Consider the following 55,767-nt stretch of genomic DNA (forward strand, 5'->3'; position numbering starts at 1 on the left):
GGCGCCGGAGCTGCGGCCGGGGCCGGGGCCGGGGCCGCGGGAGCCGCGGCCGGAGCCGGGGCGGAACCCGGAGCACCGATCACCGCGAGCGTGGTGCCCACGTCCACGGTCTCGTCCTCGCCCACCTTGATCGCGAGGACCACGCCGGCGGCCGGGGAGGGGATCTCGGTGTCGACCTTGTCGGTGGAGACCTCGAGCAGCGGCTCGTCGACCTCGACCGTCTCCCCTTCCTTCTTCAGCCACCGGGTGACGGTGCCCTCGGTGACCGATTCACCGAGCGCGGGCATCGTGACGGATACCGGCATGAGTTTCTCCTGGTTCGTTCTCGTCGTCTCGAAGTCGGTGAGTGGGGAGATCAGTCGTGCACGTGCAGCGGCTTGCCGGCCAGCGCCATGTGCGCCTCGCCGAGCGCCTCACCCTGGGTCGGGTGGGCGTGGACGAACTGCGCGACGTCTCCGGCGGTGGCGTCCCAGTTGTAGATCAGCTGCGCCTCGGCCACCAGCTCGCCGACCCGGTCGCCCACCATGTGGATGCCGACCACGCGGTCGTCCTCCCCGGCCACGCCCTGGATCTGGACCAGCTTGATCTCGCCCTGGGTCTTGAGGATCTTGCTCTTGCCGTTGCCGGCCAGGTTGTACGTGAAGGTCTTGATGTGGTCGGCGCCGTACTTCTCGGCCGCCTTGACCTCGGTCAGGCCGCAGGAGGCGACCTCGGGGTTCGAGTACGTGACGCGGGGCACGCCGTCGTAGTCGATCGGGCGCGGGTCGAGGCCCGCGATGTGCTCGGCCACCAGGATGCCCTCGGCGAAGCCCACGTGGGCCAGCTGCAGGGTCGGGATCAGGTCGCCGACCGCGTACACGTTCGGCACCGAGGTCTGGCAGTACTCGTTGACCTTGACGTAGCCGCGGTCCACCGCGACCCCGGCCTGTTCGAAGCCGAGGCCGGCCGAGACCGGGCCGCGGCCGACGGCCACGAGCAGCAGCTCGGCGTCGAAGGTCTTGCCCTTGGCGGTCGAGACGCGCACGCCGGAGTCCCCGGAGGCAAGTGTCACGGCCTCGACCCCGGTGAAGCCGTTGTCGATCTCGAACTTGATGCCGCGGCGGCGGAAGGCGCGCTCGAGCAGCTTCGAGGAAGCCACGTCCTCGTTCGGCACCAGGTGCGGCAGGAACTCCACGATGGTGACGTCCGCGCCGAAGCTCTTGTATACGGAGGCGAACTCGCAGCCGATCACGCCGCCGCCCAGGATGACCACGGAGGCCGGCACCCGGTCCAGCTTCAGCGCGTGGTCGCTGCTGATGATCCGCTGGCCGTCGATCTCCAGGCCCGGCAGCGACTTCGGCACGGAGCCGGTGGCCAGCACGACGTTGCGGCCGGTGTAGACCTCGCCGTTCACGGTGACCTGGTTCGGCGCGCTGAGCGTGCCCTCGCCGGCCACGAAGGTGATCTTGCGGGCCTTCACGATGCCCTGCAGGCCCTTGTAGAGGCCGGAGACGACGCCGTCCTTGTACTTGTTCACGCCCGGCATGTCGATGCCCTCGAGCACGGTCTTGACGCCGAAGGACTCGCCCTCGCGTGCCAGGTCGGCCACCTCGGCGGCGTGCAGCAGCGCCTTCGTCGGGATGCAGCCGCGGTGCAGACAGGTGCCGCCCACCTCGGCCTTCTCGATCAGGGCGACGTTCATCCCGAGGTCGGCCGCACGGAACGCGCAGGCGTACCCGCCGGAACCGCCACCGAGGATCACCACATCGAATACGTTCCCGGCCTCAGCCACTTGTCCGTCTCCTCGCGTTGTTCACGCTGTCTCCACACCGGCGCGCCGACGGTGTCGCCATGACGCGCCCCGACCTGTCCGCAACTCGCCGCCTCCGGGGGTCGAATCCTGGCACACTGGCTTCAACGGTCGGCCGGGCGAGTCGTCACTGGGAAGCTTAAACCGGTTCCCGCCCCGGTCGCCTCGCCGGGCGGGCCGTCGGGCCGAGTCGGCCCTGACCGGTCAGCGGGCCTGTTCGCTGCGCCGACAGGCCTGTCCGCAATCCGGTCGGCCGGGTGACCTGCCCCGCCGTGCAGTCGAGGGAGTGATGAGCGTGGCCGTCTTCCGGCGCCGTGACGAGCGCGCAGGTGGGGGCCGCGTGGACGCCCGTGCGTACCGTGACGGCGAGGCGCACCTTACCCGATTCGCCCGCTCCCGGATCGGGGTGGAGGCCTACGTGGAGCCGCGTACGGCTGTGACGGACACCACAATCGTGCTGGTGGCGGCGACGGGGGAGTGGACCCGCCGTAGGATGCCCGGCCCGCAGGCCGCCCATCAGCTCGCCCACCGGCTCGGCATCCCGGCCTATGACGCGGCCGTGGTGGGCTACCCGCAGCGGATGCGGGACTGGAACTCGCGGCTGGCCGACGAGGCCAAGGCGCGGCGCGAGATCTGACGGCTTGTACGAAGAACCGCGGCCCACGTCCGGATTCCGGACGTGGGCCGTGATCGGCGCCGCGTGGACTCTAGAGCAGCCCGGAGGCCGCGTCGTCGGCCAGCTGCACCAGGGTGCGCAGCGCGAAGCCCACGCCGCCCTTGGGGGTGTAGCCGTGCGGGGCGGCCTCGTTGAAGGACGGGCCCGCGATGTCCAGGTGCGCCCACGGGATCCGGCCCTCGCCGTTCTCGCCCACGAACTCCTGCAGGAACAGGCCGGCCACCAGCATGCCGCCCATCCGCTCGCCGATGTTGGCGATGTCGGCCACCTGGGTGTCCATCGACTTGCGCAGGTGCACCGGCAGCGGCATCGGCCAGAAGTCCTCGCCCGCGCGCTCGGCCGCGGACTCGACCTGCGCCCGGAACTCGTCGTCGTTCGCCATGATCGCGCCGGTGCGCAGGCCCAGCGCCATCACCTGGGCGCCGGTCAGCGTGGCCACGTCCACGATCGCGTCCGGCCCCTCCAGGCTCGCCGCCACGATCGCGTCGGCCAGCACGAGCCGGCCCTCGGCGTCGGTGTTGAGCACCTCCACCGTCTTGCCGCCGAACATGGTCAGCACGTCGGACGGACGGATCGCGTTGCCGCCGGGCATGTTCTCGGCCAGCGCCGCCCACGCGGTCACGTTCACCGGCAGGCCGAGCCGGGCCACCGTCAGCGCCGCGTGCACGACGGCGGCGGCCCCGGACATGTCCGACTTCATGGTCATCATGGAGGCCGGCGGCTTGAGCGAGATGCCGCCGGTGTCGAAGGTGATGCCCTTGCCCACGAAGGCCAGCTTCCGGGTCGCCTCCGGGTGCGTGTAGGTGACCTTCACCAGGCGCGGGCCGCGGGTCGAGCCCTGGCCGACGCCGGTCAGGCCGCCGTAGCCGCCCTCGCGCAGCTGCGTGTCGTCGAGGATCTCGATGCTCACCGAGCCCACCCCGGCCGCCTCCACCGCGGCGGTCGCGGCCTCGGCGAAGGCCTGCGGGAACAGGTGCGAGGGCGGGGTGTTGATCAGGTCGCGGGTGGCGGTGACCGCCTCGCCGAGCACCTCGGCGCGGCGGGCCGCGGCCTCGGTCTCCGCGTCCGGGGCGGCCGTGGTGAGCAGCACCACCTCGGCCACCGGGGCCTTGCGCTGGGCCGGGTCGCCGGTCTTGAGCCCGTCGTACGCGTAGGCGCCGAAGGCCGCGCCCTCGGCGGTGGCGGCCAGCACCTCGACGCCGGAGGCGCCGACCGCGACGGCCACCTTGGCCTTGCCGGCCAGCGAGCGCACCGCGGCGCCGACCGACTTGCGCAGATCCTCGAGGCCGTCGGCCCCGACGACCTCGCCGTCGCCGGCCTCGCCGAGGCCCACCACGACCAGCAGCGCGGCCGCGAGGGCCCCGCCGGTGGCCACGCGGGTGGTCTCCTCGGCCGCACCCGACACGCCGAGCGTATTCAGGGTCGCGGCGAGCGTGCCGCCGAGCGCCTCGTCCACGGCGGCGGCTCCGGGGGACAGTGCCAGCCCCTCGCCGTCCTTGTACACCCCGACGATGATCGCGTCGGCCGCTACCTCGGCCACCGGACCGGACTGGATTGAGATCGTGGTCACTGTCGTAAGCCCCTGTACTCGTTCGTGGATACTGATCGGACCCTCGGCATCGTAACCGGGGCCCGTCACAGGCGCGATATCGTCATACCCATGACAACGCCGTCCCTGCGCCTCTCGCCTCTGCACGACCGCCACCACGCCCTCGGCGCGAAAATGGCCGACTTCGGTGGCTGGGAGATGCCGATCGAGTACGCCGGGACGGTGGGCGAGCACGCGGCCGTGCGCGAGCACGTCGGGGTGTTCGACGTGAGCCACCTCGGCAAGGCGACCGTGGCCGGGCCCGGCGCCTTCGACTTCGTCAACCGGGTGCTGGCCAACGACCTGCGCCGGATCGGCCCCGGCCGGGCCCAGTACACGCTGTGCTGCGACGAGGCCACCGGCGGCGTGGTCGACGACCTGATCGCCTACGTGAAGTCCGAGGACGAGGTCTTCCTCATCCCGAACGCCGCCAACACCGCCGAGGTGGTGCGCCGGCTGACCGAGGCGGCCCCCGAGGGCGTCACCGTGACCGACCAGCACGAGGAGTTCGCCGTGCTGGCCGTGCAGGGCCCGGACTCCGAGGCGCTGATCAGGACCCTCGGCCTGCCTGCCGACTTCGACTACATGGCCTTCGCGACCGCGCTGTGGGAGGGACGGCCGCTGACGGTGTGCCGCACCGGCTACACCGGCGAGCACGGCTACGAGCTCGTCTGCCGCTGGGACGACGCCGAGGCGCTGTGGGGCGCGATCCTGGCCGCCGGCGAGCCCTTCGAGATCAAGCCCTGCGGCCTCGGCGCACGCGACACGCTGCGCACCGAGATGGGCTACCCGCTGCACGGCCAGGACCTGTCCCTGGAGATCTCCCCGGTCCAGGCCCGCGCCGGGTGGGCGGTGGGCTGGAAGAAGGACGAGTTCTGGGGCCGCGAGCCGCTGCTGGCGGAGAAGGCGGCCGGACCTCGCCGGGTGCTGTGGGGCCTGCGCCAGGTCGACCGCGCCATCCCCCGCCCGCACATGTCCGTGCACGCCGGCGCCGAGCCGGGCACCGAGGACGTGATCGGCGAGGTGACCAGCGGCACGTTCTCCCCGACCCTCAAGCTCGGCATCGCGCTCGCGCTGCTGCCCCCGACCGCGGCCGAGGGCGACGTCGTCTACCTCGACGTGCGCGGTCGGCGCGCGGCGTTCGAGGTGGTCAAGCCGCCGTTCGTGAAGGTCTCCACCCGCTGATCCGCTCCGCCCCGCCTTGACGCGGCCCGCACGTTCCTGCTCTGATTCCCGAGCCGGAACGCGCGGGCCGCGCGCGTGACCGGGCATGGCCGGGGGGCGGCAGTGGGAGGGCGCGGAATGCAGGCCGGGGACGTCGGTGAGCTGGGGCCCGAGCGTGCGCTGGAACCCGAGGACGCCCCGCCCCAGGTGGTGGGCTGTCCGAAATGCCGGCGCGCCGACGTGGTCGCACCGGTGCCGGCCGCGGTGCGCCGCGGCGCCCCGATCGATCCGGCGCAGCCGTCGGTCCGCGGCGTCAGAGGCCTGGTCGTGTGCTGGGCCGTCACCGTTCTGATGGGCGCGGACGACGTTTCCTGGCCGCTCACCGCGCACCTGCCGGCGCTCGCCGTCGTCAGCCTGTTCGCGCTGGGCAGCTCCTCCTCCACCCGAGACCTCGTCAGACGCCGTCGCCGGGTGCGCTCCGGGCGGGCCGCGGCCGTGGCCGTGTGGAACGAGGGCTGGTTCTGCGCCCGCTGCGGCGTGGTCTACTTCCAGCCCGGATACGAGCCGAGGAACCTCGCGCTGCACGAGGCCGTGAGGCCCGAGCGCTTCCGCCGCGAGGTCTACCTGGCCGGCGGGTATGAGGACATGGACGTCGAGGGCAAACCCCTGATCAGCGCGCCGCGAGGACCAGCAGCGCGGCGGTGGTGGCCGTCTCCGTCAGCGCGCCGAGCACGTCGCCGGTGATCCCGCCGAAGCGGGTGACGCAGCGGCGTAGCAGGATCAGCGCACACGCGACGCCGGCCAGGCAGGCGGCGCCGGAGAGCCACGCCGCGTCCGTGCCGCGGACCAGGCCGAGACCGGCGCACCCGGCGACGCAGCACAGTGCGATCGCCGCGGCCACGCCCGTGCGCACGGAGCCGGCGACCCAGGCGCCGAGGCCGTCGGGGCGGGCGCTCGGGACGCGCGGAGTGCAGGCCGCCGGGATCGCCAGCCGCCCGGCCACCGCCGCGACGATGATCGCCAGACCGCCGCGCTGGTGCGCGTAGGCCGCGTTGATCGCGCCGATCTGCAGGCCCAGCACCAGCACCAGCGTCACCACGCCGAACGGGCCGATGTCCGAGCGCTTCATGATCTCCAGCGCCGCGGCCTTCGGCTTGGCCGAACCGAGCGCGTCGGCCACGTCCGCCAACCCGTCCAGATGCAGGGCCCTGGTCAGCGCCGCCAGCGCGGCCACCGCCGCCACCGCGGCGAGGAAGGTCGAACCCGTATACCCGCGCACCGCCCAGCCCGCCGCCGCGGCGAGCAGGCCGAGACCCAGGCCCACCAGCGGCGCGCAGGCCATCGCGCGTCCGGCGGTGCGGCGGTCGGCCTCGTCGATCGGGACGCGCAGGATGCTGAGCGTCCCGATCGCCAGGCGCAGCCCGGGCCAGGGCAGGCCGCTGGGTATGGAGCCGGAGTCGTTCATCGCGCGGATACGACGACGCGTCAGAGCGCGCTGCGGACGGTGGGCTCGGGCAGGCCCGCGTCGGCGTAGGACGGGGTTTCGGCCAGCAGGCTCACGGCCGAGCGGACCAGCGGCAGCGCCAGCAGCGCGCCGCAGCCCGCGCCCGCGCGCACCTTGAAGTCCAGCAGCGGCTCGAGGCTGAGCCGGTCCAGCGCCTTCTGCTGCGCCGGCTCCGGCGAGAGCTGCGCGGCCAGGCACCACTCCGGCGTGCGGAAGGCGATCCGCTGCGCCAGCAGCGCGCAGGCCGTCGCGCCCACGCCGTCGAGCAGCACCGGGGTGCGCCGCAGCGCCGCCTGCAGGATGAAGCCGGTCGCGGCGGCGAAGTCGGGGCCGCCGCTGACCGCCAGCAGTTCGTACTGGTCCGCCAGCACCGGCCGGGCCAGCCGCAGCGCGTCCCGTACGGCCGCGCACTTCACCGTCCAGCCGGCGTCGTCGATCCCGCTCCCGCGCCCGGTCACCGAGGCGGCGTCCGCTCCGGTCAGCGCGGCTACCAGGACCGCGGCCGGGGTGGTGTGCCCGGCCCCGACCAGCGCGGGCAGCAGCAGGTCGGCCCCGGCGTCGATCTCGGCGTCGGCCAGCTCCCGGCCCAGCGCGAAGGCGGCCACCGCCTCGTCCCTGGTGCACGCGGACTCGCGGTCGATCCGGCCGGTCCCGCGCCGGATCCGACCCGCCGTCACCTCCGCGGGCAGCTCGGCGAGTTCCTCGAGGTCGCAGTCCACGGATACGTCGAGCAGCCGCACGCTCGCCTCGTGCGCGCGGGCCAGGACGGCGGCCGGGCCCTCACCGCGGGCGTACATCCGCAGCAGCGCCGCGGTCGAGCCCGGCGGCTGCGCGGTGACCCGGTGTCCGTTCGTCTCGACCGACGCGATGCCGTGGTCGCCCGCGAACAGCACCAGGCGGGCCCGCTGGATCGGCCGCGGCGGGCACTGGCCCTGCACCGCGCACAGCCAGCCGGCCACCTTCTCCAGGCTGCCGAACGAGCGCGGGGGCAGCGCGAGCTCGCCGGACCACCGCTCGGCCGCGGCGGCCCGCATCGCGTCGGTGGGACGGCGCACGTCCTCGGAGAGCTTGTGCAGGTCTGTGGTTTCCATCGGCGCTCACTTTAGCCGCAGCGGCAAGCCCGCGACGACGAGCGTCACCTCGTCCGCCGCGGCCGCGAGCGCCTGGTTGAGCCGGCCGAGTTCATCCCGGAACCTGCGGGTGCCCGGGTCGGTCGGGACCAGGCCGAATCCCAGCTCGTTCGAGACAAGCACCACCGTGCCGCCGCACCCGGCGTACGCGGCGATCAGATCCCGCGTCAGATCGGCCAGCAGGCCCTGGGCCGGGCCGCGGGTCCAGGCCTGTTCGTCCCAGGCCTCGACCGTGTCCATGGCCGCGGTCAGCCACAGCGTCATGCAGTCGGCCAGCACCGGGCCCTCGGCCGTACGCAGCAGCGCGGCGAGCGCGGCTGGATCCTCACCGGTCTCCACGGTGCGCCAGGAGGCCGGGCGCCGGTCGCGGTGGTGCGCGATCCGCGCGGCCCACTCCTCGTCGCCCGGGTAGCGCGGCGCCGTCGCGGCGTAGGTCACCGGCTCCGGGCCGGGCGCCTCGGCCAGCAGCCGCTCGGCGAAACCCGACTTGCCCGAGCGGGCCCCGCCCAGGACGAGGACGCGGCGCGCCGCGGGCCGAGTGGGCACGGGAAACTCCTCGGTAGTCTTGGTGACATGGCATTCACGTGGCGGTATGAGAACGCGTCAGGCGAGCAGGTCGAACCGATCGTGCCGGTCGAGGGCGAGCACACCGCCCACCCGAACCAGGGGGACGCGGAATCCTGGATCGGCGAGTACTGGCCGGACCTGCTCTCCGCCGAGGTCGACCAGGTCAGCCTGCTCGAGGACGGCGCCGTGGTCTACGGGCCGATGTCGCTGCACGAGGACCTGCCCGTCTGAGCGCGCCCGCGGGAGCGGACCGAGCGGGCGCCGCGCCGCCCTGGGAGGGTGGGCGCGGTGCCCGCTCGGTGTCCGCCGGGACCGGCTACGGCCGGGCGGCGGGGGAGACGGTCTTGGCCGGGTCGCGCTCGATCACCGGGTCCAGGATGTCGTCGATCCGCTTGAGCAGGCCGGCGTCCAGCTTCACGCCGGCCGCCTTGACGTTCTCGCGCACCTGCTCCGGACGGGTCGCGCCGACGATCGCGGCGGCCACGTTCGGGTTCTGCAGGGTCCAGGCCACCGCGAGCTGCGCCAGGCTCAGCCCGGCCTCGGCGGCCAGCGGCTCGAGCTGCGCGACCCGGCCCAGGATGTCGTCGGTCAACATCGGGGTGATGAAGTTCGCGCCCCGCTCCGCGGTCGCCCGCGAGCCGGCCGGCACCGGCTGGCCCGGCTTGTACTTGCCGGTCAGCACGCCCTGCGCGATCGGGGACCAGACGATCTGGCTCAGCCCCAGCTCCTCGCTGGCCGGCACCACCTCGGCCTCGATCACCCGCCACAGCATGTTGTACTGCGGCTGGTTCGAGACCAGCGGCACGTGCAGCTCCTTGGCCAGCTCGGCCGCGGCCCTGATCTCCTCGGCCCGCCACTCCGAGACGCCGATGTAGAGCGCCTTGCCGGAGCGCACCACGTCGGCGAACGCCAGCATGGTCTCCTCCAGCGGCGTCGAGACGTCGTACCGGTGCGCCTGGTAGAGGTCGACGTAGTCGGTGCGCAGCCGCCGCAGCGAGCCGTTGATCGACTCGGCGATGTGCTTGCGCGAGAGGCCGCGGTCGTTGCGGCCGGGGCCGGTGGGCCAGAAGACCTTGGTGAATATCTCAAGGCCCTCGCGGCGCTCGCCGGCCAGGGCGTCGCCGAGCACCTCCTCCGCCTTGGTGCCGGCGTAGACGTCCGCCGTGTCGAACGTCGTGATGCCCTCATCGAGCGCGGCGCGCACACACGCGTGCGCGGCCTCCGCCTCGATCTGGGAACCGTGGGTGATCCAGTTGCCGTACGCGATCTCGCTGACGATCAGGCCGCTGCGGCCGAGGTGACGAAACTCCATGGCTTCACCCTACGCCCGGCCCTTACCGCCACGATCTTCGCCCGGTTGGGGCGGGACGGGCTCAGACCTTCGGCTTGCCGCTCATGGTCACCCGGGCCTTGGGCTGGCGCATGAAGCGGGGCATCAGCGCGCGGGAGAAGGCGTAGAAGCCGGTGCCGCGCACGTCCTCGGGACCGAACTCGGCGGCCACCGCGCGCTTGACCCGGAAGGTCAGCAGCACCCCGAGCAGCAGGCCGACGACGACCACGACCTCCATGACGAGCTCGCCCACCACGATCACGCCCGACTTGCCGGTGATCAGCGTGGCCCAGCTGAGCACGACCAGCGGCATCAGCAGTTCCAGCAGGCGGAAGCGGCCGTCCACGTAGTCGCGCACGAACGCACGGGCCTTGCCCTGGTCGCGCGCGGGGTAGAAGCGCTCGTCGCCGGCCTTCAGGGCCTGGCGGGAGCGGTCGTAGGAGGCGCGCTGGGCGTCGCGCTCCGCCCGCTTGGCCTGCTTCGGGTCGCTCGGCAGCGCGCCGAGGCGCTGCTTGCGGGCGCTCTCGGCGTCGCGCCGGGACGGAGTGGGCCGGCCCTTGCCGGAGGGGGCCTCGGTCTTGCCGGCCTGGGCCGGGACCTCGTCGACGGGCGCGTCGATCGGCTGCTTGGCGGAGGAACTACGTCGGAACACGTATGGAAGCGTAAACGCTAAGTGCTCCGGGACATAACCGCCCCGGCGCGGGGCAGGACGCCAAACAGCGGGAGCGATGGCCCCACAACGGTACGAGGGAATATCGTGGAAGCAGACGAGTCCGAACGTGAGCGATACCGCACCTTTTGAAGGGGGAGCTGGAGGGCTGATGGCCGACGGAGTTATGAAGCGCATGTCCTTGATCTTCAAGTCCAAGGCCAACAAGGCCCTGGACAAGTACGAGGATCCGCGCGAGACACTCGACTACTCGTACCAGAAGCAGATGGAACTGCTGCAGAAGGTGCGGCGCGGGGTCGCCGACGTGGCCACCTCCCGCAAGCGGGTCGAACTGCAGATGAAGAAGCTCCAGCAGGAGGGCGACAAGCTCGAGAGCCAGGCCCGCCGCGCGCTCGAGCTCAACCGCGAGGACCTCGCGCGCGAGGCGCTCACCCGCCGGGCGAACATCTCCGCGCAGATCAGCGACTTGAACACGCAGTACGAGTCCCTCCAGGGCCAGGAGGAGAACCTCGTCCGGCAGTCCAAGGCGCTCGAGGCCAAGGTGGAGTCCTTCCGCACGCAGAAGGAGACCATCAAGGCCACCTACACCGCCGCCCAGGCGCAGGCCCAGATCGGCGAGGCCTTCTCCGGCATCTCCGAGGAGATGGGCGACATCGGCATGGCCATACAGCGCGCGCAGGACAAGACCGCGCAGCTGCAGGCCCGCGCGTCCGCGGTGGACGAGCTGATGGCCTCCGGCGCCCTGGACGACCCGTCCGGCCTCGGCAAGGACGACATCACCCGGCAGCTCGAGCAGCTCTCGGCCGGCGGCGCGGTGGACGACCAGCTGGCCAAGATGAAGCTGGAGCTGTCCGGCGGCTCGACCAAGGCGCTGGACGCCGGCTCGAGCACCTCCTACGCCAAGAACGACGACATCAGCGACGCCGACGTGCTCAAGGAGGGTGGCGCGGCATGATCGTGCGCATCCTGGGCGAGGGCCAGCTGGTTCTCGAGAAGGAGTCCCTGGCCGAGCTCAACCAGCTCGACGACGCGCTGATGGCGTCGGTCGAGTCGGGCGAGCAGGGGCCCTTCGAGGTGGCCATGAAGGCCCTGCTCGGCAAGGTCCGCGAGCTCGGCACGCCGCTGCCGGTGGAGGAGCTCAAGCCGAGCGACTTCATCCTGCCCAACGCCGACGCGAGCCTCGACGAGGTGCGCGACCTGCTCTCCTCGGACGGGCTCATCCCGGGCTGAGCGGCCGCCCGGATCCCGACGTCCCCTCCGCGCCCCGGCGCGCAGGGGACGTCCGTCGCACGGGGTGGGCGCGGGCCGGCCGGTTCCGACCGGTGTGGCCGGGGTAGGTGTGAGCCGGGCTTGTGACCTGGGCGCGCAGGACTCGCCGCGCCCGGGGAACGGCCCGGGGAACCACCCGGAGGATCTGATCGTTGACGGGGGTAAGCACAGAGGTACTACCGACAACGACGGCCCGTCGGAGGGCGGCCGGCACGGAAGGCGGGCTGGGACAGTGGCGAAGACGAGATTTGCGCCCGATCGGGGGCTGACCTCCCGCATGGTGCTCGTCATGTTCCTCATCGGCCTGCTCGCGGTGGCCTTCATCGCCGCGCTGGTCGCGTTCGTACCGGCGCAAAGCCTGCCGGTGGTCCTGATCTTCGCGGGCGCCATCCTGTTCGCGCAGTTCTTCTTCTCGGACAAGATCGCCACCTTCGCCATGGGCGCGCGCGAGGTGCAGCCCAACGACAGCCGGGAGGCCGAGGCGCTGCACGCCATGGTCGAGCGGCTGTGCGCGATGGCGGACATGCCCAAGCCGCGGGTGGCCATCGCCGAGACCTCGGTGCCCAACGCCTTCGCCACCGGGCGCAACCCGAACAACGCGGTGATCTGCGTCACCACCGGCCTGCTGCACAACTCCACGCTGAACCGGGACGAACTCGAGGGCGTGCTGGCGCACGAGCTCTCGCACGTGGCCCACCGCGACGTGATGGTCATCACCATCGCCTCGTTCCTGGGCATCCTGGCCGGGCTGGTCGCGCGGATGGCCTTCTGGTTCGGCCTCGGCGGGGACCGCAGGGACAACCGCGACGACGGCGTGCCGGTGCAGCTGATCATCATGCTCGTCTCGGTGGTCACCTACGCGATCTCCTTCCTGCTCATCCGGGCCCTCTCGCGCTACCGCGAGTTCGCCGCCGACCGGGCCGGCGCGCTGCTGACCGGGCAGCCCATGGCGCTGGCCTCCGCGCTCGGCAAGATCACCGGCGACATGGCCAAGATCCCGCAGCAGGACCTGCGCGCGGCCGAGCCGTTCAACGCCTTCTACTTCGCCCCGGCGTTCACCCGGGACTCGGCGATGGCGCTGCTCTCCACCCACCCGGCCACCGAGAAGCGGATCGAGCAGCTCTACAAGATCAACGCCCAGCTCGGCGGCCCGGCGGCCCCCGAGGTCCACGGGCACCGGCACTGAGCCGGGCATCGGCACTGAGCGCGGCGCGGCGGTAGGGCGGCGGTACGGCAGCGCGGCGGCGAGCAGCAGGCAGCGCGGGCCGCAGGGCGGTACGGAGCAGCTGAGCAGCACGACACGGACCGGCGGGCGCGCCGGGGATAGGGTGAGGGCATGGGTTTCCTCGACACGCTGCTGGGGCGGAGCAAGCCCGTCCAGCCGAATCTGGACCAGCTCTTCGGCCTGCCCTCCGCCGCCATGACCCTCGAGGTCAACGGCACCTTCCGGCCCACCGGCTACGGCTCGGTGTGCTACCGCAAGGCCGAGGGCGGCGCGTTCCACCAGGTCGAGACCGAGATCGAGGAACTGCTCCAGAGCATCGACGGTCCGCAGATCGAGGTCACCAAGGACCAGTACGGCTACACCTGGCTCACCAGCCGTCATCCCAAGGACGACATGACGGGCCTGGTCACCGACCTGCACGCGGTCAACTCCGAGCTGCAGGACAAGGGCTTCGGCCCGTACCTGCTGTGCACGCTGGTCAGCTTCCAGGACGACCGCGGCCGCAAGCTCGCGCTGATCTACCTCTACAAGCGCGGCACCTTCTACCCCTTCGCCCCGCAGAACGAGCCGAACCGCGACAACACCCTCGAGCTGCAGATGCGCTCCGAGCTCACCAACGACCTGCGCCTGGAGCAGGATCTGGGCCGCTGGTTCCCGGTGTGGGGCGCACCAGGGCTCTGAGGCGCCGCGGCGCGCGTGTCGGCGCCGTCGTACAACGGCGTATGTCGCGGCGGCGACCGCGAAACCTTACCCACGTCACACCTCTGCCACGATTCGGCGGCCGGACTTGCCAGCCCCGGTGACCAGGGCGCTAGGCTCGGCGCGTCGGGGCGGCTGAGCAGGGGCCACGGCGCGGTTCAGGTGCCGTGGAGGACGACGAAGCGATGGTGGCTGGGCCGGTGACCAATGCCGAGGGTGACGAACAGGCCGGACGGGATCTTCCCGACCTCCGGCTCTGGCCCGAGTTCGGTATTCCCGCCCCCCGTGCCGAACAGGCGCCGGGGCAGAGCCAGTCGGAAGCGTCCGTACCCGGGGTGAACCCGCCCGCGGCCGACCCGGCGGACCCGATGAGCGCGGCGGCACCAACGAGCCCGAGCGCCACTCCGGTGATTCCCGCGCAGCCGGCGTCGAGCGCCTCACCCGCACTTCCGCAGGGCCCGATGACGTCCCCGTTCGCACCGCAGGGCCCGCATCGGGTTCTGAATCAGACTCAGATCCCCGGCCAGGCCTGGCCGCAGGGCCCGGTCCCTGGCCGCACCCTGCCGTACCCGCCGCGCGCGCTCAGCGCCGCCCGTCCGGTCCCGGAGCTCGCCGGACCGTCCTCGGGCGGCTCGATCCCGACTCAGCCCTCGGACCCATTCCGCGGCGGGGCGGCCGTGCCGCAGCAGCCCGCCGCCGCCCCGATCGAGGCGGGCGGGGTCGGGTTCACCGACGCGGCCGCGACCGTGCCGGACGCGTCCGCCGCCGTTCCGGGCGTCGGCGCGGGCGTCGGTCCGGGCTCCGGCCCGGTTCCCGGCCCGGTCTGCGTTCCGGCCGAGTTCGGGTCGATCGCGGTTCCGACCGTCGAGCCGTTCCCCGCGCCCGAAGGCGAGCAGGCAGGCGACGGCCCGGGCACGGACGAACCCGCCCCCGACACCGGCACCCAGCCGACGACGAAGGCGGCCAGGCGCTCGCACCGCGCGTCCTCGATGCGCCGTCAGACCTCCTCGGCCATAGCCGTTCTGGGCTGGCTGGCCGTCAGTTTCCTGGTGCTGCACCGGTATCTGCCGGACGTCGGCGGCGTCGGGTCGCTGCTCGAGACGTGGCTGCCGTGGATCGCCGTACCGGTGGTGGCGCTGCTGGTCGCGGCCGGGATAGTGCACACCCGCCGCGCGCTGATCGCGACGCTCGCGGCGGCGCTCGTGTGGACCGCGCTCTACGGCCCGCAGCTGCTGCCGCGCGGGAGCGACGCGCCCGCGCAGCTGCACATCTTCAGCGAGGACGTGAACGGCGTCACCAGCGAGGTCACCACCTCCGGCACCATGGCGCTCGCCCAGCACGCCGACATCGTCGCGCTGGAGGACGTGTACTCGAACGTCTCCCAGTCCTCTTCGGTCAACGCGCTCAACAACGCCTACAAGTACCACGTCACCGAGTACGAGTTCGGGCTCTGGAGCCGCTACCCGATCTCCGCGGAGAAGCCGATCACCCTCGGCACCACGCAGGACGGCGCGGTCTCGCTCGACACCCAGTCGGCGGGCATGGCCGCCGCGACCGCGGGCACGCCGGTCATCGGCGCGCTCGAGGCCACGATCTCGATGCCGGACGGCAAGCCGCTCACCGTCTACCTGCTGCACCTGCCGCAGCCGGTGCTCGGCAACCAGGGCTTCGCCAAGGCCCGCGACGCCGCGCTGACCCAGCTGGTGGCGGTACTCAAGGCCGACACCTCGCCGCGGCTCGCGGTCATAGGCGACGTGAACGTGGCCGCGACCGACCGGCAGTTCTCCCAGCTCACCCAGGGCGTCGGGCTGCAGAGCGCGCAGCAGGCCGCGGGCAGCGGCTTCGGGTTCACCTGGCCCGCCGAGTTCCCCATCGTGCGCCTCGATGACGTGCTCACCCGCGGCCTGCAGCCGCTGCGCTCGAGTGTGCTGCCGGCCATCGCGGGCGGCCAGTCCCACCTGCCGATCGAAGTCGACCTCGACTACTGAGCCGTCCGGGCCGCCGAGCCCCGCACGCCGAACATGCCGAACATGCCGAACGCCGGGCACCCCGCGGGTGCCCGGCGTTCGTTCGTCCAGCCCGCCGCGCTACGGCAGCGCCAGCATCTGCTCCAGCGCGCTGTGCGCCTGCTCGGCGGTGCGCGGGTCGACCGTGATGCGGTTGACCGGCTTGCCCGCCACCAGCGACTCGAGCGTCCAGACCAGGTGCGGCAGATCGATCCGGTTCATGGTGGAGCAGTAGCACACCGACTTGTCCAGGAAGACGATCTGCTTGTCCGGGTGCGCGTTCGCCAGGCGGCGCACCAGGTTCAGCTCGGTGCCCACGGCCCAGGCGCTGCCGGGCTCGGCTGCCTCCAGCGCCTTGATGATGTACTCGGTGGAGCCGACGTAGTCCGCCTTCTCGACCACGTCGTACCGGCACTCCGGGTGCACCAGGACGTTCACGCCGGGGATGCGCTCGCGCACGTCGTCCACGCACTCCGGGGTGAACCGGCCGTGCACCGAGCAGTGCCCGCGCCACAGGATCATCTTGGCCCCGCGCAGCTGCTCCGCGGTCAGGCCGCCCATCGGCTTGTACGGGTTGTACAGCACGCACTCGTCCAGGCTCAGGCCCAGCTGGCGCACCGCGGTGTTGCGCCCGAGGTGCTGGTCCGGCAGGAACAGCACCTGCTCGCCCTGCTCGAACGCCCAGGTCAGCGCGCGCTCGGCGTTGGAGGAGGTGCAGATGGTGCCGCCGTGACGGCCGGTGAAGGCCTTGATGTCGGCGGAGGAGTTCATGTACGAGACCGGCACCACCCGGTCGGCGATGCCGAGGTCCGCGAGCACGTCCCAGCACTGCTCGACCTGCTCGGCCGTGGCCATGTCGGCCATCGAGCAGCCGGCGGCCAGGTCCGGCAGCAGCACCTGCTGGCTCGCCGAGGTCAGGATGTCGGCGGACTCGGCCATGAAGTGCACGCCGCAGAAGACGATGTACTGCGCGTCCGGGCGGTCGGCCGCGTCCCTGGCCAGCTTGAACGAGTCGCCGGTGACGTCGGCGAACTGCACCACCTCGTCGCGCTGGTAGTGGTGGCCCAGGATGAACACCTTCTCGCCCAGGGCCTGCTTGGCCGCCCAGGCGCGGGCCACCAGGTCCGGGTCGCTGGGTGCGGGCAGGTCGCCCGGGCACTCCACGCCGCGCTCGCTGCGCGGGTCGGCCGCCTGTCCGAGCAGGAGCAGCGAGAGCGGGGTGCCGGCGGGTTCGGCGAAGACGGAGCCGGTTCGCTCGCTGGTCTGGCTGGTCGTGGTCACGTCCCTGAACTCCTCGGTCGGGCCCGGCCTTCGCCGCGCACCTTTTCGTCGTACTGACGACAAGCCATCTTATCGCACCGTTATTCCCCAAGATCCCGTGGAGATTTCGTGCGGATCCGACGCCTCACCCGCGCGAAGAGACGCCGGTCATACCACGCCCGTGCTCCGGTGTGCGACGATAGACGGGAAGTGGACGGCTGGCACCGACTCCTCGGGAACACTCCTCGGGAATACCAAGCCGTCGTAGCGGCGTTGAGCGCAAGAGGCAACGACCCGACGGACCGTACTGAGACAAGGGGTTAGCACGATGTCGGTAGAGGTTGAGATCAGCAGCACCAAGGTGGACGGCATCATCCTGACCGGTGAGGCCGCGGGGAAGGTCAAGAGCCTGCTGGAGCAGGAGGGCCGCGACGACCTGTCCCTGCGCGTCCAGGTTCAGCCCGGTGGCTGCTCCGGCCTGCGCTACCAGCTGTACTTCGACGACCGCTCCCTCGACGGCGACGTGGTCTCCGACTTCGGTGGCGTCAAGGTCGTCACGGACCGGATGAGCGCTCCGTACCTGGTCGGCGCGACCGTGGACTTCGTGGACACGATCGAGAAGCAGGGCTTCACCATCGACAACCCGAACGCCACCGGCTCCTGCGCCTGCGGCGAGAGCTTCAACTAGTCATCACGGCGGCCATCGGGCCGTTCCACCACGGGCCCGGGCCCGCGCGGTCGATCCACGCGGACCCGGGCCCGTGGTGTTGTGCGCCGCTCACGCCGGAGTCGGCTCGGCCGCGGACGTCCCCTCGACCGCCGAGGCCGGCGCGCCGGAGGCCTCCGACCCGTCAGAGCCCGCAGCGTCCGCGGGCAGGCCCTGGCGCTGGGCCTTGCGGCTGGCCAGATACAGCGCGCTCAGCGCGATCACGCCGCCGACGAAGTAGCACAGATCGCGGTAGAAGATCTCGCCGACCGCCGCCGCACAGACGGCGATGCCGATGCACTGCGAGCTGGTCACCAGCAGGTTGTCCGCGCCGCTGACCCGGCCCATCAGCTCGTTCGGCGTAAAGAGCTGAACGGCCGTGACGGAGCCCACGATGGCCATGGGCAGTCCGAACCCGAGCAGCGCGGCCGCCCCGAGCACGATCCAGGTCACCGGCGCCGCCATGGCCAGGCAGGCGGCCCCGGCCAGGGCCAGCCCGAGCGCGGTGACCATCCCCGGCCCGATCCGCCGTACAAGGGAACCCGCCAGGACCCCACCCGCCAGACCGGTGACGCCCATCATGGTGACCAACACGCCCACCCACGTTGGCGCGTGGTGCAGGCCCACGGTCGCGACCGGGATGACCAGCGTCTCGAGGAAGCCCATGGCGAACAGAGCGAGGGCGAAGGCGGCGGTCAGCTGCCGCAGCAGCGGGGTGCCGAACAGGTAGCGGAACCCGGCCGAGCTCTCCGCCCACCACCCCGGCCGCTCCTGCGGCGCCGGGGGCTGCGGCTTCGGGTCCTCGATCCGCACCAGCGACCAGCACAGCAGGCCGAAGCCGAAGGTCGCCGCGTCCATCACGGCCAGCACGTGTCCGCCGAACGCGGCCAGCAGGCCGAGCCCGATGCCCGGCGTGATCAGCCGCGAGCCCTGCTGGATCGCCTGCGCGAGCCCGTTCGCCTCGGCGAACAGGTCTTTGGGCATCAGCTGCTGCTTGAGCCCGCTGAACGCCGCGTTGGTGATGGCCGAGCTCAGGCCGTAGCAGAACATGACCGTGAAGATCAGCCATACCTGGCCGGGGCCGCGCACGGCCAACAAGCTCAGCAGCGCCAGCGCGGTGAGCGCGTTGGTGACCATGAGGGTGCGCTTGCGCCGCAGCCGGTCGACGAGCACGCCGGTGGCCGGCGAGAGCAGCGTGCCGAGGTTGATCATCAGGATGCAGACGCCGAGCTCGGCGGTCGAGCCGGTCAGCTCCTTCACCCAGATCGCCGCGGCCAGCCAGAACGCCATGTCCCCGATGGAGTCCACGGTGCTGCCGAGCAGGTATATCCGATAATTGCGGTTCCTGAACAACGCGCGCATGGCCGCGTCCCTCCCCTTGCTCCCGGTGGTTCCCCAGATCGGTTCGCCGGCCGTCTCCGTCAGTGTCAGTTCTCTTCGTCGGCCGGGTCGAGCGGAGCGAGTTCGACCGGGTTCGCGAACAGGTTGAACTCGAACATCATCGAGCCCTCCGGCCGCAGCGACGGGTCCTTGATCCGGTCGATGTACCTCATGGCCAGCCGTGCGCAGGCGTCCCTGAGCTCGCGATACTCCTCGAGGGTGCCGAAGAGCAGGAACCCGAACTCGCCGGACGCCTCGCGCACCTCGGCCGGCCACTGCTGTCGATGCGTCTGGTAGTACTCCCGCCGCTCCAGCCAGCGCTGGAACAGCAGGTCGTGCAGAGCCTTCCCGGCCGCGGAACCAGGCGTGTCGGGGTCCCAGCTGAAGTCGAACCCGACGGCGCGCAGCTTCCACGGGCGCTCACGCCCGTCGCTGCTCCCGGCCTCCTCGGCGTAGCCGTACTTGGCCAGGGTGCGCAGGTGGTAGGCCACCGAGGTCGGCGAACCGCCCACGATCTTCGACGCCTGCGTCGCGGTGAGGCTCCCGTGCACGCCGAGCGCCTCGTACAGCGCCAGCCGGGTCGGATGCGCCAGCGCGCGCAGCTCCCGCGGATCCGACGTCTTGCGCAGTTCGGCGAACGGATCCTCGGCCTGCTCGACCGGCGGTGCGGCTTCGTTCATGGCGGGAGCGTAGCGCGAAAGACTTGTTTCGAAAATAGTGTTTCGAAAAGATCTTTTCCGAAGTGCTGTCCTGATGGTTCGGTCACTCTCGGTAATCGCAATCGGGTGGCCGGCGCGCCGCCGGGGGAGGGGCGCCGGCGCGGTCGGAGGTGCCACCCGGTCGCCATTCGCCACGATTCGCCACCGTTCGGCCGTGTGCCCGCCGGCCCGCCCGGCTGTGCCACGGGTGTGTCACGGTGAGGCTGTGTCACGGTGAACGCGCGGCGATCGGCGCCGTCCGGGCCCGGCATCCAGGCGCGGCTCGGGTTCGACCGGTGCGGCCTACCTACCCGTGCCCACGCGCTGAGCTGCGGTGATGGAAGTGATGATGAGCTCGTCTCCGGCGCGTGAACCGCGTCAGGAAACGGCAGGGCCTCCGGCGCCGCTACCCACAAACGACGACGGAGGCCCTGCCTCCTGCGGACCCGGAGCACCCGCGAACTTCAGCGGGTGGCTGCCCTCCGATACGGTCCGCCACAGCGTCCACGTCGCCGGGGGGAGAGCGGCGCGGGCGCAGGCTTATGTGTCCCTACCCCATAGTTCTACCCGGACCGGAACCATTCCATCACTCAAAGTGATGAACTCGTAATCCCCTCGGCTTCGAGTCGACAGCTTCCCCGTCGAACGACTCACGGTGTCGAGTACCACTACACCAGATATGACGATTGTACGTCGCCCCAGGTTCCCCGGTCGCGGCTGATTTCTTGCTGTGTGTTTCTCAGCCCACGTTAAGGCTCTGACCGTTCGCCAGGTCCACCACCGGGCGGCCGGCCAGCGGGGCGGAGAGCGAGACGGCGACCCGGAGCGCGCTGACGAACTGCGGGCAGATGTGGCCGCCGGAGGCCAGGTGCACCAGGCCCACCTGCACGCTCGTGCTCGACTCCTGCAATACGACGTCGTACTGGCCGCACGCTCCGCCCATCGACTCCAGCTCCACATACAGCGTGCGGCCGTCGGCACTGGCCGACGCGGTGGTGAAGGCGGTGAGCTTCTGGCCCGCGGGCACCGCGCTGAGCTGCTGCTTCGGCGTGGTCGCGGCCCCGACGCCGATCGGGGACATGGTGGAGCTGGGCTGTGCGGAGGCCGTGCCGCCCGCCCCGGAGCCCGGGTTGCCCGTGGCCGACGCGGCGCCGGTCGTGCTCACGGCGACGGACGCCGACCCGCCGGCGCTCGTCGTGGTGGTGGACGACTTGCACGCGCTCAGCGTCGCGGTCAACGCCAGCGCGCCGAAGCCGCAGGCCAACAGGGATGCGGTGCGGGGACGGACTGAACCGGTCATGCGCATTCCTTTCGTGGGAGCCTCGGGATGACCCGCCACCGTGAGGCGGCTCCGGGATCTGCCGGAACTCGCGTGGGCCCGCGGCGGCAGGCGTGCGCGGCTGAAGCTGTGACGCACGCCGCCCGCCCCGGGTTCCCGCTCCGGATACCGCCATGCGAGCGCTATTCCCGCCGACGCACCCGGTACGCCGTCACACCGGGCCTCGAGTCCGGCGTTTCCTCGCCGAGGTAATCCTGACCGGTGAGCCGGCACCAGGCCGGAATGTCCAGCCGGGCGGCCGGATCGTCCGCCCACACCCGGACCGTGCCGCCCACCTCCACCTGCCGGATCCGCTTGCCGAGCTCGATCACCGGCAGGGGACACAGCTTGCCGACGGCGTCGATGTCCAGCTCGGGCTGCGGCGTCTCGGTGGGTGCGGCCGATTCAGGTGCCCCGTCTGCCGCAGCGTCCGTGCCCGGCGCGGCCCCGCCCGCCTGCTGGGGCCGGGCGACGCGCACCGCGTCCGGCAGCACGGCGAGGAACCGCTCGACGTCCTCGGCCGACACCCTCCAGGGCAGCGAGACCCGGACATTTCCCTGCGTCAGCACACCCATCGCCTCCAGGACGTGACTCGGCGTCAGGGTCGAGGCCGTGCAGGAGGATCCGGAGGAGACGGCGAAGTCGAGGCGGTCGAGCTCCAACAGCAACGCCTCGCCCGACGCGTAGAGGCAGGAGAAGGTCAGGATGTGCGGGGCGCGGTCGACCGGGTCGCCGACCACCTCCACATCCGGCACCAGCTCGGGGATACGGGTGCGCAGCAGCGTCGTCAGCTCCCGATGACGCTCGGCCGTCGCCTCGGCCTCGGCCGCCCGGGCCCGCAGCGCCGTGGCCGCGCCCAGGATCGCCGGGACGTTCACCGGGCCGGGCACCCACCCGCGTTCCCGCTCGTCCTCCGGCCAGTCCGCGGCGAAGCGCGTGCCCTTACGTACGGCCAGCACGCCCACTCCGGCCGGGCCGCCCCACTTGCGCGCCGAACCCGCCAGCACCGCCCAGCCCTCCGGCACCGGCTCGCGCCCGAGCGTGACCGCGGCGTCCACCAGCAGCGGCACACCCTGCTCCGCGAGCAGCCGGGCCGCGGCGGACACCGGCTGGCGCGTGCCCACCTCGTGGTTCGCCGACTGGATCGCGGCGAACGCGAGCGCGGGACCCGCGCCCTGGTCCAACAGGTCGGCCAGCGCGCCCAGCGCGACCCGGCCGAACCCGTCCACCGGCAGCACGACGCGGTCCCCGCCGATCCGCCGCACCGCCAGGTCCACCGCGTGCAACACGCTCGAGTGCTCCACCGCGCCGACCGCGATCCGGGTGCCCGCCCGAGCCCGGCCCCTGGCCAGTCCCAGCACGCCCTGGTGCACCGCCGCCGTCCCGGACGCGGTGAACACCAGCTCGTCCGCGCGGCACCCGAGCAGCTCGGCCACCGCCTCCCGGGCCGCGTCCAGCAGCATCCGGGCCCGGCGCCCCTCCCGGTAGAGCCGGTCGGGTCCGGCCCAGCCCTCGTCCAGCGCGGCCAGGTACGCCTCGCGCCCGGCCGGATCCAGCGGCTCCCCGCTCGCCGCGTCCAGATACACCATGGGATCGAGCCTAGGCCAGGACATGCGTGTCGAGCGGCTGACGGTCGTTCACTTATGGAGATGATTGAGTGACAGATGTCCGAACTGCCCGTTGTGGCCAGGCATTAGACCGTATGCATGAGCTCCAGTCCTGCCCTCTTCCGTAGAGGGGTACCTGCCCGCATGAGGCCTTCGAGGCTGGAGTAGGGTTTGGCCGCAGTATTGAATCAGTGATCCCCCGCCTGCGATGCGGGCGCCACCGCGAGCGCGACCCACCGACTCGCCCGCGGCGGAGGGGGCGAGAGATCGGGAAGGGTACGTTGAGTCAGCACGGCTCTGAACGCAGACCTCTCCCGCCGCGTGAGAGCACGGGGCGGGCGCGCGTCGACGCGTCAAGAAAGCGGCGCCTGGCCGCCGGCGCGGCGTTGGCCGCTGCCGTACTGGTGACGGCCTCGGGCTGCGCCGACAATGCCTTCACCCGGCTCGGCATGCCGGAACCGGCCTCCAAGGAAGCGCCCACCATCCTGCATCTATGGCAGGGGCAGTGGATCACCGCGTTCGCCGTCGGCGCGCTGGTCTGGGGCCTGATCCTGTGGTGCTGCTTCGCCTACCGCCGCAAGCGCCACGGCATCGAGGTCCCGCCGCAGACCCGGTACAACATGCCGCTCGAACTGCTCTACACCGGCATCCCGCTCATCATGGTCGGCGTGATCTTCTACTTCACCGCCAAGAGCGAGACGAAGCTGCTGCAGGTCAACGACCAGCAGTACACCAGCATCAACGTCGTCGGCCGGCAGTGGAGCTGGACCTTCAACTACAACTACGACGCCGCGCTCGACAACGGCAACGGCGGCCCGGCCACGACGAACCCGTCGTACAAGGACGCGGGCACCGCCTACGACATCGGCACCCCGGGGCAGATCCCGACGCTGTACCTGCCGGTGAACGAGGAGGTCAAGTTCACCCTGACCTCCCCGGACGTCATCCACTCGTTCTGGATCCCGAACTTCCTGTTCAAGCTGGACGTCGTGCCCGGCCGTGTGAACATGTACGAGGTCACCCCGGACCGGATCGGCACCTATATCGGTGAATGTGCCGAGCTGTGCGGTGTCGAGCACTCCCGGATGCTGTTCAACGTCAAGGTGGTCAGCCAGGCCGACTACGAGGCGCACATCAAGTCGCTGCAGGCGCAGGACCAGGGCGGCACCCTCGTGACCGGCTGTGGCACCAACACGGCCCTGACGGGTACCGACCTGACCACCACCGGTGACGGCATCCGCTGTGTCGTCGGCCCGATGACGAGCGTCAGCGGCAAGAACGCAGTGGGAGGGGACGCGTCATGACCGCGATCAACGACCCCGCGGTCACCTCCGTCCCCTCGGTGACGGCGTACCGCACCCGGCAGCCGGGACAGACCTTCGTCCGGTGGATCACCTCCACCGACCACAAGGTCATCGGCTTCCTGTACCTGGTCACCTCGTGTATCTTCTTCGGCTTCGGCGGCCTGCTCGCCCTGCTGATCCGCACGCAGCTGGCCCGGCCCGGTCTGAACGTGCTCTCGCCCGAGCAGTACAACCAGGCCTTCACCATGCACGGCACGATCATGCTGCTGATGTTCGCGACCCCGCTGTTCGCGGGCTTCGCGAACGCGATCATGCCGCTGCAGATCGGTTCCCCCGACGTGGCCTTCCCGCGGCTGAACATGGTGGCCTACTGGCTGTTCCTGTTCGGCTCGCTGATCGCCATCGGCGGCTTCCTGACCCCGCAGGGCGCGGCCGACTTCGGCTGGTTCGCCTACTCCCCGCTGTCCAACGCCGTGCACTCGCCCGGCGCCGGCGGCGACATGTGGATCATGGGTCTGGCCCTGTCCGGCTTCGGCACCATCCTCGGCTCGGTGAACTTCATCACCACCATCATCACGATGCGTATGCCGGGTATGACCATGTTCCGCATGCCGATCTTCACCTGGAACATCCTGCTCACCTCGGTGCTGGTGCTCCTGGCCTTCCCGGTCCTGGCCGCGGCGCTGTTCGCGCTCGAGGCGGACCGCCGGCTCGGCGCGCACATCTTCGACGCCTCCAACGGCGGCTCGATCCTGTGGCAGCACCTGTTCTGGTTCTTCGGCCATCCCGAGGTCTACATCGTCGCGCTGCCGTTCTTCGGCATCATCTCCGAGGTCATCCCGGTCTTCAGCCGCAAGCCCGTCTTCGGCTACTCCGGCCTGGTCTTCGCGACGCTCTCGATCGCGGGCCTTTCGGTGACGGTGTGGGCGCACCACATGTTCACCACCGGCGCGGTCATGCTCCCGTTCTTCGCGTTCATGACCTACCTGATCGCGGTGCCCACGGGCGTGAAGTTCTTCAACTGGGTCGGCACCATGTGGCGCGGCTCACTGAGCTTCGACACACCACTGCTGTGGTCGGTGGGCTTCCTGGTGACGTTCCTGTTCGGCGGTCTGACCGGCGTCATGCTGGCCAGCCCTCCGATCGACTTCGCGGTGCAGGACTCGTACTTCGTGGTCGCGCACTTCCACTACGTGCTGTTCGGCACGGTGGTGTTCGCCATGTTCGCCGGGTTCTACTTCTGGTGGCCCAAGTGGACCGGCAAGATGCTCGACGAGCGTCTGGGCAAGATCCACTTCTGGACGCTGTTCATCGGCTTCCACACCACGTTCCTGGTCCAGCACTGGCTCGGCGCCGAGGGCATGCCCCGCCGCTACGCCACCTACCTGGCCTCGAACGACTGGACCACGCTGAACACGATCTCCACGATCGGTTCGTACCTGCTGGCGCTTTCGATGTTCCCGTTCCTGTACAACGTGTACAAGACGGCCAAGTCCGGCAAGCGCGTGACCGTGGACGACCCGTGGGGCTGGGGCCGCTCGCTGGAGTGGGCCACCTCCTGCCCGCCGCCGCGGCACAACTTCAACTCGCTGCCCCGGGTCCGCTCCGAGTCCCCGGCCTTCGACCTGCACCACCCCGAGGTGGCGCTGATGGAGATCGAGAACGGCGAGCGCGGCCACGCCGCGAAGAAGGCGCTCATGAAGGAGCGCGAGGCCGAGGCCGCCGCGCAGAAGGCGACCCGCCGGGCTGCCAAGAAGTCCGGCGAGAAGTCCGGGGAGGCGTGATCCGTGAAGGTCACCTCGAAGCTGTTCGGCTGGATGACGGGCTTCCTGATCATCATGGTCGCGCTCTACTGGATCACCTCGCACGACCCGACGGGTACGGCGGCGCTGATCATGGCCACCGGCCTTTCCGGCCTGATCTGCTTCTACCTCGGCTTCACGGCTCACCGGATCGCTCCGGGGCCGGATGACCGGGCGGACGCGGAGCCGCACGAGGGCGCCGGCGACCAGGGCTTCTTCTCGCCCACGAGCTGGTGGCCGCTGATGCTGTGCCTGGCGCTGGCCGCCACGTTCCTCGGCATCGCGGTCGGCTTCTGGCTGATGTACTTCGCCGCCCCGTTCGCGCTGTTCGGCGTGTACGGATTCGTGTTCGAGTACTACCGCGGCGAGAACAAGCACTATTAAAAGAATCTAGGAAGCCGCGCGGTTGAATGACCGTCAGGTCGTAGGTTCGTAACAAGTACTCAGCAAGGGCCGGTACGGATATCCGTACCGGCCCTTGCTGCATACGCTGTGCCGTGGTCGGTGCCGCATAAGGCGGGCACAGCAGGGTGGAGGCACAACATGGCTGACGCGGTCGCTCCGGGCGATGGCGCCGAAGAGGCAGTCGAGGGGGCCGACGAGGCCATATCGGTCGAGCCGACCGAGCAGATCGTAGAGACCGAAGAGACCGTAGAAGTCATAGAGACCGTAGAGGTCGTAGAGACCGTTGAGGTCGAGGACGACGCGGCTGGGGTCGAGGTCGTGGCGGAGGCCGAAGTCGAGGTCGTCGACGTCGAGGTGGTCGAGGTTGAGTCCGACACCGAGATCGTGGTCGAGGTCGAAGCAGAGGTCGTCGCGGAGGTTGTCGAGGAAGTCGACACCGAGGTCGTCGAAGCGGTCGACGTCATCGAGGTCGAGGCGGTCGTGGAGGCCGAATCCGAGTCTGAAGCCGAGACCGAGGATGATTCCGAGTCCGGCCCTGAGGCGGCCGCCACGGAGATCATCACACTGATCGAGGCAGCTGCTTCGCCCGAGCCCGCTCCGGCCCCTCAGGCGCCCGCTGAGCCCGTCGAGACCCCCGAGCCCGCCGAGGCCACGGCCGTCACGGAGGTCGCAGCCGCTGTGGCCGCCACCACCGCCCTGCCGGGCGTGGCGCAGGCGCTCGCGTCGGCCTCGTTCGTCCCGCCGCAGCCCGAGCCCGAGCCCCAGCCGCGGCAGCAGCAGCCGCCGCAGCCGCCGACCGAGCGTCCCACCGTCACCCTGGCAGGGCGTCGGTTCGACCGCAGGGCCGCGCTGGTCGCGGGCGGGGTCGGGGTGGTCGTGATCGGCGGCGCCGTCGCGGCGCTGGCGTCCTCGGGCGGCTCCACCAGCTCGCCGAGCGCGCTGAGCACCGGGAAGGCCGGGGTCGGGGGCGCCGGCGCGAGCACGAAGGCGTCGACCGCCGCGGCCGTGCCGCTGCCCACCATCACCACCTCTCCGGCTGACGGCGCGTCAGGCGTGGACCCGTCCAAGCCGATCACCGTCACCGTCCTCGACGGCACCATCGCCTCGGTCTCCCTCTCCGGCCAGGACCAGACCAACGGCACGCTCTCGACCGACGGCAGCACCTGGACCTCGGCCAACGCGCTCGACGTGAACTCGAGCTACCAGCTCACCGTCACCGCCAAGAACTCGGCGGGCAAGACCAAGTCGAGCGTCGTCTCCTTCCACACGCTCAAGCCCTCGGCCGCCTTCGGCGTCTCCTCGGTGGTGCCGCCGCGCGGCTCGACCGTGGGCGTGGGCCAGCCGATCCGGGTCACCTTCTCCAACTACGTGCCCGCCGAGTACCGCGCCGCGCTGGAGAAGGCCTGCGTCGTCACGACCAGCCCGGCGGTGGCCGGCGCCTGGTACTGGGTGTCGAACTCGACCGACGGCGCCGTGCTGGACTGGCGGCCGAAGGACTTCTGGGCCGTGAACACGAAGGTCTCGATCTCCTTCGACCTCAACGGCGTCCGGCTCGGCGAGCACCAGTTCGGCGTGAAGGACTACGCCTCGCACGACTTCACCATCCGCGACACCGACCTGCGGCTGATCGTGGACAAGGACACGTACTCCGCCACCTGCTACCAGAACGGCAAGGTCATCCGGACCTTCCCGATCGACACCGGCATGCTCAGCGCGGAGACCTTCGTCACCTACACCGGCACCATGAGCGTCCTGGGCAAGGGCAACCCGGTGGAGATGAAGGGCAACTACGGCCCCGGCGACACCTACGACGACTTCGTGAACTGGGCCACCCAGATCACCTGGAGCGGCACGTACGTGCACGCCGCGCCGTGGGACGGGGAGATCGGCCACGCCAACGACGACTCGCACGGCTGCGTGCACTGCCGCACGGTGGACGCCGAGTGGTTCTACAACATCGTCCAGACCGGCGACGTCGTGACCATCAACGGCAGCCGCAAGCGCGAGGTCGCGGTGTCCAACGGCATCTGCACCTTCACGCTGGACTGGGCGACCCTGCTCAAGGGCTCGGCGTATGGGGCGACGCTCAACGGGAAACCGGTCAGCGCTTAGCGAGGGGCTCGGGCGCGCCCGCGTAGCGCGGGCGCGCATTCCCGGTTACCGTGCGTAGGAAGGCCCCTTCGTGGGAGCCGGCCACGCGGGGGGCTCGAACCGGGAGGTTGGCAGCAGGATGGGTACCTGGCAGGTCGGGCCGTTCGACAACGACGTCGCGATGGACTTCTTCGACGAGATCGAGGAGACCCCGGACCCCGAGGTTCCGGCGAAGCTCAGCTCGGTCCTGTCGGCCGTGGCCGGGCGGCCCGGCCGGGTCGAGCTGGCCGAGGGACACCTGGCCGTGGCCGCCGCGGGGCTGGTCGCGGCCGGACGCTCGCGCAGCGCGGCCACCGGGAACCCGTCCGTGGACGAGTGGCTCACCGTGCACCGCCCGGTCACCGACACCGCCTGCGCCCGGCTGGCCCTGGCCGCCCTGGACCGGGTCGGCGGCTCGGACAGCGAGTGGATGGACCTGTGGGCCACCACCGACAACAAGCAGGCCGTGCGCGATCGACTCGAAGAGCTGCGCGCGGTGCTCTCCGGCTGAGGCCGCTCAACGCTCGACGGTTCGTGCTCCGACGCGTCGCCGGAGGCGTCCGACCCGCCTGCCGCGAGGCTCGTACGCCCCCGCATGTAGACCGTTCGGGTGAAACGCTGCGGCGTAGGAGTGAACCGTTCCGACGGTAATACCCTTCGGCCCCGGGTTTGGATCAGGAGCCGAAGGGTATTAAGCGTGCTTTTGCCCGGATTGCGCCCCAGTCCTCGCGAGGCCGGGACGGCTGCCGGATCAGACCGCGGTACCGAATCAGACCGCGCGGGTCGCGGCGCACCAGCGCTCGAGCGCGGCGGCCGCGGCTCCGGAGTCCAGCGAGGCGGCGGCCCGGCGCACGCCCGCGTCCAGCCGCTCGGCCAGCGGGGCCAGCTGCCCGGCCGGCACCTCGAGCGCGGCCAGCGCGGCCAGCGTCGCACCCGCGTTGAGCAGCACCGCGTCCCGCACCGGCCCGGTGTCCCCGGCCAGCAGCTTGCGCGCCACGTCCGCGTTGTACGCCGCGTCCGCGCCGCGCAACGCCTCCACCGGCGCCAGCTCGATGCCCACCGAACGCGGGTCGAAGGTCTCCTCCACCACGGTGCCCGCGTGCGCGGTCCACACCGTGGAGGTGGTCGTCACGGTCAGCTCGTCCAGGCCGTCCTGGCCGCGGAAGACCAGTGCGCTGTTACCCCGGCCGGCCAGCACCCCGGCCACCATCGGCGCCATCCGCAGGTCCGCCACGCCCACCGCCTGCGCCTTGACCCGCGCCGGGTTCGTCAGCGGGCCGAGCAGGTTGAAGGTGGTCGGCACGCCGATCTCCTTGCGGGCCACGCCCGCGTGCCGCAGTGCCGCGTGGAAGGTCTGCGCGAAACAGAAGGTGATCCCGGCCGTCTCGGCCACCGCCGCCACCTGCTGCGGCGTCAGATCCAGCCGTACGCCGAGCTCCTCGAGCACGTCCGCGGCCCCCGAGGCCGAGGACGCGGCCCGGTTGCCGTGCTTGACCACGCGCGCGCCCGCGCCCGCCGCGACGATCGCGGACATGGTGGAGATGTTGACGGTCTTCGCGCCGTCCCCGCCGGTGCCCACCACGTCAACCGTCGGCCCCGGCACCACGAGCACGTTGGCGTGCCGGTACATGGTCGCGGCCAGCGCCTCGAGCTCCTGCACGGTCTCGCCCTTGGCCCGCAGCGTCACCGCGAACGCGGCCACCTGCGCCGAGGTGGCCGCCCCGGACATGATCTCGTTCATGGCCCAGGCCGTGGCCTCGGCCGAGAGGTCTTCCCGCCGGATCAGTGCACCCAGTACCGAGGGCCAGGTGTGGGTGCCCTCCACTGCCGTCATCGTTCCTGGCCCTCCTTCCGCTGCTCGGGTACGCCCGGGGACCAAGCCCCGGGATCCGCCCCCAGCCTACGCGGAAAAGATGCGACGCAGTGTGGTCGTCCGGTGGCCGGACCGGGCCGGCGCCGTGCGGCCCGGCCCGTGTGTCCGGCCGGTCAGCCCACCCGGGGACGCAGCAGCCCCACGGCCACCTCGGCCAGCCGGACCGGGTCGATCGGGTGCGCGACCACCGCGTCCGCCCGCGCCCAGGTGGCCAGCCAGCCGTCCTGCGCCCGCCCGGTCAGCACCAGCAGCGGCGGGCACTGATAGATCTCGTCCTTGAGCTGGCGGGCCAGGCCCATCCCGCCGACCGGCACGGCCTCACCGTCCAGGATCAACAGGTCGGCCCGGACCCCCTTGACCGAGGCGTCCATCCGCTCGATCAGCGCGGCGGCCGTGGCGAACTCCTCGAGGGCGAGCGCGGGCAGGTCCGGGTCCGGCCGGGTGCCGAGGGCCAGCCGCAGGCTCTCGCGCACCTGCGCGTCGTCGCTGTAGAGCAGGACTTTCAGGGTCTTGGCCGGAGCCGGCGGCGGTGCGCCCACGGCGGTGGACCCCAAGGCCCCGGACCCGGACGTATCGGCCAAGGCTGCTGCGGACATGAACACGCCTCCACTTCGAGGACTGCGAATGCCGCGGTGCGGCACCCTGTTGATCGCGCGCAGTACGGCGCCCCCGGCCGGTGACGGCGGGTGAGCGTGCGACCCAGCGTAGGACGCGGCCTCGACGGAAACCAGCCCTAACGATCTGATAACGCGGCAGGAGTCGTGCGGACACGTTCGACCCCGGCCCGCCGCCGACGTGCTGACGGACGCTCACGCACCGGCGTCCCGGTGACTTCTTCCCCGTTTGGTCTAATCGCGTCCGGTTTCCGCGCCGCCATTCGATGGATCGTCAGCGACACCCGGCCCAAAGGGGTACCCCGGCGATGGGGCGGTAGCGGCAAGAGGCAATAATGGCCGCCGTGGCGACAGCAACTGCAACCCAAGCCGCACCCGCGCACCGGGTGCCCAATAGGCCCAACCTGGTCAGTGTCGGGACGATCATCTGGCTGGCCTCCGAGCTGATGTTCTTCGCGGCGCTGTTCGCGATCTACTTCACGCTGCGGTCGGTCTCGGGGAACTCGTTCTTCGAGCAGAACGCGAGCAATCTCAACGTCAAGCTCTCGTCGGTCAACACGATCATCCTGGTCGCGTCCTCGTTCCCGTGCCAGTTCGGCGTGTTCGCGGCAGAGCGCCACCAGGTCAAGCGCACCGGATCGCTGCTGAACCTGCGGCGCTGGGGTATGCGCGAGTGGTACATGTGGGCCTTCATCCTCGGCGCGATCTTCATCTCGCTCCAGGTCTACGAGTACTCCTCCCTCGTGCGCGACGGCCACCCGATCTCCGAGAACCAGTGGACCAGTGCCTTCTACCTGGCCACCGGCTTCCATGGCCTGCACGTGACCGGCGGTCTCTTCGCCTTCCTGATGGTCCTCATGCGTACCTACAAAGCCAAGCGCTTCACGCATGACCAGGAGATCTCGGCGATCGTCGTCTCGTACTACTGGCACTTCGTCGACGTCGTGTGGATCGGCCTGTTCTTCGTTATCTACATTCTCAAGTAACTCCGGACGAGAAGCTCCATTAGGGACATAAGTCGTGAAATCGCTCTCTACACGGCGACGCCACCCGCTGGCAGCGTTCGTCGTCCTGGTGCTCGCGTTGGGTTTCGCGGGCACCTTGTTCGCCGCGTTCGTATCGCCCGCCTCGGCGAACGCGGACAGTGGAAACACCAGCGCCCAGGCCATCGCGAATGGCAAGGCGCTGTATGAGACGTCCTGCTCGAGCTGTCACGGTATGAACGGCGAAGGCTCAAGCTACGGTCCCAGCCTGGTCGGTTCCGGCTCGGCCGCAGTCGACTTCCAGGTCTCCACCGGACGCATGCCCGCCCAGCAGCCGGGCGCGCAGATCCAGAAGAAGGCCGTGCTCTACACCCAGGCCCAGATCGACGAGATGGCCGCGTACATCCAGAGCCTCGGCGGTGGCCCCGTGGTCCCGTCGCAGAGCCAGTACTCGGTCAACGACTCGATGGTGCAGCTCGGTGGCGTGCTGTTCCGTACCAACTGCTCGCAGTGCCACAACTTCGCCGGTGAGGGCGGTGTGCTCACGGATGGCAAGTTCGCCCCGGAGCTCACCCAGACCTCGCCGAAGGCCATGTACGAGGCCATGCTGACCGGCCCGCAGAACATGCCGCAGTTCCCGAACACCGTCCTGCCGTCCGCTGAGAAGCAGGCGATCATCTCCTACATCGTCTCCACCCGGGACGAGGCCAACTACGGAGGCGCCGGCCTCGGCCGGATCGGGCCGACGTCCGAGGGCCTGTTCATCTGGACCTTCGGCCTGATCGCGCTGCTGCTGTTCGCGGTCTGGATCGCGGCGCACACCACCAAGGCCTCGGCCGAGCGCGTCGCCCAGGCTGCCGCCAAGAAGGGGGGCAAGTAGACCATGAGCGGTGACATGACTGAGCACGACGAGCACGGACACGGACCGGTGGCCGTCGACGAGCACGGACACGGCCACGTGGTCCCGTCCGGCGACCCGTTCGCCGACCCCGGCCTGCCGGAGCACCATCCCCGGCTGACCGACATCAGCGAGAAGGCCGCCAAGCGCTCCGAGCGCATCGTGGCGGGCCTGTTCGTGCTGTCCGCGGTCGCCACGATCGCGTTCATGGTCTGCTACACGCAGGTCCCGAACAACCGCCAGTCGCTGGTGAACTTCTTCCCCATCGGCGCGATGTCGGCGTCCAACTTCGCCCTCGGCGTGTGCCTGGGCGTGGCGCTGTTCTCGATGGGCGCGGGTGCCATCTACTGGGCCCGCACCCTGATGACGGACGTCGAGATCCCGCAGGAGCGGCACGAGTACGAGTCCAGCAACGAGGACAAGGCCGCCGCGATCGCCGAGTTCCAGCAGGGCGTGGAGGACTCGGACTGGAAGAAGCGTCCGCTCATCCGCCGCACCCTGATCGGCGCCATGGCGGTGCTGCCGCTGCCGGCGCTGTGGATCCTGCGCGACCTCGGCCCGCTGCCGGGCAACGCGCTGCGCTACACGGCGTGGACCGGCGGCGAGCTGATCATCAACGACAACACCGTGTCGCTGGACGGCACCACCGGCCAGGGCATCCGGCCGGAGGACATCACCATCGGCTCGCTGGTCAACGCCCGCCCCAAGGCGGCGCTCTCGGCCGGCGACGACTTCAACAACATGATGGTCAAGTCCTCCATCCTGCTCGTGCGGATGAACGAGGCCGACATCAAGTCCTCGCAGGAGCGTGACTGGGGCTACCACGGCATCGTGGCCTTCTCCAAGATCTGCACCCACGTGGGCTGCCCGGTGGCGCTCTACGAGCAGCAGACCCACCACATGCTGTGCCCGTGCCACCAGTCGACGTTCGACCTCTCGGACGACGGCAGGGTCATCTTCGGCCCGGCGGCGCGCTCGCTGCCGCAGCTTCCGATCACTGTGAACGCCGACGGCTACCTGGTCGCTCGCAGCGACTTCAACCAGCCGGTCGGCCCGAGCTTCTGGGAACGCGGATGAGCACTTCCACTGCGGGCGAGGAAATCGTCCCGACCACGCTGGGCGGGAAGGCCGCGGACTACCTGGACCAGCGGCTCGGCATCGCCGGCGCGGCCAAGAAGAACCTGCGCAAGATCTTCCCCGACCACTGGTCGTTCATGTTGGGTGAGGTCTGCCTCTACAGCTTCATCATCCTGCTGCTGTCGGGCATCTTCCTGACCCTGTTCTTCACGCCGTCCATGGGCGACGTGACGTACAACGGCTCGTACACGCCGCTGGACGGCATCAGGATGTCCGAGGCCTACGCCTCGACCCTGAACCTGTCCTTCGACGTGCGCGGCGGCCTGCTGATGCGCCAGATCCACCACTGGGCCGCCCTGGTCTTCGTGATGGGCATCATGGTGCACATGCTCCGGGTGTTCTTCACCGGCGCGTTCCGCAAGCCGCGCGAGCTCAACTGGATCATCGGCTTCGGCCTGTTCACGCTGGCGCTGGCCGAGGGCTTCTGCGGCTACTCGCTGCCGGACGACCTGCTCTCGGGCACCGGTCTGCGGATCATGCAGGGCCTGGTCCTGTCGATCCCGATCGTCGGCACGTACATCTCGTTCTTCCTGTTCGGCGGGCAGTTCCCCGGCCACGACATCGTGCCGCGGCTGTTCACCATCCACATCCTGCTGGTGCCCGGCCTGATCCTGGGCCTGATCACGGCGCACCTGATCCTGGTCTTCTACCAGAAGCACACGCAGTGGGCGGGTCCGGGACGCAACGACAAGAACGTGGTCGGCCTGCCGCTGATGCCGGTGTACATGGCCAAGGCCGGCGGTTTCTTCTTCGTCGTGTTCGGCTTCATCGCCCTGCTCGGCGGCCTGGTCTCGATCAACCCGATCTGGGTGTACGGGCCGTACGTGCCCAACCAGATCACGGCCGGATCGCAGCCGGACTTCTACATCGGCTTCTTCGAAGGCGCTCTGCGCATGATGCCGAACGTGGAGTTCAACTTCTGGGGCCACACCCTGTCGTTGAACGTCCTGGTGCCCTTCGCGGTCGTACCGGGAATCCTGTTCGGCGGCATCGCGCTGTATCCGTTCATCGAGGCCTGGATCACCGGCGACAAGCGCGAGCACCACATCCTGGACCGCCCGCGCAACATGCCGACCCGTACCGCGCTCGGCGTCGCCGGCATCACGTTCTACGGCGTGGGCTGGCTCAACGGCGGTAACGACCTGATCGCCATCCGGTTCAACCTCTCGGTGGAATCGATCACCTGGGTATGCAGGTTCCTGATCATCCTGGGACCGATCTTCGCGTTCTGGCTCACCCGGAGGATCTGCTTCGGGCTGCAGCGGCGCGACCGCGACAAGGTGCTGCACGGCGCCGAGTCCGGCATCATCACCCGGTCCCCGGAGGGCGCGTTCTCCGAGGTCCACACCCCGCTCTCGCAGGGCGAGCTGCACAAGCTGACGGCGCACGACGTGCACCGCCCGCTGACGCTGACCGAGGTCACCGACGCCAACGGCGTCCCGGCCCCGAACCTGCGCCGCGCGAAGCTGCGGGCCAAGGCGACGCAGTGGTACTTCGGCCAGCGGGTGGAGAAGCCCACGGCCGAGGAGTACCACGAGTCGATCACCAGCGGCCACCACTGAGTCCGCGCGGGCCGCGAAGCACGAAAAAGCTGTAGCCACACAGCAGTTCCCCTCCGTACCGTCGAGGTGCGGAGGGGAACGTGTTTGTCGGGGCTGTGGTGGCGGTGGGATCCGTGGTGCCGGTGTGCGCGGCGGGACGCGCCGCGGCCGTCACCGCGCCCCGGCCTGCTCGGGCCCGGCCGTCAGGGCCCGGCCTGCTCGGGCCCCGGCTACTCGAGACCGAGCGCGAAGGCCGCCTCGAGATCGACGTCGCTGTAGGCGCGGAAGGCCGTGTGGGTCTCGGTACGCAGGACGCCCTGGACCTTGTTGAGCCTGCCGGGGATGAGGTCGGCGAGGTCTTCGTGCCGGGGCACCCGCGCGATGGCGATCAGGTCCCACTCACCGGTCACCGAGTAGACCTCGCTCACACCGTCGAGCGCCGCCACCGAGGTGGCGGTCTCCGGAACGAGCCCGGTCTCGGCCTTGATCATCACTATCGCGGTCACCATGAGGCCAGCTTACGACGGGCCCGCGCCGGAGCGCGCGGGGGCTCTCGCCGGGCGCGTGAAAGCGTCTACCCTGGGAAATACCCGAATACCGACAGTCGGTGGCGACGAGAGGCGGATGATGAGCGGCGAGGATGCCGGGGCGGACGCGCTCGGCGCGCCCGAGCCCCCCGCCGCGCCCACGCCGCCGGCGCCGCCACTGCCGCCGCACGCGCCCGAGCCCCCGGCGCCGCCGGTCTCCGTGGCGCCCGTGGCCGCCGCCGATCCCGCGCCGGACGACGCCGCCGACGACGCGGCCGCATACGCCCCGCAGGATGCGGCCGCACACCCGGCCGACGGCGCCCCCGACTCCCACGTCGACCTCGTCGCCACGCTCTCCGAGCCGGTGCGCGCCCGCGTGCTCGACTTCGCGGCGCAGGTGGCGGGCGGCCTGAGCCACGCGGCCCTGCCGGCCTCGCTGCGTCCCTTCGCCCGGTTCACCCCGGCCAAGCGGGCCAGGCTCGCGGCCACGCCGCTCGCGGCTGCGCTCGAGGCGGACGGGGTCTTCCGCGGCCGGGTGGCCGAGCGGGTGCGCGAGACGTACCCGGAGGTGGCCCAGACCCTCTTCGCCGGCCACATCCCGCCGGCCGCCGACCCGCGCGACGTCGCGGCCATCGCCTATGTGCTGCGTCCGGAGGGCTGGACGCTCCTGCTCGAGCAGGCCGAGCTCGCCGCGCGCGAGTCCGAGCGCGCGCTGGCGGACGAGCATCTGGGCGACGAGGTGGCCAGGCTCAAGGCCGAGATCGACACGCTGCGCGAACAGGCCAAGAGCGAGATCGACACGCTGAAGGCGGAGCTGACCGCCGAGCGGCGCGAGGGCGACTCGCTGCGGCGGCGCATCCGCCAGCTCGAGGCCGACATGCGCCGCGCCCAGGCCCAGGCCCGCGAGGCCCTCGCGGAGGGCGGCGTCGTGCAGAACGCCGCCGCGGTCCAGGTCGCGGCCGCCGAGGCCGAGCTGCGCCGGGTGCGGACCCGGCTGACCGAGGCCGAGGCCGCGCTCGAGTCGTCCCGCAAGGCCGGCAAGGCCAGCCGCGGCGCCGACGACCTACGGCTGCGGCTGCTGCTCGACACCATCAGCGAGGCCGCCGCGGGCCTGCAGCGCGAGCTGGCCATCGCGCCCAGCAGCGCCCGCCCGGCCGACACGGTCGAGGCCGTGCGCGCCGACGCCATCGGCGCCCACGACGTCGAGGGCCAGGCCAGGGCCGGCGACGACCCGGCGCTGCTCGATGCGATGCTGGCGCTGCCCCGCGCGCACCTGATCGTCGACGGCTACAACGTGACGAAGACCGGGTTCCCCACGCTGTCCCTGCACGAGCAGCGGATCAGGCTGCTCAAAGGCCTCGGCGGCATCGCCGCGCGCACCGGCGCGGAGATCACCTGCGTCTTCGACGGCGCCGAGCTGGCCGGCCCGGTCCCGGTGCCCCCGCACAAGGGGGTCAGGGTGCTGTTCTCCAAGGGCGGCGAGATCGCGGACGCGCTCATCCGCAGGCTCGTCGCCGCCGAGCCCCAGGGCCGGCCGCTGATCGTGGTCTCCTCCGACAAGGAGGTCGCCGACGGGGTGCGCCGCAGCGGCGCCCGCCCGGTGCCGTCCTCGATGCTGGTGCGCCGCCTCGGCCGGTCCTGACCTGCTGACGATCAGTCGGATTACTCGCCCGATCGAGCGAACGCGTTTGGCCCGCCGGTTGCGTGACCGATAGCTTGCGCTGCGTTCTACGACTGCCGTCGGGACGCGCAGGATGTGTCCCAGCCCGCTCGAGAGGGGTGACGCCGCCTTGGCGTCGCACGCGCAAGTTCCGCGACACCGCGCCGCGCACAGCGTCGTGCTGCGGCGTGGGGTCCCGGCCGCCTCGGTCACCGCGGTCGCCTGCGCCGCCATCGGCCTCGTTCCCGCCGTGGGGAACGCCGCGCCGGCGCCGGGCACGGCCACCGCGGGATTCTCGGCCGATCCCCGGCTCGCCGCCGAGCAGCACATCGCCGACCTGTATCAGCAGGCTGAGGCCCTCACCCAGCAGTACGACGCCGACCAGGAGAGCATCGGCCGGCTCCAGGCCGCGGTCGCGGCCGAGTCCGGCCAGAGCGCGGCGGCACAGAGCCTGCTCGCCCGGCTGAGCGGCGGGCTCGGTCGGCTGGCGGCCGAGCAGTACCGCGACGTCGGCGACACCTCGTCGCTGACCCTGCTGTTCGCCACCCACCCCGACCTCTATCTCCAGCGCGCCGTGCTCAACGACCGGGTGGCCGCGCTCGACGCCCAGCAGGTGCAGTCCGCGCGGGTGCTCCAGGCCCAGCTCACCTCGCTGCGCGCGCTCGGCCAGACCGAACTGGCGAACCTTCAGCAGGCGCACGCGGCGCTGGTAGAGCAGCGTGCGACGATCGAGGCCGAACTCGCCCAGGCGCGCGCCCAGCTCGACTCCCTCGGCTTCGCCGACCGGCACGTGGTCGCCGAGGCACTGGCCGAGGGGGAGGGCGGCGACGGCTTCGGCACCGCCCAGTCCGTCCACCCGCCCTCGCTCGGCGCCCTGCTCGCCGCGGTGAACACGGCCGTGGCCGGGTCCGGCGGGCAGGCGGACATCGACGCGGGCCGGGCCCAACGGGCCATCAGCGCCGCGTACGCCGAGTTGGGCAAGCCCTACGTCTGGGGCGCGGTCGGACCGTACGGCTTCGACTGTTCCGGGCTGATGCAGCACGTCTGGGCCAAGGCCGGGGTGATGCTGCCGCGGACCTCGCAGGAACAGGCCTCGATCGGCCCGCCGGTGCCGCTGAGCGGGATCCGGCCGGGAGACCTGGTGATCTACTTCGCCGGGCGCACCCACGTCGGCATGTACGTCGGGCACGGCCTGGTCATCCACGCGCCGCGGCCCGGTTCCGAGGTGCAGTTCGCCGCGCTGCGGGCCATGCCGATCAGCAAGATTGTGCGGCCGGACGGGAACTGAACCCGGTGTCCGGATCGCTCGTGCCGGGGGTCGGGCCGTTCGTCTCGACATCGACGTCGGCCTCCCGCGCGCTACTCGCCTCGGCGGCGGGCCCGGTGGCCGTTCCGGTGGCCGGCTCCGCGCCGTCGCCCGCCGGGCCCGGTGCCTCGGCCGCGGCCGGTGCGTCCGCCGCGATGCCGACGTGCGCCCGCTCCACCTCGTCCACGGCGAAATCCGGGCGATCGGCGACGTCGTCCGCCACGGCCGTCGCCGCCTGCCCCTTGGGCAGCGCATAGGTACGCCAGAGCAGATAGCCGGCCCACACCGTGGCGATCACGAGCATGGAGTTGCGGCAGGTCAGGATGATCGCCGCGGTGCTGTTGCCCTTGAGCAGCCGGGGGAACATCAGCGGGAACTCGAGCTGGGTGATCGAGATCGTGGCCATCAGCAGCCAGCACGGCCCGGCCAGCACGGTGCCTCCGCGCGGCAGCGGCGTCAGGGCAAGGCAGAGCGCGACCAGGCCGCAGATCCAGACCAGGTACTGCGGGCTGAGCACCCGGCTGGTGATGATCGAGATCAGCACCGCGACCAGGGCCGCGTCGTAGTAGACGCCCTCGCTCCAGCGCTGCGGGGTCAGCCGGGCCCGCCGGCGCCACCACAGCAGCCAGCAGAAGCCCAGCAGCGTGAGCAGTTCGCAGAACCTGGAGATCGAGCCGATGCCGGGGCCGAGGATCTCGAAGGAGCCGTAGCGGTTCTTGATCACGCCGTGGTAGCCCAGGTGGCGGGCCAACAGGAACGGCGTCGCGAGCACCGACTCGACCTCCAGGCCCCGGTCGTGCTCCTGGGACAGGAAGCCCAGCGCCCCCGGCAGGACCAGGATCAGGATGAGCGTCGGCACCGCGCCGCCGATCACGGCCCAGGTCACGGCGCGCCGCCCGCTCGGGCCCCGGGGCAGCCCGAAGACCAACGCGATCGGCCAGACCTTGACGATCGTGCCGAGCCCGATCGCCAGGCCGCGCACCCGCCAGGTCCACACCGCCGTGCGCAGCGCCACCGCGAGCCCGACCGAGGCGATCATCGTCACGGCGATGTCGTACCGGCCGAACACGATCGGGCCGAGCATGAAGATCGCTGCCACGTACACGTACGCGCCCAGGTAGTCGGCCCGCTCGTGCCCGGTCTCCTCGGCCGTGCGCCAGCAGCGGTAGAGCACCAGCAGGAACACGGTCAGGTCCGAGACCAGGGCGAGGGTGTAGAAGGCGCTGTAGTAGCTCATCCCGGTGACCGAGCGGATCAGCCGCGGCACCGCGATCACGACGCCCGCGCCGGGAGGGTACTGCCAGGTCGGGTCATGCTGCGGGAACCTGCCCTGGGCGAAGATCTGCGACCACCGGTTGTAGAGCTTGACGTCGCCGATGATGTCGCCGTGCGAGATGTACGGGACCACGCTGTAGACGAACATCATCAGCACGCCCCTGGTCCACACCCAGCACGCCGCGGGCAGCGCCGCCGAGCGCAGCCGCGCGGGAGTGAGCATGCCCCGGAGGGTCATCGTGCCGCCTGTCTCTAGGTCGGGTTCGGGCATCGCGGGGCGGATCTGAGATCGTGGTCCCATGGCCCGCACCCTCGTCGTGACCAACGACTACCCCCCGCGTCCCGGCGGTATCCAGGCATTCGTCCAAGCGATGGTGGATGGATTCACCCCTTCGGACGTGGTCGTGTACGCCTCGACCTGGCGCGGACACGTCGAGGAGTGCGCCCGGTACGACCGTGACAAGCCGTATCTGACGGTCCGTGACAAAACCACGATGATGATCCCCGACCCGGTGCGGGTACGCCGAGCGGTGGATCTCGCCAAGGCCGAGGGTTGCGACCGCGTGTGGTTCGGCGCGGCCGCCCCGCTGGCCCTGATGGCCCCGGCCCTGCGGCGCGGCGCCGGGGTGCAGCGCCTGGTCGCGACCACGCACGGGCACGAGGCCGGCTGGGCCCAGCTGCCCGTCGCCCGCCGGCTGCTGCGGCGCATCGGCGAGGGCGTGGACGTGGTCACCTATCTGACCGAGTACTACCACCGCGAGGTCGGCGACGTGCTCAGCCCCGCGGCCCGGGCGCGGATGACCCAGCTGCATCCGGGCGTCGACGTCGACGCCTTCCACCTGGGCGTGCGCAACGAGCCTGAGACGCTCGAGCTGCGCCGCGGCTTCGGCCTGGCCGACCGCCCCACCGTCGTGTGCGTCTCCCGGCTCGTGCCGCGCAAGGGCCAGGACACCTTGATCAAGGCCCTGCCACTGATCCGCAAGCTCGTCCCGGACGCCGCCCTGCTGATCGGCAGCGGCGGCCCCTACCGCGGTGAACTCGAGCGCCTCGTCAGGGAGACGGGCGTGGAGCGCGACGTGGTCTTCAGCGGCCCGGTCTCCTGGGCCGAGCTGCCCCGCCTCTACGCGGCCGGCGACGTGTTCGCGATGCCGTGCCGCACCCGCCGCGGCGGCCTCGACATCGAGGGCCTCGGCATCGTCTACCTGGAGGCGGCCGCGCTCGGCATGGCCGTGGTCGGCGGCGACTCCGGCGGCGCCCCGGACGCGGTGCTCGACGGCGAGACCGGCTACGTCGTGCCCGGCGGCGGTCCGGACGCCGTCCGCTCCACCGCCGAGCGCGTCGCCGAACTGCTCGCCGACCCGGCCAAGGCCGAGCGCATGGGCAAGGCCGGGCGCGAGTGGGTCGAGCGCGAGTGGCGCTGGCCGCTGGTGCAGCGGAAGTTCCAGGACCTGCTCGGGCTCTGAGGGGCGGGCAGCCGGGCGGCCGATCCGATCCCCGCCACTTCGGCCGAGCCCGGGGCGTCGGCCGGGATCTTCCGGCCCGATAGGCTCGTGGCCATGGAGAGGATCACGACGCGCAACGCCACCTTCCAGCAGTGGGAGGCGCTGCTCGGCAACCGGGCGAAGCGGCACCGGACCGGACGGTTCCTGGTTCAGGGGGTACGGCCGCTCACGCTCGCGCTGCGCTACCGCTGGCCGGTGGAGGCGCTGATCTTCGATCTGGACCGCCCGCTCAGCCGCTGGGCCGCCGACACCCTGCGGGCGAGCCGGGCGCCGCAGTACGGCATGGCCGGGGAGCTGATGGCCGAGCTCGGCGAGAAGGAGTCCGCGCCGCCGGAGCTTCTCGCCGTACTCGCCACGCCCCCGGACGACCTCGGCCGGATCGAGCCGCCCGTCGAGGAGGCCTTCCTCGGCCTCGTCTTCGACCGCCCGACCAGCCCGGGGAATCTGGGCTCGATCATCCGCTCCGCGGACGCCTTCGGGGCCCACGGCGTGCTCGTCTCCGGCCACGCGGCCGACCCGTACGACCCCAAGTGCGTGCGGGCGAGTACGGGCTCGCTGTTCGCGCTGCCCACGGTCCGGGTGCCCTCGAGCGCCGAGGTGCTCGACTGGGTCGCCTTCCACCGCGGGCAGGGCACGCCGATCCGCCTGGTGGGCACGGACGAGCACGGCGAGGCCGACATCGGCGAATTCGACCTCACCGGCCCGACCCTGCTGGCGATCGGCAACGAGACCAGCGGCCTGAGCCAGGCCTGGCGCGAGGCCTGCGACAGCCTGGTGCGCATCCCCATCGGGGGCGCGGCCAGCTCGCTCAACGCGGCGAACGCGGCGAGTGTGGTGCTCTACGAGGCCGCGCGCCAGCGCAGAGCCGGCCGCTGACCGGAGCCCGTCGGCTCAGAACCGCTGGGCCTGCCCGTCCTCCAGCGGCCGGGCGCCGCCGGTGCTGACGCCCAGCCAGTTCAGCGCGCCGAGCAGGTGCTGCTGGAACGGCACGTCGAGGTAGGCCTCGTCGGCGTGGCCGAGCGCGGTGTAGAAGGAGCGTCCGCCGCCGAAGTCCCGGCACCAGGCGATCGGGTGGTCCGGGCCCATCGTGCCGCCCTCGTAGCCCGCCTCGTCCACCGACAGCAGCACCCGTACGTCGGCGCGCGGATTGCGGCGGAAGGAGTACCACTCGTCCGTCCTGGCCCAGCTGGTGCCCAGATGCGCGGTGGCCGGATGCGTGTCGTCCTCGACCCGCATCACCGCCGGCTGGACGGCCGGGTGCTGGTCGAACCAGGCGCCCACCAGCTCGCCGAAGTACGGCCAGTCGTACTCCGTGGTGGACGCGCCGTGCACGCCGAGCCAGCTGCCGCCGCCGTCCATGTACGCCACCAGCGCTTCGCGGCCCTCGTCGTCGAGCACCTCGCCGCTGGTGGACAGGAACACGACCGCGTCGTAGCGCGCCAGCCGACCCTTGCGGAACGCGTGCACGCCCTCGCTCGCCTCGACCGCGAATCCGTGCTCGAGACCGAGCCGCTCGAACGCCTCGACCCCGGCCGGGATCGAATCGTGCCGGTAGCCCGTGGTCTTCGTGAAGACCAGGATCCGCGATATCTCGCCGTCCACCTCGGCTCGCCTCCGCCCATCGTTCATCCGCGAAGGGTCGTCGCCGACGCGGGTGCCTCGGCCGACGCCCGCATCAGCTGCTCATGTCGGTCTATCACGGTTCGCAGCGTCCGCTCACCCGGGGTGTCCCAGACGTCCTGGTTGAAGATCTCCACTTCGGTGAATCCGTCGTATCCGGTGGCCCGCACGGCGCGCACGAACGCCGGTATGTCGATCACACCGTCACCCACGTGCCCGCGCCCGAGCAGCGCGTCGGCCGGGATCGGGACGAGGAAGTCGCAGACCTGGAAGGCGTGGATCCGCCGCTGCGCCCCGGCCCGCTCGATCTGCCCGAACACCTGCGGATCCCACCAGATGTGGTAGGTGTCCACGCACACCCCGACGTTCTCGCAGCCGCTCCGCCGCTCGGCCTCCTCGGCGAGGTCGAGGGCCTGGCCGAGGGTCGAGACGACGGCCCGGTCGGCGCAGAACATCGGGTGCAGCGGCTCGATCGCGAGCTTGACGTTGCGCTCGCGTGCGTACGGGGCCAGAGTGGTGATCCCGTCCGCCACCGCCCGGCGCGCCGCCGTGAGATCCTTGCCACCCTGCGGCAATCCGCCCGCCACGAGAACGAGAACGTCCGTGCCGAGGGCGACGCACTCGTCCACGGCCGCCTCGTTCTCGGCCTTCCAGTCCGGCGCGGTGAAGAAGCCGCCGCGGCACAGGCTGGTCACGGTCAGGCCGGACTCGCGCAGCAGGCGCGCGGCCTCGTCCAAGCCGTGCTCCGCGACCTTGTCCCGCCACAGCCCGATGCCCGCCACACCCGCGCTCACGCAGCCTTCGACGGCCTCGGCCAGCGACCAGCCCTTCGTGGTCCACTGGTTCAGTGCCAGCCGCTCAGTCACCGGTCCCCTCCTTCTTCAATCCATTGATTCCGCCGAGCCCCAGGTCGGCCAGGCGGCGCTGCGCGAGCTGCGGGTCGGGGAAGATCCCGCCCTGCTCGGCCAGCGCGAAGAGCGTGCGCAGGTGCGCCGCGTCCCGGGCCGACTCGAATCCGCCGACCATCCGGAAGTGCTCCTGATACCCCGACAGGTACGCCAGGAACACCACCCCGGTCTTGTAGTACGGGGTCGGCGCGGCGAAGATCTGCCGCGCCAGCGGGACCAGCGGGTCGAGTACGGCGCGGAACCCGGCCACGTCGCCCGCGTCGAGGCGGGCCAGGGCCGCGGCGGCCTGGGCGGCCAGCGGGTCGAACACGCCGAGCAGCGCGTGGCTGAAGCCCTGCTCGTCGCCCGCGATCAGCTCGGGGAAGTTGAAGTCGTCGCCGGTGTAGAGCCGCACGCCCTCCGGCAGCGCCCGGCGCAGCGCGACCTCGCGGTCCGCGTCCAGCAGCGAGACCTTGATGCCCTCGATCCGGCCGGCGTGCTCGCGGATGACGCCAAGCACGGCCTCGGCCGCCTCGTCGAGGTCCGCGCTGCCCCAGTAGCCGCGCAGCGCCGGATCGAACATGTCGCCGAGCCAGTGCAGGATCACCGGCCGCTGCGCCCGGGCGAGCACCCGGGCGTAGACCGCCGCGTAGTCCTCGGCACCGCGCGCGCCGGCGGCCAGCGCGCGGCTGCACATGACCACCGGCTGCGCGCCCGCGCCCTCGACCAGGTCGAGCTGCTCCTCGTACGCGTCACCGATCTCAGTGAGCGAAAACGCCGCGCCGTCCGGCGTCGCGGGCAGCTGGTCCGTGCCGACTCCGCAGCACAGCAGCCCGCCCACCGACTCGGCCTCGGCGCCCGAACGCTTGATCAGCTCCTTGGTGGCGGCCCAGTCCAGGCCCATGCCGCGCTGGGCGGTGTCCATCGCGTCGGCCACGCCGAGGCCGAGGGACCACAGCCGGTGGCGGAACGCGAGGGTCGCGTCCCAGTCGAGCGCCGCGGGTGCGCCGGGGCGCTGGTCGGCCGCCGGATCGGCCACGACGTGCGCGGCGGCGAAGACGGTGCGGGAGGAGGCCATCAGGCGCCCCGGCCCAGCTCGGGCACGGCGATCCGGCGGCCCTCGGCGGCCGAGGCCAGGCCCAGCTCCGCCAGCTGCACGCCCTTCGCGCCGGCCCACAGGTCGTGCGCGAACGCGGCGTCCGGGCGCTCGTCGGCGACGTACTGCAGGAACCGCTCCCACTGCAGCTTGAATCCGTTGTCGAACTCGCCGTTGTCCGGCACCTGCTGCCACTGCGCGCGGAAGGGCTCGGTGTTCGGGATGTCCGGGTTCCACACCGGCTTCGGCGTGCCCGCGCGGCTCTGGAAGCGGCACTCGCGCAGCCCGGCCACGGCGCTGCCGTGGGTGCCGTCGATCTGGAACTCCACCAGCTCCTCCCGGTGCACGCGCACCGCCCAGGAGGAGTTGATCTGCGCGACGATGCCGCCGTCGAGCTCGAACACGCCGTACGCCGCGTCGTCGGCCGTGGCCTGGTACGGCTTGCCGAGTTCGTCCCAGCGCTCGGGGATGTGCGTGGCGATCTGCGCGTAGACCGAGCGCACCGGCGCGATGATGTGTTCGAGCACGTACTGCCAGTGCGGGAACATGTCGAGCACGATGCCGCCGCCGTCCGCGCTGCGGTAGTTCCAGGACGGGCGCTGGGCGCTCTGCCAGTCGCCCTCGAAGACCCAGTAGCCGAACTCGCCGCGCACCGACAGGATCCGGCCGAAGAAGCCCGCGTCGACCAGGCGCTTGAGCTTGAGCAGGCCAGGCAGGAAGAGCTTGTCCTGCACCACGCCGTGCTTGACCCCCGCCGCGTCGGCCGAGCGGGCCAGCTCGAGCGCGCCGGCCAGCGAGGACGCGGTGGGCTTCTCCACGTAGATGTGCTTGCCGGCCGCGATCGCCTGCTGCACGGCCGCCTCGCGCAGCGGTGTGAGCTGGGCGTCGAAGTAGATCTGGTTGGCCGGGTCGGCGAGCGCGGCGGACAGGTCGGTGGTGAAGTGCTCGAGCCCGTGCCGGGTCGCGAGCGCCTCGAGCTTGTCCGCGTTGCGCCCGACCAGGACCGGTTCGGGCCACAGCACCCGGCCGTCGGCCAGCTGCAGGCCGCCCTGCTCGCGCAGGGCCAGGATCGAGCGGACCAGGTGCTGCCGGTAGCCCATGCGTCCGGTCACACCGTTCATCACGATGCCGAGGGTGGTGCGGGCCATGTCGCCTTCTTTCGGGGACGCCGCGGTTCGCCGCGGATGGGGTGGGGGCGCTGATTTGGAAAGCGCTTTCCAACGGGTAGGGTAGGGGCGTGCGCGAGGAGAGGTCAAGAGCCGCCGAGGCCGAGGAATCGGGAACCGTGGCGGAGCGGGGTGCGGCGGCGCAGGTCGCGGCGCCCGGTGCGGGCGTGCCCGCGGCCGCGGCGGCCGGAGCCGCCGGGGCGGGCCGCAGCCGGCCGGTGACGGGGGCGGTGACGCTCAAGCAGGTGGCCGCGGCGGCGGAGGTGTCGCTGGCGACGGCGTCGCGGGTGCTGCACCACTCCGGCGGGCGGGAGGTGCGCGCGGCGCTGGTGGAGCGGGTGCAGACGGCGGCGGAGCGGCTCGGCTACGTCTCGAACCCGCACGCCCAGGCCCTGGCCCGGGCCCGCTCCGGCACCGTCGGACTGATCGTGCACGAGGTGACCGACCCGTACTTCGCCGCCATCGCCTCCGGCGCGATGCACGCGGCGCACGCCTCCGGCGTGATGGTCATGCTGGCCGCGACCTTCCGCGATCCCGGGCTCGAGCTCGACTATCTCAGCAGACTGCGGGCGCAGGGCGCGCGCGGGGTGCTGCTGGCCGGCAGCGGCAGCGCGGATCCGGAGGTCAACGCCCCGCTCGCCGCCGCCATCGACGCGTTCCAGCGCGAGGGCGGGCGGGTGGTGGCGATCGGCGCGAGGCCGGAGGCCGCGGTGGACGCGGTGGTGCCCGCGAACGCGGGCGGGATGCGGCTCGCGGTGCGGCATCTGGCCGAGCTGGGGCACACCAGGATCGGCGTCGTGTCAGGGCCCGGAGGTCTGCTGACGGTGCGTGAGCGGCTGTCCGGGCTGCCGGCGGACGCGCCTGAGCCGGTGCCGGTCGTCGAGGCCGACTTCACCCGCGAGGGCGGGCGCAGGGCGGCGTTCGACCTGCTGGCGCGCCATCCGGAGATCACCGCCGTGATCGCGCTCAACGACCTGATGGCCGCCGGGGTGCTCGCGGCCGCGCGCCAGGCCGGGCAGGACGTGCCGCGGCGGCTGTCGGTGGTCGGGTTCGACGACGTCCCGTTCGCGGCGGACCTGAGCCCGACGCTGACCACGGTGCGGCTGCCGCTGGAGGAGATCGGGCGCCGGGCCATGGAGCTGCTGCTGGAACAGGACGAGGCGGAGCCGGACGACCCGCCGCGCACGATCCCGGTGGAGGCCGAGCTCGTGCGGCGGGGGTCGACCGCGCCGCCGGTCTGACGGCGCCTCAGCGCGCGTACATCGCCTCGATCTTCGCCGCGTACTCGGCCGTGAGCACGTGCCGGCGGATGGACTGCTTCGGGGTCAGCTGCCCGGCGTCGATGCTCCACTCCACCGGGAGCACCTCGAACTTGCGGATCGACTCGGCCTTGGAGACCGCCTTGTTGGCGTCGTCGACTGCGGCCTGGATGTCGGCGAGCAGGTCCGCGTCCTTGACCAGGGCCTCGAGCGAGGTGTCGGCCGGCTTGCCGTGCTGGGAGAGCCAGTGCGGCAGCGACTCGGGGTCGAGCGTGATCAGGGCGCTGATGTACGGCTTGGCGTCGCCGATGACCATGGACTGGGCGACCAGCGGGTGCGCGTTGATCCGGTCCTCGAGCACGGCCGGGGCCACGTTCTTGCCGCCGGAGGTGACCAGCAGCTCCTTCTTGCGGCCGGTGATCCGCAGGTAGCCCTGCGCGTCGAGCTCGCCGAGGTCGCCGGTGCGGAAGAACCCGTCGGCGGTCATGACCTCCTGGGTCGCCGCGTCGTTGTGCCAGTAGCCGGCGAAGACCATCTTGCCCTTGGCCTCGATCTCGCCGTCCTCGGCGATCCGGATCGTGGTGCCGGGCACCGGCAGGCCCACGGTGCCGGGCTTGATCGCCTCGATCGGGTTGACCGCGATGGCCGGGGAGGTCTCGGTCAGGCCGTAGCCCTCGCACACGGTCAGGCCGATGCCGCCGAAGAAGTAGGTCAGCCGCTCCCCGAGCGGCGCGCCGCCGGAGATGGTGTGGGTGGTGCGCCCGCCCAGGGCGGCGCGCAGCTTGGTGTAGACGAGGCGGTCGAACACCTTGTGCTTGAGGTTGAGCGCGAGCGGGACCTTGCCGTCCCCCTTCGCCCTGGCCTCGGCCCAGGCGATGGCGGTGGCCGCTGCGGCGTCGAAGATCTTGCCCTTGCCCTCGGCGTGCGCCTTCTGGCTGGCCGAGTTGTAGACCTTCTCCAGCACCCGGGGGATGGTCAGCAGGAAGGTCGGGCGGAAGCTGGCGAGCTCGGGCAGCAGCTGCTTGGTGTCGCCGCAGTGCGCGAGCTTGGCCCGGGACATCAGCGTGCCGATGTGGATGATCCGGGCGAACACGTGCGCGAGCGGGAGGAACAGCAGCGTGCTGGCGTCCTCGCCGCGGAACATCCGGGTCAGCACCGCCACCGCGTTGCCCGCCTCGAACAGCAGGTTCTCGTGGGTGAGCACGCAGCCCTTGGGGCGGCCGGTGGTGCCCGAGGTGTAGATGATGGTGGCCACCGACTCGGGCACGAGGGTGGCGCGGCGCTCCTCGAGCACCGCGTCGGCCACGTCCGTGCCCGCCTGCGCCAGGAGCGCCAGCGCGCCCGCGCCGTCGGTGCCGGCCGGGTCGATCTGCCAGATGTGCTTGAGCGTGCCCGCCTGGTCGCGCACCGCCTCCACCGCGGCGGTGTTCGCGGGCAGCTCGGTGAACACCGCGCTGGCGCCGGAGTCCGCGAGGATCCAGGCGACCTGCTCGGCCGAGGAGGTCTCGTAGATGGGCACCGGGATCGCCCCGGCCTCCCAGATGGCGAAGTCGAGCAGGGACCACTCGTAACTGGTGCGCGACATGATCGCGACCCGGTCGCCGGCCGCGACGCCGAGCCCCACCAGGCCCTTGGCCGCGCTGAGCACCTCGGTCAGGAACTGCGCGTACGTGACGTCGACCCAGCTGCCGTCGACCTTGCGGGCCAGACCGGCGTGCTGGGGCAGTTCCGCGGCGTTCCTGTGGACCAGGTCGGTCAGGTTCGCCCTCTCGGGCACCCGGTACAGCGGTTCGACGGTGAACTCGCGCACGTGCAGGCTCCTCGCGCTGAAGAATTCGGGGGCGGGACGCGGAAAATCCCCGCGTCACGAAGGTACAACTTATTACCGGCCGGTAGCCAGAGTGTGTGAGGAAGATTTCCGGGCCACTGTCCGGCCCTGGCACCGGAGCGACACGATACTCTGAGGAGGCTGGACGAACGACGCGTTGGGAAGGGAACCGATGGCGGACCGCACCCGGGCCTCGATCGAGATCGGCGCATCCGCCGACGCGGTCATGGCCGTGATCGCGGACCTGCCCGCCTACCCGGAGTGGACGGGGGAGGTCAAGCAGGTCGACGTCCTCGAGGCGGAGCCGGAAACCGGCCGGGCCAGGCGCGCGCTGCTGGTCATCGACGGCGGCGCGCTGCGGGACCGGCAGGAGCTCGCCTACACCTACGACGGGGCCACGGCGGTGCGCTGGAGCCTGGTCAAGGGCGACATGCTGCGCGCGCTCGAGGGCGCCTACACACTCACCCCGTCCGCCGACGGGGCGGGCACCACCGTCGAGTACACCCTGGCCGTCGACACGAAGATCCCCCTGCTCGGCTTGATGAAGTCGAAGATGGAGAAGGTCATCATCGACCGGGCCCTGGCCGGTTTGAAGAAGCGCGTTGAGTCCCTCCGATAACCGCGCCCCCGACTCCGCGGCGGCCCCCGCGCCCCCGGCCGACGCCCAGGGGCACCCCGCGCGCGTGACGAACCTGGTCCTTTTCACCGGCAAGGGCGGCAGCGGCGTGACCACGCTGGCCGCCGCCACCGCCGCGCACGGCGCCCAGCGCGGTATGCGGACCCTGCTGCTCTCGCTGGGCTCGCTCGGCTCGGACGGCGACGGCGTGGACCTCTCCACCGTGCTCGACCACCCGGTCGGTCCGGTGCCCACCCAGGTCGACGGGCTGCTCTACGCCCAGGCCTTCGCCCCGCAGGCGGCCTTCGAGCAGTGGTATGCCGTGGCCGTGGCCAAGGTGCGCTCGCTGGTGGAGACGATCGGGCTGACCCCGCCGGACGCCGCCGAGCTGCTCGCCCCGCCCGGGGCCGGGGAGCCGTTGGCGCTGGCCGAGATCGCGGCCGCGGTGGACGGCGGCGCCTGGGACCTCGTGGTGGTCGACGGACCGCCGCTCGGCCAGGCGGTGCGGCTGCTGACGCTGCCGGTGGCCGCCCGCGACTGGCTCTCGCGCACCAGGCCGGTGCAGACGCAGGCCGCGCGGGCCCTGCGCCCCATGCTCGCCACCTTCGCCGGCCTGCCGCTGCCGCAGACCGCGCTGGTGGATCTGACGGAGTGGATGGCGCGGGAGTGCGCCGCCGTCCAGGAGGTGTTGGCGCATCAGCTCAGCTCGGTGCGCCTGGTGGCCACGCCCGACATCGTCGGCCTTGACCGGCTGCGCGCGGCCCGCTGCGCCCTGGCCCTTTTCGGACTGCGCCTCGACGCGCTGATGGTCAACCGCAAGGTGCTCGAGGCACCCCGGGACAGCTGGTCGCGCGGCTGGGTCGCGGCCCAGCAGATCGCCGCGGACCAGCTGGCCGAGGTCTTCGGCGGCGTGGCCCGGCACGAGGTGCCCTACCGTCCGTGCGAGCCGCTCGGGCTCGAGGAGCTCGCCGTGGTCGCGGCCGCCGCGTACGGCGAGGCCGACGGGCTCGGCGCGCCCGGGCACCCGCCGGAGCCCGCGGTGGCCAAGAACGGGGACGGATACGTCCTGAGCGTGCCGCTGCCGGGCGCGGACCGCCGCGCCATGGGGCTGCTGCGCCGGGACGAGGAGATCGTGCTCACGGTCGGCCCGTACCGGCGCACGCTGCGGCTCGAACCGGTGCTGCGCCGCTGCCGGATCGCCGGCGCGGTGCTGCGCAATCAGGCCCTGGAGATCCGCTTCGTGCCCGATCCGCAGCAGTGGCCGGCCCCCGCGGGCGAGCCCGCGTCCGGGTCGGCGTCCGGATCCGGAGCCGGGTTCGGCCCCGGCGCCCCCGCGCCCGGCGCGTCCGGTGACGGGCCCGCGGCCGATTCCGAGGGTCCGTCACCGGCGGCTTCCCCGGCGGCCTCGCCCTAGCGGGCATGGCCCGTGCCGACGCAGGGCACGGATAGAGCACGAGGAAGCGCATACCGAATGCCCGCAGGATCCACGCAGTGATCGGGGAGCAGGACCATGACTGGCAGTGCCGACGACGACGAGTTCGACATCCCGGTGACCGACTCGCTCACGCCCGCGCCCACGGGGCGCGCGCGGAACTCGAGCGCGCCGGAGCATCCGGGCGACGCGACGGACTGGACGCGGGCTCATGCGGTGAGGGATGATCCGGAGTCGTTGGGTGACGAGGCCCGCAAGCTCTGGGACGCGGTTCGGACGCAGTTCGTGGAGCCCTTGTTGCGCAACTACCCGGAGGCGGCCGGGCACCTGTCGAGCGCCGGCGGCGAGCTGGCCTCGGCGGTCCGTTCGCTGATCCGCGGCAGCGAACAGGTGTGGGCCGGTCCCGGTGCGCGGGCCGAGGACCCCGCTCAGGCGGCGGACGTGGTCGACGTACTCGACGACGAGGCCCCCGACGGTGACGCGGAACACCCGACACAGGGATGAGGCAGCGAGCGATGAGGCGTGTGAGGGGATCATGGCACTGACGGTCGGCGTCGACATCGGCGGCACGAAGATCGCGGCCGGCGTGGTGGACGAGGAGGGCAGGATCCTCGAGCGGGTCAAGCTCGCCACCCCCAAGGACTCCGGGCAGGTCGCGGCGACGATCGCCGAGGCGGTCAACACGGTGCGCCAGAACCACGAGGTCGAGGCGGTGGGCCTGGGCGCGGCGGGCTTCGTCAGCGCGGACCGGGCCACGGTGCTGTTCGCCGCCAACATGTCCTGGCGCAACGAGCCGCTGCGGGACCGGATCGCCGATCTGGTGCACCTGCCGGTCGTGGTGGAGAACGACGCGAACGTGGCGGCCTGGGGCGAGGCCAGGTTCGGCGCGGGCAACGGCGTGGACAACGTGGTGATGCTGACCATCGGCACCGGCGTCGGCGGCGGTGTGATCATCGACGGCCGGCTGCTGCGCGGCCACTTCGGCATCGGCGCGGAGCTCGGGCACTACCGGGTGCAGCCGGGCGGCCTGCTGTGCGGCTGCGGCCAGCACGGCTGCCTGGAGCAGTACGCCTCCGGCAGCGCGCTCACCCGCCTGGTCAAGGCCGGCGCCGCGCGCAACCCGGAGAAGGCCAAGCTGCTGCTCTCGCTCGGCGACGGCACCCCCGAGGGCATCGCGGGCTCGCACATCACCCTGGCCGCGCGCGAGGGCGACCCGGTGGCGCTCGAGGGCTTCGCCGAGGTCGCGGTCTGGATCGGCCAGGCCATGGCGGACATGACCGCGATCCTGGACCCGGGCGTGTTCATCCTGGGCGGCGGCGTCTCCGAGGCCGGCGAGATACTGGCCGCTCCGGCCCGCGAGCACTACCACACGGTGGCCCCGGCCACCGGGCAGCGGCCGCTGGCCGAGGTGGTCACGGCCACCCTGGGCCCGGACGCCGGCATCATCGGCGCGGCCGACCTGGCCCGCGACCGGTAGCCGAGACCCGCACCCGACGGTCCACGGACTTCAGGACTTCAGCCGACGGCGGCCTTCCCGACAGGGCAGGCCGCCGTCGGCGTCTCGGCGTGCTGAAAGTTACCTCGCCCCCGACAGATTTTCTCGGCGTGTCGTGCGCGACGCTCAGTGCCCATCGGGTGACTGGAAGTCAGATCGCAGGCGGGGTGGGGCTATCCTGGCCGAGTCCGAACGCCGGAGCGCCGAGGGAGTACGGGGCATGCGGATCGCGTCCTCGCAGAAGATCACCACGTTCCTGATGTTCGAGGGCGACGCCGAGGCCGCGATGGCCTTCTACGTGTCGCTGTTCGACGATGCGGAGGTGGTCGCCGTCAGCCACTACGGCGCGGACGGCCCCGGCGTGGAGGGGACGGTGCGGCAGGCCACGTTCGCGCTCGCCGGGCAGCAGTTCATGTGCATCGACAGTCCGGCACCGCACGCCTTCACCTTCACGCCCGCAGTCTCGCTCTTCGTGCAGTGCGCGGACGAAGCCGAGCTCGAGCGGCTGTACGCGGCGCTGGGCGAGGGCGGCAAGGAGCTCATGGCGCCGGGGGAGTACGGCTTCAGCCGGCGCTTCGGCTGGGTCCAGGACCGCTTCGGCGTGTCCTGGCAGCTCAACCTGCCCGGCTGAGCCCCCAAGCCACCGAGCCCTCAGACCGAGCCCTCAGACCGCCGAATCCTCAGACCGCCGAGCCCTCGGGCGACCGAGCCCTCAGACCACCGCGCCGAAGTTGTCGTCGTCATCGTCGTCGCGGTGCGGCTTGAGCTTGCTCACCAGGTAGCCGAAGCCGCACAGGCCCGCCAGCGCGCACGCGGCCGCGGCCAAGCCGGGGGTCTGCCAGTTGAGGATGGTGGCGGCCATCAGGTAGCCGGGGCCGCCGAGCGCGCCGAGCCAGGCCGCGCGGGTGGGCCAGTCCAGGGTGGGCAGCGGCGGCGGGGTGGGCGGCTCGAAGGAGTCCGGGGCAGGTTCGGCCGCCGGGACGTCGCGCGGGCCGATCAGGTCGCCGGAGGTCCAGGTCAGCCGGGGGTCCACGGTACGCGGCGGGGACGGGCGCACGGCCGGGCGCACCACCCGGGCGCCGGGCTCGAGGCTGCCCGGGGCGGGCGGCTGGGCCACGTTCTCCGCCTCCGGCCAGGGCGCGGGACCGTCCAGTGGCTGGCTGTCGTGGAACGCGGCCACCAGGTCGTTCCACACCGCCTCCGCCTGGGCGTCGGTGGGTCCGGTGGGGTCGCCCTCGGGGCGCTCCGGGTTGCTCATGACGCCGCCTCCCGCAGCCGGGCCACGAAGGCCGCGGAGCTCTCGAAGATCAGTTCCGCATCGTTGTCCAGGGTGGCCACGTGGTAGCTCTCGGGCAGCACCACCTCGGCCTTGTCGGCCGAGGAGACCCGGGCCAGCACCATCGCGGCGTTGCGCGGGTGCACCACGTTGTCCTCGGCCGAGTGCAGCACCAGCACCGGGGCGGTCACCTTCGGCAGGTCGGCCGCGACCACCTGCCAGAACCGGCTGAGCGAGTACGCGGCCTTGAGCGGGGTGCGGTCGGTGCCGACCTCGGTCACCCCGGGCTTCTTCACGTCGGAGCCGATCGAGGAGATCGAGGGCACGAACCGGCTGATCACCGGCAGCAGCGCCTCGGTCGGCTTGTTGCGGGTGACCGAGGGGTTGACCAGCACCAGGCCGGCCACCGTGTCGGGGTGCTGCTCGGCCAGGCGCAGCGCGAGGCCGCCGCCCATGGAAAGGCCCATCAGGTAGACGCGGCCGCAGCGGGCGCTCAGGGCCTCCAATGCCTGCTCGAGCGCTCCGTACCAGTCCGGCCAGCCGGTGCGTTGCAGGTGGCGCCAGGTGCGGCCGTGGCCGGGCAGCAGCGGCAGGTCGATGGCGTAGTCGGGGTGCGCGGCCGCGAGGTACTCGCCCCAGGGGCGCATCGAGTGCGGGGAGCCGGTGAAGCCGTGGCACAGCAGGATGCCGATCTCGGCCCGGCCCTCGGGCCCGGCGCTCCATGGCTCGGCGCCCGGCAGCAGCGGCTGCGGGCCCTCGGGCCCGTCGGTGGTGGCAACGGTGTCGGTGGTGACGGCTGCGTCCTTCATCGGCCCGCTCCTCCAGGGTCACGCGCTACTGCTCGCATCGTCCCACTCGATCCCTTGCTTCGTACAGTAATACGGGCAAGCTGGCGGCGGTCCGCTGGCTTTCAAGTAACCTGCCTTTCCAGACTAACCGGCTAAAGGGAGAGCGGGAGTCGTGTTCTACGGGTTGCTCAAGCGTGGTCTGATCGGTCCGGCCGTACACGTGGTGTTCCGCCCGCAGGCCGAGGGGGTCGAGCACATCCCGGCCGAGGGGCCGGTGCTGCTGGTGGCCAATCACCAGTCTTTCTCCGATTCGATCTTCATGCCTCTGCTCACCCCCCGCCCGGTGAAGTTCCTGGCCAAGGCCGAGTACTTCACCGGCGGCGGGATCAAGGGGCGGCTGTCGGCCGGCTTCTTCCGCGGCGTCGGCTCGATCCCGATCGACCGCTCCGGCGCCCGGGCCGCCGACGCCGCGCTCAACACGGCGCTGCGGCTGCTCGAGGAGGGCCAGATCGTCGGGCTCTACCCGGAGGGCACCCGCTCGCCGGACGGGCGGCTGTTCAAGGGCCGCACCGGCGCGGCCCGGATCGCGCTCACGGCCGGCTGCCCGGTGCTGCCCTGCGCGATCGAGGGGACCGAGCGGGTGCAGCCCACCGGCTCCGTCCTGCCGCGGGTGCACCGGGTCACCGTCACCTTCGGGCCGGCGCTGGACTTCTCCCGCTACGGCGGCGAGCTGTGGGACGCGGTGCGCGGCACCGACGCGG

General features: G+C 71.6%; 54 protein-coding genes (1 of these 54 only partly in view). 30 read left to right on the forward strand and 24 right to left on the reverse strand.

What is annotated here, in order from left to right; genetic code table 11:
• Together KDL01_RS02605 and lpdA are read right to left on the reverse strand one after the other, a co-directional pair.
• A partial coding sequence (locus KDL01_RS02605) for a biotin/lipoyl-containing protein (protein ID WP_307846033.1) occupies window positions 1-305 on the reverse strand: 305 nt, incomplete at its 3' end.
• A 50-nt stretch (window positions 306-355) separates the two neighbouring features.
• Window positions 356-1,771, reverse strand: a complete 1,416-nt coding sequence (gene lpdA / locus KDL01_RS02610) for a dihydrolipoyl dehydrogenase (RefSeq protein ID WP_212526669.1) — start codon at window positions 1,769-1,771, stop codon at window positions 356-358.
• Window positions 1,772-2,078: 307 nt separating this feature from the next.
• Between lpdA and KDL01_RS02615 the strand changes: the two genes are divergently transcribed.
• A complete protein-coding gene (locus KDL01_RS02615) occupies window positions 2,079-2,426 on the forward strand; it encodes an oxidoreductase (RefSeq protein ID WP_438801945.1) in 348 nt (115 codons plus the stop codon).
• Window positions 2,427-2,496: 70 nt separating this feature from the next.
• On the opposite strand, the gene KDL01_RS02620 is transcribed toward KDL01_RS02615, so the two are convergent.
• Window positions 2,497-4,035 (reverse strand): leucyl aminopeptidase, encoded by a 1,539-nt coding sequence (locus KDL01_RS02620; RefSeq protein WP_212526671.1) that lies wholly within the window; start codon window positions 4,033-4,035, stop codon window positions 2,497-2,499.
• Between the two features lie 90 nt (window positions 4,036-4,125).
• On the opposite strand from KDL01_RS02620, the gene gcvT reads away from it, so the two are divergent.
• Window positions 4,126-5,238, forward strand: a complete 1,113-nt coding sequence (gene gcvT, locus KDL01_RS02625; protein ID WP_212526672.1) for a glycine cleavage system aminomethyltransferase GcvT — start codon at window positions 4,126-4,128, stop codon at window positions 5,236-5,238.
• A gap of 117 nt (window positions 5,239-5,355) precedes the next feature.
• Window positions 5,356-5,961, forward strand: a complete 606-nt coding sequence (locus KDL01_RS02630) for a hypothetical protein (protein WP_212526673.1) — start codon at window positions 5,356-5,358, stop codon at window positions 5,959-5,961.
• On the opposite strand, the gene KDL01_RS02635 is transcribed toward KDL01_RS02630, so the two are convergent.
• The 3 genes from KDL01_RS02635 to cobU are packed head-to-tail and all read right to left on the reverse strand — an operon-like array spanning window position 5,888 to window position 8,397.
• Window positions 5,888-6,682: an adenosylcobinamide-GDP ribazoletransferase gene (locus KDL01_RS02635; RefSeq protein WP_212526674.1), complete on the reverse strand. Its 795-nt coding sequence runs from the start codon at window positions 6,680-6,682 to the stop codon at window positions 5,888-5,890. The two genes, KDL01_RS02630 and KDL01_RS02635, sit on opposite strands and share 74 nt — an antisense overlap.
• Window positions 6,683-6,702: 20 nt before the next feature.
• On the reverse strand, window positions 6,703-7,812 hold the full coding sequence (locus KDL01_RS02640; protein ID WP_212526675.1) for a nicotinate-nucleotide--dimethylbenzimidazole phosphoribosyltransferase: 1,110 nt from the start codon (window positions 7,810-7,812) through the stop codon (window positions 6,703-6,705).
• A gap of 6 nt (window positions 7,813-7,818) precedes the next feature.
• A complete protein-coding gene (cobU, locus tag KDL01_RS02645; RefSeq protein WP_212526676.1) occupies window positions 7,819-8,397 on the reverse strand; it encodes a bifunctional adenosylcobinamide kinase/adenosylcobinamide-phosphate guanylyltransferase in 579 nt (192 codons plus the stop codon).
• Window positions 8,398-8,424: 27 nt separating this feature from the next.
• On the opposite strand from cobU, the gene KDL01_RS02650 reads away from it, so the two are divergent.
• Window positions 8,425-8,649: a hypothetical protein gene (locus KDL01_RS02650; protein ID WP_212526677.1), complete on the forward strand. Its 225-nt coding sequence runs from the start codon at window positions 8,425-8,427 to the stop codon at window positions 8,647-8,649.
• A gap of 85 nt (window positions 8,650-8,734) precedes the next feature.
• Here KDL01_RS02650 and KDL01_RS02655 read toward each other — a convergent pair whose 3' ends face one another.
• On the reverse strand, window positions 8,735-9,730 hold the full coding sequence (locus tag KDL01_RS02655) for an aldo/keto reductase family protein (protein ID WP_212526678.1): 996 nt from the start codon (window positions 9,728-9,730) through the stop codon (window positions 8,735-8,737).
• Window positions 9,731-9,791: 61 nt separating this feature from the next.
• Entirely contained in the window at window positions 9,792-10,400 is a 609-nt protein-coding gene (locus KDL01_RS02660) for a DUF3043 domain-containing protein (RefSeq protein ID WP_212526679.1), read from the reverse strand.
• 184 nt (window positions 10,401-10,584) lie between these two features.
• On the opposite strand from KDL01_RS02660, the gene KDL01_RS02665 reads away from it, so the two are divergent.
• The 5 genes from KDL01_RS02665 (at window position 10,585) to KDL01_RS02685 (ending at window position 15,599) form a co-directional block, all read left to right on the forward strand.
• Window positions 10,585-11,373 carry a PspA/IM30 family protein gene (locus KDL01_RS02665; protein WP_212526742.1) on the forward strand — a complete coding sequence of 263 codons (789 nt, stop codon included), beginning with the start codon at window positions 10,585-10,587 and terminating at the stop codon, window positions 11,371-11,373.
• Window positions 11,370-11,648 (forward strand): PspA-associated protein PspAA, encoded by a 279-nt coding sequence (gene pspAA / locus KDL01_RS02670; protein ID WP_212526680.1) that lies wholly within the window; start codon window positions 11,370-11,372, stop codon window positions 11,646-11,648. The genes KDL01_RS02665 and pspAA overlap by 4 nt, the downstream gene beginning before the upstream one ends.
• Window positions 11,649-11,919: 271 nt before the next feature.
• Window positions 11,920-12,873: a zinc metalloprotease HtpX gene (gene htpX, locus KDL01_RS02675; protein WP_307846034.1), complete on the forward strand. Its 954-nt coding sequence runs from the start codon at window positions 11,920-11,922 to the stop codon at window positions 12,871-12,873.
• A 150-nt stretch (window positions 12,874-13,023) separates the two neighbouring features.
• The gene (pspAB, locus tag KDL01_RS02680; RefSeq protein ID WP_212526681.1) at window positions 13,024-13,593 is read left to right on the forward strand and encodes a PspA-associated protein PspAB; all 570 of its coding nucleotides are present in this window, start codon (window positions 13,024-13,026) and stop codon (window positions 13,591-13,593) included.
• A gap of 185 nt (window positions 13,594-13,778) precedes the next feature.
• The gene (locus KDL01_RS02685) at window positions 13,779-15,599 is read left to right on the forward strand and encodes an endonuclease/exonuclease/phosphatase family protein (protein ID WP_212526682.1); all 1,821 of its coding nucleotides are present in this window, start codon (window positions 13,779-13,781) and stop codon (window positions 15,597-15,599) included.
• Between the two features lie 99 nt (window positions 15,600-15,698).
• Here the strand turns inward: KDL01_RS02685 and nadA are convergent, their stop codons facing one another.
• Window positions 15,699-16,898, reverse strand: a complete 1,200-nt coding sequence (gene nadA, locus KDL01_RS02690) for a quinolinate synthase NadA (RefSeq protein ID WP_212526683.1) — start codon at window positions 16,896-16,898, stop codon at window positions 15,699-15,701.
• Window positions 16,899-17,205: 307 nt separating this feature from the next.
• Between nadA and KDL01_RS02695 the strand changes: the two genes are divergently transcribed.
• On the forward strand, window positions 17,206-17,565 hold the full coding sequence (locus KDL01_RS02695) for a HesB/IscA family protein (protein WP_212526684.1): 360 nt from the start codon (window positions 17,206-17,208) through the stop codon (window positions 17,563-17,565).
• A 90-nt stretch (window positions 17,566-17,655) separates the two neighbouring features.
• On the opposite strand, the gene KDL01_RS02700 is transcribed toward KDL01_RS02695, so the two are convergent.
• The 4 genes from KDL01_RS02700 to KDL01_RS02715 form a co-directional block, all read right to left on the reverse strand.
• Complete coding sequence (locus KDL01_RS02700) at window positions 17,656-18,945, reverse strand: MFS transporter (protein WP_212526685.1); 1,290 nt, start codon at window positions 18,943-18,945, stop codon at window positions 17,656-17,658.
• 65 nt (window positions 18,946-19,010) lie between these two features.
• On the reverse strand, window positions 19,011-19,643 hold the full coding sequence (locus KDL01_RS02705) for a winged helix-turn-helix domain-containing protein (RefSeq protein WP_212526686.1): 633 nt from the start codon (window positions 19,641-19,643) through the stop codon (window positions 19,011-19,013).
• A gap of 757 nt (window positions 19,644-20,400) precedes the next feature.
• Window positions 20,401-20,961, reverse strand: a complete 561-nt coding sequence (locus tag KDL01_RS02710; protein WP_212526687.1) for a hypothetical protein — start codon at window positions 20,959-20,961, stop codon at window positions 20,401-20,403.
• Window positions 20,962-21,122: 161 nt separating this feature from the next.
• A complete protein-coding gene (locus KDL01_RS02715; protein ID WP_212526688.1) occupies window positions 21,123-22,568 on the reverse strand; it encodes a cysteine desulfurase/sulfurtransferase TusA family protein in 1,446 nt (481 codons plus the stop codon).
• 299 nt (window positions 22,569-22,867) lie between these two features.
• Here KDL01_RS02715 and ctaC point away from each other — a divergent pair, with 299 nt between their 5' ends.
• The 5 genes from ctaC to KDL01_RS02740 all read left to right on the forward strand — a co-directional run bounded on the left by ctaC (window position 22,868) and on the right by KDL01_RS02740 (window position 28,738).
• Window positions 22,868-23,890, forward strand: coding sequence for an aa3-type cytochrome oxidase subunit II (ctaC, locus tag KDL01_RS02720; protein ID WP_438801946.1), 1,023 nt, complete (start codon window positions 22,868-22,870; stop codon window positions 23,888-23,890).
• Window positions 23,887-25,674 carry an aa3-type cytochrome oxidase subunit I gene (gene ctaD / locus KDL01_RS02725; RefSeq protein ID WP_212526690.1) on the forward strand — a complete coding sequence of 596 codons (1,788 nt, stop codon included), beginning with the start codon at window positions 23,887-23,889 and terminating at the stop codon, window positions 25,672-25,674. Before ctaC ends, ctaD begins: the two co-directional genes overlap by 4 nt.
• A 3-nt stretch (window positions 25,675-25,677) precedes the next feature.
• Entirely contained in the window at window positions 25,678-26,076 is a 399-nt protein-coding gene (locus KDL01_RS02730) for a cytochrome c oxidase subunit 4 (protein WP_212526691.1), read from the forward strand.
• A gap of 159 nt (window positions 26,077-26,235) precedes the next feature.
• Entirely contained in the window at window positions 26,236-28,209 is a 1,974-nt protein-coding gene (locus KDL01_RS02735; RefSeq protein WP_212526692.1) for a L,D-transpeptidase, read from the forward strand.
• A gap of 118 nt (window positions 28,210-28,327) precedes the next feature.
• Window positions 28,328-28,738, forward strand: a complete 411-nt coding sequence (locus tag KDL01_RS02740; protein ID WP_212526693.1) for a DUF4259 domain-containing protein — start codon at window positions 28,328-28,330, stop codon at window positions 28,736-28,738.
• 258 nt (window positions 28,739-28,996) lie between these two features.
• On the opposite strand, the gene trpD is transcribed toward KDL01_RS02740, so the two are convergent.
• Window positions 28,997-30,061, reverse strand: coding sequence for an anthranilate phosphoribosyltransferase (trpD, locus tag KDL01_RS02745; RefSeq protein WP_212526694.1), 1,065 nt, complete (start codon window positions 30,059-30,061; stop codon window positions 28,997-28,999).
• Window positions 30,062-30,213: 152 nt separating this feature from the next.
• Complete coding sequence (locus KDL01_RS02750) at window positions 30,214-30,696, reverse strand: response regulator (protein ID WP_246575864.1); 483 nt, start codon at window positions 30,694-30,696, stop codon at window positions 30,214-30,216.
• 353 nt (window positions 30,697-31,049) lie between these two features.
• On the opposite strand from KDL01_RS02750, the gene ctaE reads away from it, so the two are divergent.
• The 4 genes from ctaE to qcrB are packed head-to-tail and all read left to right on the forward strand — an operon-like array spanning window position 31,050 to window position 35,294.
• Window positions 31,050-31,700 (forward strand): aa3-type cytochrome oxidase subunit III, encoded by a 651-nt coding sequence (gene ctaE, locus KDL01_RS02755; RefSeq protein ID WP_212526695.1) that lies wholly within the window; start codon window positions 31,050-31,052, stop codon window positions 31,698-31,700.
• 34 nt (window positions 31,701-31,734) lie between these two features.
• On the forward strand, window positions 31,735-32,577 hold the full coding sequence (gene qcrC, locus KDL01_RS02760) for a cytochrome bc1 complex diheme cytochrome c subunit (RefSeq protein WP_212526696.1): 843 nt from the start codon (window positions 31,735-31,737) through the stop codon (window positions 32,575-32,577).
• Window positions 32,578-32,592: 15 nt separating this feature from the next.
• Window positions 32,593-33,672 (forward strand): cytochrome bc1 complex Rieske iron-sulfur subunit, encoded by a 1,080-nt coding sequence (qcrA, locus tag KDL01_RS02765; protein ID WP_246575865.1) that lies wholly within the window; start codon window positions 32,593-32,595, stop codon window positions 33,670-33,672.
• On the forward strand, window positions 33,669-35,294 hold the full coding sequence (gene qcrB, locus KDL01_RS02770; RefSeq protein ID WP_212526698.1) for a cytochrome bc1 complex cytochrome b subunit: 1,626 nt from the start codon (window positions 33,669-33,671) through the stop codon (window positions 35,292-35,294). Before qcrA ends, qcrB begins: the two co-directional genes overlap by 4 nt.
• 209 nt (window positions 35,295-35,503) lie before the next feature.
• On the opposite strand, the gene KDL01_RS02775 is transcribed toward qcrB, so the two are convergent.
• On the reverse strand, window positions 35,504-35,782 hold the full coding sequence (locus KDL01_RS02775; protein ID WP_212526699.1) for an Lrp/AsnC family transcriptional regulator: 279 nt from the start codon (window positions 35,780-35,782) through the stop codon (window positions 35,504-35,506).
• Window positions 35,783-35,900: 118 nt separating this feature from the next.
• On the opposite strand from KDL01_RS02775, the gene KDL01_RS02780 reads away from it, so the two are divergent.
• Complete coding sequence (locus KDL01_RS02780) at window positions 35,901-37,442, forward strand: NYN domain-containing protein (RefSeq protein WP_212526700.1); 1,542 nt, start codon at window positions 35,901-35,903, stop codon at window positions 37,440-37,442.
• A 148-nt stretch (window positions 37,443-37,590) separates the two neighbouring features.
• Complete coding sequence (locus KDL01_RS02785; RefSeq protein ID WP_212526701.1) at window positions 37,591-38,748, forward strand: C40 family peptidase; 1,158 nt, start codon at window positions 37,591-37,593, stop codon at window positions 38,746-38,748.
• Here KDL01_RS02785 and KDL01_RS02790 read toward each other — a convergent pair.
• Window positions 38,717-40,264: a glycosyltransferase 87 family protein gene (locus KDL01_RS02790; RefSeq protein ID WP_212526702.1), complete on the reverse strand. Its 1,548-nt coding sequence runs from the start codon at window positions 40,262-40,264 to the stop codon at window positions 38,717-38,719. The two genes, KDL01_RS02785 and KDL01_RS02790, sit on opposite strands and share 32 nt — an antisense overlap.
• A 76-nt stretch (window positions 40,265-40,340) precedes the next feature.
• On the opposite strand from KDL01_RS02790, the gene KDL01_RS02795 reads away from it, so the two are divergent.
• Together KDL01_RS02795 and KDL01_RS02800 are read left to right on the forward strand one after the other, a co-directional pair.
• Complete coding sequence (locus KDL01_RS02795; protein WP_212526703.1) at window positions 40,341-41,504, forward strand: glycosyltransferase family 4 protein; 1,164 nt, start codon at window positions 40,341-40,343, stop codon at window positions 41,502-41,504.
• A gap of 93 nt (window positions 41,505-41,597) precedes the next feature.
• Window positions 41,598-42,419: a TrmH family RNA methyltransferase gene (locus KDL01_RS02800; protein WP_212526704.1), complete on the forward strand. Its 822-nt coding sequence runs from the start codon at window positions 41,598-41,600 to the stop codon at window positions 42,417-42,419.
• 15 nt (window positions 42,420-42,434) lie between these two features.
• Here the strand turns inward: KDL01_RS02800 and KDL01_RS02805 are convergent, their stop codons facing one another.
• The 4 genes from KDL01_RS02805 to KDL01_RS02820 are packed head-to-tail and all read right to left on the reverse strand — an operon-like array spanning window position 42,435 to window position 46,294.
• Window positions 42,435-43,172, reverse strand: a complete 738-nt coding sequence (locus KDL01_RS02805) for a ThuA domain-containing protein (RefSeq protein WP_212526705.1) — start codon at window positions 43,170-43,172, stop codon at window positions 42,435-42,437.
• Window positions 43,169-44,029, reverse strand: coding sequence for a sugar phosphate isomerase/epimerase family protein (locus KDL01_RS02810; RefSeq protein ID WP_212526706.1), 861 nt, complete (start codon window positions 44,027-44,029; stop codon window positions 43,169-43,171). Before KDL01_RS02810 ends, KDL01_RS02805 begins: the two co-directional genes overlap by 4 nt.
• Window positions 44,022-45,128, reverse strand: coding sequence for a dihydrodipicolinate synthase family protein (locus tag KDL01_RS02815; protein ID WP_212526707.1), 1,107 nt, complete (start codon window positions 45,126-45,128; stop codon window positions 44,022-44,024). Before KDL01_RS02815 ends, KDL01_RS02810 begins: the two co-directional genes overlap by 8 nt.
• On the reverse strand, window positions 45,128-46,294 hold the full coding sequence (locus KDL01_RS02820) for a Gfo/Idh/MocA family protein (protein ID WP_212526708.1): 1,167 nt from the start codon (window positions 46,292-46,294) through the stop codon (window positions 45,128-45,130). Before KDL01_RS02820 ends, KDL01_RS02815 begins: the two co-directional genes overlap by 1 nt.
• A 137-nt stretch (window positions 46,295-46,431) precedes the next feature.
• Here KDL01_RS02820 and KDL01_RS02825 point away from each other — a divergent pair, with 137 nt between their 5' ends.
• Window positions 46,432-47,553 carry a LacI family DNA-binding transcriptional regulator gene (locus KDL01_RS02825; RefSeq protein WP_212526709.1) on the forward strand — a complete coding sequence of 374 codons (1,122 nt, stop codon included), beginning with the start codon at window positions 46,432-46,434 and terminating at the stop codon, window positions 47,551-47,553.
• A 7-nt stretch (window positions 47,554-47,560) separates the two neighbouring features.
• On the opposite strand, the gene KDL01_RS02830 is transcribed toward KDL01_RS02825, so the two are convergent.
• On the reverse strand, window positions 47,561-49,381 hold the full coding sequence (locus tag KDL01_RS02830; protein WP_212526710.1) for an AMP-dependent synthetase/ligase: 1,821 nt from the start codon (window positions 49,379-49,381) through the stop codon (window positions 47,561-47,563).
• Window positions 49,382-49,571: 190 nt separating this feature from the next.
• Between KDL01_RS02830 and KDL01_RS02835 the strand changes: the two genes are divergently transcribed.
• The 5 genes from KDL01_RS02835 (at window position 49,572) to KDL01_RS02855 (ending at window position 53,573) form a co-directional block, all read left to right on the forward strand.
• Window positions 49,572-50,018: an SRPBCC family protein gene (locus tag KDL01_RS02835; RefSeq protein ID WP_212526711.1), complete on the forward strand. Its 447-nt coding sequence runs from the start codon at window positions 49,572-49,574 to the stop codon at window positions 50,016-50,018.
• Window positions 50,002-51,429, forward strand: a complete 1,428-nt coding sequence (locus KDL01_RS02840) for an ArsA family ATPase (protein ID WP_212526712.1) — start codon at window positions 50,002-50,004, stop codon at window positions 51,427-51,429. Before KDL01_RS02835 ends, KDL01_RS02840 begins: the two co-directional genes overlap by 17 nt.
• Before the next feature lie 96 nt (window positions 51,430-51,525).
• Entirely contained in the window at window positions 51,526-51,951 is a 426-nt protein-coding gene (locus KDL01_RS02845) for a DUF5304 family protein (RefSeq protein ID WP_212526713.1), read from the forward strand.
• Between the two features lie 31 nt (window positions 51,952-51,982).
• Window positions 51,983-52,924, forward strand: a complete 942-nt coding sequence (locus KDL01_RS02850; protein ID WP_212526714.1) for an ROK family glucokinase — start codon at window positions 51,983-51,985, stop codon at window positions 52,922-52,924.
• 238 nt (window positions 52,925-53,162) lie between these two features.
• Window positions 53,163-53,573 carry a VOC family protein gene (locus tag KDL01_RS02855; protein ID WP_212526715.1) on the forward strand — a complete coding sequence of 137 codons (411 nt, stop codon included), beginning with the start codon at window positions 53,163-53,165 and terminating at the stop codon, window positions 53,571-53,573.
• An 81-nt stretch (window positions 53,574-53,654) separates the two neighbouring features.
• Here the strand turns inward: KDL01_RS02855 and KDL01_RS02860 are convergent, their stop codons facing one another.
• Both KDL01_RS02860 and KDL01_RS02865 read right to left on the reverse strand, forming a co-directional pair.
• Complete coding sequence (locus KDL01_RS02860; RefSeq protein WP_212526716.1) at window positions 53,655-54,200, reverse strand: hypothetical protein; 546 nt, start codon at window positions 54,198-54,200, stop codon at window positions 53,655-53,657.
• The gene (locus tag KDL01_RS02865) at window positions 54,197-55,027 is read right to left on the reverse strand and encodes an alpha/beta hydrolase (RefSeq protein ID WP_212526717.1); all 831 of its coding nucleotides are present in this window, start codon (window positions 55,025-55,027) and stop codon (window positions 54,197-54,199) included. The genes KDL01_RS02860 and KDL01_RS02865 overlap by 4 nt, the downstream gene beginning before the upstream one ends.
• A 151-nt stretch (window positions 55,028-55,178) precedes the next feature.
• On the opposite strand from KDL01_RS02865, the gene KDL01_RS02870 reads away from it, so the two are divergent.
• Window positions 55,179-55,767, forward strand: partial view of a lysophospholipid acyltransferase family protein gene (locus KDL01_RS02870; RefSeq protein ID WP_212526718.1) — the 5' portion only. 185 nt of this gene lie beyond the right edge of the window; the window shows 589 of its 774 coding nt (coding positions 1-589); its start codon is at window positions 55,179-55,181; its stop codon lies beyond the right edge, outside the window.

Source organism: Actinospica durhamensis, assembly GCF_018139695.1.
Classification (GTDB): domain Bacteria; phylum Actinomycetota; class Actinomycetes; order Streptomycetales; family Catenulisporaceae; genus Actinospica; species Actinospica durhamensis.

Excerpts from the sequence above, each read along its gene's own strand:
- pspAB (WP_212526681.1), top strand. The coding sequence starts at position 13,024 with ATGGGTTTCCTCGACACGCTGCTGGGGCGGAGCAAGCCCGTCCAGCCG.
- KDL01_RS02710 (WP_212526687.1), bottom strand. The coding sequence starts at position 20,961 with ATGACCGGTTCAGTCCGTCCCCGCACCGCATCCCTGTTGGCCTGCGGC.
- KDL01_RS02850 (WP_212526714.1), top strand. The coding sequence starts at position 51,983 with ATGGCACTGACGGTCGGCGTCGACATCGGCGGCACGAAGATCGCGGCC.
- KDL01_RS02630 (WP_212526673.1), top strand. The coding sequence starts at position 5,356 with ATGCAGGCCGGGGACGTCGGTGAGCTGGGGCCCGAGCGTGCGCTGGAA.
- KDL01_RS02820 (WP_212526708.1), bottom strand. The coding sequence starts at position 46,294 with ATGGCCCGCACCACCCTCGGCATCGTGATGAACGGTGTGACCGGACGC.
- KDL01_RS02780 (WP_212526700.1), top strand. The coding sequence starts at position 35,901 with ATGAGCGGCGAGGATGCCGGGGCGGACGCGCTCGGCGCGCCCGAGCCC.
- KDL01_RS02665 (WP_212526742.1), top strand. The coding sequence starts at position 10,585 with ATGAAGCGCATGTCCTTGATCTTCAAGTCCAAGGCCAACAAGGCCCTG.
- KDL01_RS02655 (WP_212526678.1), bottom strand. The coding sequence starts at position 9,730 with ATGGAGTTTCGTCACCTCGGCCGCAGCGGCCTGATCGTCAGCGAGATC.
- KDL01_RS02705 (WP_212526686.1), bottom strand. The coding sequence starts at position 19,643 with ATGAACGAAGCCGCACCGCCGGTCGAGCAGGCCGAGGATCCGTTCGCC.
- KDL01_RS02635 (WP_212526674.1), bottom strand. The coding sequence starts at position 6,682 with ATGAACGACTCCGGCTCCATACCCAGCGGCCTGCCCTGGCCCGGGCTG.
- KDL01_RS02790 (WP_212526702.1), bottom strand. The coding sequence starts at position 40,264 with ATGCTCACTCCCGCGCGGCTGCGCTCGGCGGCGCTGCCCGCGGCGTGC.
- KDL01_RS02700 (WP_212526685.1), bottom strand. The coding sequence starts at position 18,945 with ATGCGCGCGTTGTTCAGGAACCGCAATTATCGGATATACCTGCTCGGC.
- KDL01_RS02750 (WP_246575864.1), bottom strand. The coding sequence starts at position 30,696 with ATGTCCGCAGCAGCCTTGGCCGATACGTCCGGGTCCGGGGCCTTGGGG.
- KDL01_RS02845 (WP_212526713.1), top strand. The coding sequence starts at position 51,526 with ATGACTGGCAGTGCCGACGACGACGAGTTCGACATCCCGGTGACCGAC.
- KDL01_RS02815 (WP_212526707.1), bottom strand. The coding sequence starts at position 45,128 with ATGGCCTCCTCCCGCACCGTCTTCGCCGCCGCGCACGTCGTGGCCGAT.
- KDL01_RS02805 (WP_212526705.1), bottom strand. The coding sequence starts at position 43,172 with ATGAACGATGGGCGGAGGCGAGCCGAGGTGGACGGCGAGATATCGCGG.
- KDL01_RS02855 (WP_212526715.1), top strand. The coding sequence starts at position 53,163 with ATGCGGATCGCGTCCTCGCAGAAGATCACCACGTTCCTGATGTTCGAG.
- KDL01_RS02735 (WP_212526692.1), top strand. The coding sequence starts at position 26,236 with ATGGCTGACGCGGTCGCTCCGGGCGATGGCGCCGAAGAGGCAGTCGAG.
- KDL01_RS02615 (WP_438801945.1), top strand. The coding sequence starts at position 2,079 with ATGAGCGTGGCCGTCTTCCGGCGCCGTGACGAGCGCGCAGGTGGGGGC.
- pspAA (WP_212526680.1), top strand. The coding sequence starts at position 11,370 with ATGATCGTGCGCATCCTGGGCGAGGGCCAGCTGGTTCTCGAGAAGGAG.
- KDL01_RS02775 (WP_212526699.1), bottom strand. The coding sequence starts at position 35,782 with ATGGTGACCGCGATAGTGATGATCAAGGCCGAGACCGGGCTCGTTCCG.
- KDL01_RS02865 (WP_212526717.1), bottom strand. The coding sequence starts at position 55,027 with ATGAAGGACGCAGCCGTCACCACCGACACCGTTGCCACCACCGACGGG.
- KDL01_RS02695 (WP_212526684.1), top strand. The coding sequence starts at position 17,206 with ATGTCGGTAGAGGTTGAGATCAGCAGCACCAAGGTGGACGGCATCATC.
- KDL01_RS02835 (WP_212526711.1), top strand. The coding sequence starts at position 49,572 with ATGGCGGACCGCACCCGGGCCTCGATCGAGATCGGCGCATCCGCCGAC.
- gcvT (WP_212526672.1), top strand. The coding sequence starts at position 4,126 with ATGACAACGCCGTCCCTGCGCCTCTCGCCTCTGCACGACCGCCACCAC.
- KDL01_RS02640 (WP_212526675.1), bottom strand. The coding sequence starts at position 7,812 with ATGGAAACCACAGACCTGCACAAGCTCTCCGAGGACGTGCGCCGTCCC.
- KDL01_RS02860 (WP_212526716.1), bottom strand. The coding sequence starts at position 54,200 with ATGAGCAACCCGGAGCGCCCCGAGGGCGACCCCACCGGACCCACCGAC.
- KDL01_RS02795 (WP_212526703.1), top strand. The coding sequence starts at position 40,341 with ATGGCCCGCACCCTCGTCGTGACCAACGACTACCCCCCGCGTCCCGGC.
- KDL01_RS02800 (WP_212526704.1), top strand. The coding sequence starts at position 41,598 with ATGGAGAGGATCACGACGCGCAACGCCACCTTCCAGCAGTGGGAGGCG.
- trpD (WP_212526694.1), bottom strand. The coding sequence starts at position 30,061 with ATGACGGCAGTGGAGGGCACCCACACCTGGCCCTCGGTACTGGGTGCA.
- qcrA (WP_246575865.1), top strand. The coding sequence starts at position 32,593 with ATGACTGAGCACGACGAGCACGGACACGGACCGGTGGCCGTCGACGAG.
- KDL01_RS02715 (WP_212526688.1), bottom strand. The coding sequence starts at position 22,568 with ATGGTGTATCTGGACGCGGCGAGCGGGGAGCCGCTGGATCCGGCCGGG.
- KDL01_RS02650 (WP_212526677.1), top strand. The coding sequence starts at position 8,425 with ATGGCATTCACGTGGCGGTATGAGAACGCGTCAGGCGAGCAGGTCGAA.
- KDL01_RS02740 (WP_212526693.1), top strand. The coding sequence starts at position 28,328 with ATGGGTACCTGGCAGGTCGGGCCGTTCGACAACGACGTCGCGATGGAC.
- qcrB (WP_212526698.1), top strand. The coding sequence starts at position 33,669 with ATGAGCACTTCCACTGCGGGCGAGGAAATCGTCCCGACCACGCTGGGC.
- ctaE (WP_212526695.1), top strand. The coding sequence starts at position 31,050 with ATGGCCGCCGTGGCGACAGCAACTGCAACCCAAGCCGCACCCGCGCAC.
- ctaD (WP_212526690.1), top strand. The coding sequence starts at position 23,887 with ATGACCGCGATCAACGACCCCGCGGTCACCTCCGTCCCCTCGGTGACG.